Source organism: Aeromonas sp. S16(2024) (genome assembly GCF_041403065.1).
In the GTDB taxonomy this organism is placed as follows: Bacteria; Pseudomonadota; Gammaproteobacteria; order Enterobacterales; family Aeromonadaceae; genus Aeromonas.
Map to the genome: position 1 here is coordinate 1 of NZ_JBGLQX010000007.1, position 55,795 is coordinate 55,795.

Here is a 55,795-nt window from a genome sequence, read left to right on the forward strand (position 1 = left end):
ACCGGAACGCAGGGAGCGAAGTTACCCCCGCTGCGTGAAAGCAAGGCCACAGAGGTACAGTGTAAAAAAGCCAATAAAAACAATGCCAGTCAGGCTTAACTGACTGGCATTACCCTGTCATCGGGGCCTTTTTGTTGCTGTTGTCCGCCCGGGCTATTTCTTCTCGGGCAACATATTGGTCAGTGTGTTGTCCTTGAGCACATGGTGGTGATAGAGGGCGGCCCCTGCGTGCAGGGCTATCAGGGCATAGCCGATGTTGGCCAGCGTTTCGTGCAGATCCTTGATGATCCCTTTGAGGCTATCATCCGGTCCTATCAGTGCGGGCAACTCAAATCCGAAGAAGGGGATGGGCTTGCCACCGGCGCTCAGCAGCAGCCACCCCAGCAGCGGCGTCAGGATCAAGAAGCCATACAGGGCCAGATGGGCGAGGTGGCCTAGCTTGATCATCAGGGGCGAGGGGGCGGGCAGGATGCGCGGTGATGGGCTGCCAAAGCGCACCAGCAGCCGTGCCACTACCAGCGCCAGAATGAGCAAGCCCACCATGAAGTGATACTCCTTCATCAGGTCGCGTCCGGCCGAGCCCTTGGGGAAAATATCCCTGAACTCCATCAGCCCGTAGACGGCCACCATCAGCAGCAGGGTCAGCCAGTGCAGGCCGATGCTCAGGCTGCCATAACGTTGTTCCGTGTTCTTCAGCATCTTCATCTCCTTCCGGAGGGCGCATTGCATCGCCCTGGTCCATCCCGTCACGCGTGGCGCCGGGATCCCGTGGTTTCCACACCCATGCTACAAGGCTTGTCGGGCAATGCCTTGATCTCGACCGCGCTTTTGCATCGGAGTGCCCTTGCCCGGTCAGGGAACTAGTTAGCCCCTGATGGTTGAGAGCAGGCGGACCTAAGGTGTTGCCCATAAAAAAACCGAAGCACATGGCTTCGGTTTTTTGTTGCAGCAGCTGGCACCAGCCAGCAGCGCATTATTTCTTGATGCGGATAACCGGGGTCTCACCCACGGTCACGGCGCCAGTCATCTTGATCAGCTCTTTGATCTCATCCATGTTGGAGATGACGACCGGAGTCAGGGTAGACTTCGCCTTCGCTTCCAGTACGGCCAGATCGAACTCGATGATGGTATCACCGCGCTTGACCTTCTGACCTTCCTGGGCGATGCGGGTGAAGCCTTCGCCTTTCAGCTCGACGGTGTCGATACCGAAGTGAACGAACAGCTCGATACCAGAGTCGGATTCCAGAGAGAACGCGTGGTTGGTCTCGAAGATCTTGCCGATGGTGCCGTCGCACGGGGCAACCATCTTGTTGCCAGCCGGCTTGATGGCGATGCCGTCACCGACGATCTTCTCGGCGAAGACAACGTCAGGCACATCTTCGATGGGCACGATTTCGCCAGACAGCGGTGCAAAGATTTCGATGCCGCCGGTGTCAGAACTGTCATCGGAGACCAGTTTCTTCAGTTTATCAAACAGACCCATAGTAAAAGCTCCTAGAGATGATTGTCGCTGTTTGCAGCCGATCTTAGCAGACTGCCTTCTGCTTAATAAAGTTATCTACACAGGCTTCGATTTCGGCGGCGGTCGCATAGCTCAGTGCCTGGTCTGCCATTGCCTTCACGTCTTCGAAGTTGGTGTTGCGGATAAGCTTCTTGATACGCGGTACAGAGATGGCGCTCATGGAGAACTCATCCAGACCCATACCCAGCAGCAGCAGGGTGGCGCGTTCGTCACCAGCCAGTTCACCGCACATACCGGTCCACTTGCCATTGTCGTGGGAAGCGTCGATCACCATCTTGATCAGGGTCAGGACGGAGGGTGACAGCGGGTTGTACATGGCGGAAATCATCTCGTTACCACGATCGACGGCCAGGGTGTACTGGGTCAGGTCATTGGTACCGATACTGAAGAAATCCACTTCCTTGGCCAGATGATGAGCCATCACGGCAGCAGCCGGGGTCTCGATCATGATACCCACTTCGATGGATTCATCAAAGGCTTTGCCGTCGGCACGCAGTTCGGCCTTCAGCTGCTCCACGGTTGCCTTGAGGCTGCGGAACTCTTCGACGGAGATGATCATCGGGAACATGATGCGCAGTTTGCCGAAGGCAGAGGCTCGCAGGATGGCCTTCAGCTGGGCGTGCATGATGTCTTCGCGATCGAAGAAAATACGCACGGCACGCCAGCCCAGGAAGGGGTTCATCTCTTTCGGGAAATTCATGTAGGGCAGTTCTTTGTCGCCGCCGATGTCCATGGTGCGGACGATGATCGGCTGATCCGGCATGGCCTCTGCCACTTCTTTGTAGGCCTTGAACTGTTCCTCTTCGGTCGGCAGCGCATCACGATCCATGAACAGGAACTCGGTGCGGTACAGACCCACGCCTTCGGCGCCATTGCGGATGGCACCCTCGGTATCCTTGACGGTACCTATGTTGGCGCAGACTTCGACCTGATGACCATCCAGGGTGATGGCGGGCAGGTCTTTCAGCTTGGCCAGTTCGTCCTTCTCGGCCTGGAACTGGGCCTGGAATTTCTTGGCTTCAGCCAGCTGCTCGGCGGTCGGGTTGATGATGATCTGGTTGTTGATGCCATCCAGTACCAGCATGTCACCGTTGTTGACGCGCGCAGTGATGTCGTTGGTGCCCACGATGGCCGGCAGCTCCAGGGAGCGGGCCATGATGGAGGTGTGGGAGGTACGGCCACCGATGTCGGTGACAAAACCCAGCACGTATTTCAGGTTGATCTGAGCGGTTTCGGACGGGGTCAGGTCTTTGGCGACCAGGATGACCTCTTCGTCTATGGTGCTCAGGTTGACAACGGCGATGCCCAGCACGTTCTTCACCAGACGGGTACCGATGTCACGGAAGTCGGTGGCGCGCTCGCGCAAGTAAGGGTCGTCCAGCTCGGCCATCATCTTGGCGTACTGTTCGATCACCTCATAGATGGCTTTGTCGGCGGACGCCTTGTTGTCTTTGATGAAGGATCTGATATCCCCTTCCAGCTCCTCATCTTCGAGCAGCATGATGTGGCCTTCGAAGATGGCCTCTTTTTCTTCACCGAAGGTACGACCGGCCATCTCTTTGATGGCTTCCAGCTGTGCGGCTGACTTGGTGCGGGCTTCGAGGAAGCGGTTGATCTCGACGTCAATCCGGTCAGCAGAAATCTTGCCCTGATTGATAACGATTTCATCTTCTTTCAGAAGAAGCGCCTTACCGAATGCGATACCGGGGGACGCAAGAATGCCAGATATCATAATCCTTCCTATTAAAACGACTGTGGGGGAGGAGTAAAGCTGGATTACTCCAGCTCGTCCATCAGGGCAACCAGCTTCTCAACGGCTTTCTGAGCGTCCGGGCCGTCGGCCTGGATGGTCACGTTGGTGCCTTTGGTCAGGCCCAGGGTCTGCAGCTTGAACAGGCTCTTGGCGCTGGCGGATTTGCCACCGGAGACCACAGTGATCTCGCTTTGGAATTCTTTGGCTTCTTTCACGAACTGAGCTGCGGGACGGGTGTGCAGGCCGTTTTCAGCAGTAATAACAACAGACTTCTCGTACATGGTTTCACCCCATATTATTGATATTGTGTGGAGAGATGGTCGCTAATGAGGCTTCCTGTCTCACCGTGTCAGTATGGATATGTTGTAAAGTAACGAAATCAGACCTGCAATGGTTTAATCCAGGTCAATTTTCTGTGCAGTATTCGGCGTCCAGGCTAAGTCTTTTCGTTATCGGGCTGCAAGCCGCGTCAGGACTGGCCTGAAATTAATTTATAACGAAAAATAACACTTTGTTACCTTGTGATACCTAGCCGGTAAACACCTCGTGACGCGGCACAGGATATGAGATTTATCACAGAATGTCTGCTTTTTTTGTCAGGCTCAAGTTTGTTATTTTACCCCAAAAAATAAGGGGCCGACTGACACTGATGGCTACTGAGTTTAGCGCATAATGAAAACGGCGCCCCAGGGGCGCCGCTGTTTTGATGTAAGACGATCAATTACTGCTGCAGTTCCTGCTCGCTGAACACGCCGGCGAACAGGGCGCTGGAGAGGTAGCGCTCGGCGGCGCTCGGCAGTATGACGACGATTGTCTTGTCCTTGAACTCCGGCAGCTCGGCCAGACGGGCGGCAGCCACTACGGCGGCGCCCGAGCTTATCCCCGCCAGTATACCTTCCTCTTCCATCAGGCGGCGAGCCATCTCGATGGACTCCTCGCTGCTCACTTGCTCGACTCTGTCCAGCAGGGTCAGGTCCAGGTTGCCCGGAATGAAGCCAGCGCCTATGCCCTGGATCTTGTGGGGACCGGGCTTGATCTCTTCACCCGCCAGTTTCTGGCTGATGACGGGGGATTCGGCCGGTTCGACCGCCACGGAGATGATGGCCTTGCCCTTGGTCTGCTTGATGTAGCGGGAGACACCAGTGATGGTACCGCCGGTACCTACACCGGCCACAAACACATCCACCTCGCCGTCGGTGGCGTCCCAGATCTCGGGACCTGTGGTCTGCTCATGGATCTCCGGGTTGGCGGGGTTTTCGAACTGCTGCAGCAGCACATACTTGCCCGGCTCGGATTCCAGGATCTCGTTGGCCTTGGCGATGGCGCCTTTCATGCCCAGCGGGCCTTCGGTCAGCACCAGGTTGGCACCGAGCGCCTTGAGCAGCTTGCGGCGCTCCAGGCTCATGGTGGCCGGCATGGTCAGGGTGATGGGATAGCCACGGGCCGCAGCCACGAAAGCCAGGGCAATGCCCGTGTTACCGCTGGTAGGCTCGATGATCTCCTTGCCCTGGGTCAATACGCCGCGTTTCTCGGCATCCCAGATGAGATTGGCGCCGATCCGGCACTTGACGCTGAAGCTCGGGTTGCGGCTCTCGATCTTGGCCAGCACGCGGCCCTTGGTAACACGGTTGAGACGAACCAGCGGGGTGTTGCCTATGGTCTGGCTGTTGTCCTCAAAAATTTTGCTCATGGTGCTATCCCTGTGTTTGTTAAGGCGATGAAACAAGATTACCCTGTGGTTTCTGAATGAGAAGTGACGAATCGTTATAACAATATGTTATTAGAACATATAGAACTTATTCTTTATTACCGAGGCCCAGGGCGGGCCTTGTGCTACCAAGGAAACGGACGCCATGGGATTTGCAGGAAGCGATCGCTATCTCGCATCAAGGTCACTGAGTATGGCGGTCAATGCCGCCATAGTGCTGGAGAAGCCGCTGCTGATCAAAGGTGAGCCGGGCACCGGCAAGACGGTGTTGGCGGAGGCGGTGGCCGAGTCGCTCGGTGCCGACCTCATCAGCTGGCACATCAAGTCCACCACCAAGGCCCAGCAGGGGCTCTATGAATATGATGCGGTGGCCAGGCTGCGGGACTCCCAGCTTGGGGATCCGCGGGTCGCGGACATCAACCACTACATCCGCCGGGGCAAGCTGTGGCAGGCCTTCAGCGCCGAGCAGCGACCGGTGCTGCTGATCGACGAGATCGACAAGGCGGACATCGAGTTTCCCAACGATCTGTTGCTGGAGCTGGATCGGATGGAGTTCGACGTCTACGAGACCGGCGAGCGGGTCAAGGCGCGCCAGCGGCCGGTGGTCATCATCACCTCCAACAACGAGAAGGAGCTGCCGGACGCCTTCCTGCGCCGCTGCTTCTTCCATTACATCCGCTTCCCCGACAAGGCCGAGATGCAGGCCATCGTCCAGCTGCACTATCCGGATCTCAAGGAGAGCCTGCTCGGCGAGGCGATGGAGCTCTTCTTCGAGCTGCGTAACGTGGAGGGGCTGCGCAAGAAACCCTCCACCTCAGAGCTGCTGGACTGGATCCGCCTGCTGCTGGCCGATGACATAGCCCCCGAGGCGCTGCGCAGCCGGGAGCCGGGCAAGCTGGTGCCCGCCCTCTATGGCGCCCTGCTCAAGACGGAGCAGGACTTGCACCTGTTCGAGAAGCTCGCCTTCCTGGCGCGGCGCGGCGGCTGAATGCTGATCGACTTCTTCACCCATCTGCGCCGCCACCAGCTGTCCTGCAGCCTGCGCGAGTTGCTGGATCTCCATGGAGCCCTGGCGGCTGGGCTCGCCAGCGTCGACATGGACGACTTCTATCGCTTGTCCCGCTGCCTGCTGGTGAAGGACGAGGCTCACTATGATCGCTTCGATCGCGCCTTCGCCGAGTATTACCAGGGGCTGGAGGCCATCCCCCTGCTGCCGGAGACGCTGCCGGACGACTGGCTGCGCCAGGAGTTCGAGCGGCTGCTGAGCGCTGAGGAGAAAGCCTTGCTCGGATCCCTTGGCGGGCTCGACAAGCTGCTGGAGACCCTCAACCAGCGCCTGCGTGAACAGAAGGCGCGCCACGCCGGCGGCAACAAGTGGGTGGGCACCGGGGGCAGCAGTCCGTTCGGCCATGGCGGCTTCCACCCCGAGGGGATCCGCATGGGAGGCGAGGGCCAGCATGGCAAGGCAACCAAGGTGTGGGAGGCGCGCCACTATCGCAACTTCAGCGACGACTCGCCGCTCGGCCAGCGGGCCATCCAGCTGGCCCTGCGCAAGCTCAGGCGCTGGGTGCGCAAGGGCAATCCCTCGGAGCTGGATCTCGACGACACTATCAGCAGCACGGCCCGTCAGGGCTGGCTCGATGTGAAACTGCGCCCCGAGCGCCACAACGGGGTCAAGCTCCTGGTGTTCTTCGATGTGGGGGGCTCCATGGATGCTCACGTGGCCGAGGTGCAGCGCCTCTTCTCGGCCCTGCGCCACGAGTTCAAACATCTGGAGTACTTCTATTTTCACAACTGCCTCTACGACTTCGTCTGGAAAGATAACGAGCGCCGCTTTGAGGTGCGGTTCGATACCCTGCGGCTGCTGCGCACCTACGGCAGCGACTATCGGGTGATCCTGGTGGGCGATGCCAAGATGGGTCCCTACGAGATCACCTGGCCCGGTGGCAGTGTGGAGCAGTGGAACGAGGAGCCCGGCCAGGTGTGGCTCGGGCGCCTGCAACAACATTTCCCCAAGCTGGTGTGGATCAATCCGCTGCCGAGGCAAGAGTGGCTCTGGCACCCCTCCATCAAGTTGATGAATGACGTGATTGGCGGGCGCATGCACCCGCTGACCCTGGCTGGTCTGGCTGCGGCCATCGATCAGCTATGAACCTCTGACCCCTAAAAAACAGACAAGCCGGGATTGCACCCGGCCAGGAGCAAAGATGACCTCTATCGTGATCAGTGGCTCAGGCCTCTATACCCCGCCCTTTACCGTCAGCAATGAAGAGCTGGTGGCGGCCTTCAACCAGTATGTGGATCTCTACAACGAGGAGAACGCCTCCGCCATCGACGCCGGCCAGCTCCCTGCCAAGCAGCATTCGAGCTGCGAGTTCATCGAGAAGGCGTCCGGCATCAAGAGCCGCTATCTGGTGAGCAGGGAGGGGGTGCTGGATCCGGACATCATGCAGCCGTTGTTGGCGGAGCGCCCCGATGACCAGCCCTCCATCATGGTGGAGATGGCGGTGGCCGCCGCCGAGCAGGCGCTGATCGCCGCCGGTCGCGAGCCGGGGGAGATCGATCTCGTCATCGTCGCGGCCTCCAACATGCCGCGTCCCTACCCGGCGCTGGCCATCGAGCTGCAGCACTATCTGGGGGCGAGCGGCATGGCGTTCGACATGAACGTGGCCTGTTCCTCCGCCACCTTCGGCATCAAGACGGCGGCGGATCTGCTGGCGGCCGGCACCGCCAGACTGGCCCTGGTGGTGAACCCCGAGATCTGCTCGGGGCACCTCAACTTTCGTGACAGGGATAGCCACTTCATCTTCGGGGACGCCTGCACCGCAGTGCTGCTGGAGCGGGAAGCCGATTGCAAGGTGGCCAACCCCTGGCAACTGGTGGCCAGCAAGCTGGTGACCCAGTACTCCAACAACATCCGCAACAACTTCGGCTTCCTGAACCGCTTCAGTCCGCGCACCCGCTATGGGGATGACAAGCTGTTCCGCCAGCAGGGGCGCAAGGTGTTCAAGGAGGTGCTGCCCCTGGTGTGCGACCAGATAAGCACTCAGCTCGATGGGCAGGGGTGGGCGGCAGACTCCTTGAGCCGGCTCTGGCTCCATCAGGCCAACCTCACCATGAACCAGTTCATCGGCCGCAAGCTGCTGGGCCACGACGCCAGCCAGCAGGAGGCGCCGGTGATCCTGGACAGCTACGGCAACACCAGCTCGGCGGGCTCTGTCATCGCCTTCCACCTGTTCAACCAGGACTTGCCGAGCGGGGCCCGCGGCGTGCTCTGCTCCTTCGGCGCCGGTTACTCCATCGGCAGCCTGCTGTTGCAGCGCCTCTGAGTGCCGCCATCCGGCGGCGGCAGTAAAAAACCACCCGAGCTGAAGTGTCCAATGAACGGGATTCACTTCAGGGCGGGTGGTTTTTTATGGGCCTGGGCTGGCGAGGAGAGGATCAGGCGGGCTCTATGGCCGACACCAGGCAGGCGGGCTCGCTGATGCGAAAACGCACATTGAGATCGAACAGCCTGACGCCATACTCCTTGTCGTCCGGCTTGCCCTTCTTGTAGGCGGGGCGGGGATCCTGGGCCAGCACCTCGCTCACCAGCTGGCGCAGCTCGGGGTGGGCCTTGAGCCAGGGCATGAGCTGCTGCTCAGCTTCTGGGCTGAAGCTCACCGCCAGCGGCGGGGTGGGGGCCTCGGGGGCGAAGCCGCCCCGGGCGTGGGGCAGGCTGTCGGCATAGGGAATATAGGGCTTGATGTCGACCACTGGGGTGCCGTCCAGCAGATCCACGGCGCCGAGGTCGAGCCACAGCTTGCCACGCTCACGGCCCACCCCGTGCAGCTCGACCACCGAGAGGCCGAGCGGGTTGGGGCGGAAGGTGGAGCGGGTGGCAAAGACCCCGACCCGCTCGTTGCCGCCAAGGCGCGGCGGACGCACCGTCGGGTGCCAGCCCTGGGCCATGGTCTGGTGAAACACGAAGCTGAGCCAGAGGTGGGAAAACTGCTCTATGCCGCGCAGCACGTCCGGCTGATCGTAGGGAGGCTGCAGCTCCAGGCGGGCGCGGGCCGATTTGACCAGGCCGGGCTGGCGGGGGATGGCGAACTTCTCCTTGTAGGGAGAGCGGATGATCCCGAGTGTGTCTATATCGAACTTCATGGCGGATCCTGGCTGAAAACCCCGGCAATGTAGCACAGGCGGACCGAAAACGCAGGCGTCGCCACAGTCGTGGCCCCCTGTGATCCCGGTCGCAGAGCGCGGCATCCGAGGCTGTGCCCTGGCGTTAACTTGCGTAGGGTGGGGGAAGAACGGGGATTGGCCGGGGTCATGGCACCGCGGCGCACAGGAGAGACAGGGATGAAACTGCTGATTATCGGCGGCACCGGTTTTTTGGGCCGCCACCTCACCTCGCTGGCCCTGGATTGGGGTCATGAGGTGACGCTCTTCAATCGGGGGCACCGCCAGCACCCTGACTGGCGCGAGCTGACCCAGCTGCAGGGGGATAGGGATCAGAACCTGGATCCCTTGCTGGGGGAGGGACTGCACTGGGATCTGGCCATCGACACCTGCTGCTATGACCCAGCGCAGGCGGCCAGCCTCTCGGCGGCCCTGCTCGGGCGTTGCGAACGGCTCATCTTCATCTCCACCATCAGCGTCTATCGGGACTTCGCCCGGCCCGAGATGGACGAGTCGGCGCCGCTGCACCAGGTGGCCCTCGGCGAGTCAGCCAGCGACTACGGTCCGCTCAAGGTATTGTGCGAGGCAGAGTATCGGACCCGCTGGGGGGAGCGGCTCTGCATACTGCGCCCCGGCGTGCTGTGCGGCCCCTTCGACCCGACTGGCCGCCTGGCCTGGTGGGTGCAACGAGTGCAGCAAGGAGGATCTTGGCTGCTGCCGGGGGAGGGGCAGGACAGGCTGCAATATCTGGACGTGCGCGACTGCGCCGAGTTCGTGCTGCGGGCCGCCGAGCAGCAATTGGGCGGTATCTTCAATCTGGTCAAGCCCGGTATCGCGCTGAACGACTGGGTGGAGCGTCTGGCGGCCAGGCTGGCCCCCGCCACTCCCATCGTGCCCGAATGGGCGCCCTGGCCCGCTCTGCTGGCCGCCGGGGTGGAGCCCTGGCAGAGCTATCCGACCCTGTTGCCCAATGAGCAGCCCGAGTATGCCGGCTATGGCCGCATCAGCGCCGAGGCGGCCATCGTGCAGGGCCTCAACTTTCGGCCGCTGGAGGAGACTGTGGCGGATGTGGCCGAGTGGCTGGCCGGCGCGCCGGACGCTGCGGTGGCCGCCGGCATCACAGCCGAGCAGGAGACGCGGCTGCGTCAGCTTGTCCGGTAGCGTGGCCGGCAAGTGCCGCAGCAAAGCAAAAGGGCATCGAGAGATGCCCTTTTCTGTCTGGTGTGAGCGCCGCTACTCGGTGCGGATGGCGGCGCCGGCGGCGATCAGCAGCTCGCGCAGGATGGCGCGATGACAGCGAGACGCCTGCTCACAGTAGCAGCCCACTGACAGGTTGGTGGTGTGGGAGAGGGCCGCCAGCAGCGCCAGATCGTGGCGGGCAGCAGGGCTCGCCATCTCGGCCTTGTACTGCTTGCAGAAGGCGGCCCACTGGGCCAGGCTTTCGGCGGCCTGACCGAGCTTCATGGTCTCGGCGCTGGGGGCCAGGTTGGGGAACCAGACGTCGTACCAATCCTGGCTGGCAAAATCGCTCTTGGGCACGCCGCGGGGCGGGCGGCGCACTGTGCCGATGCGCAAGCCTTCACCCTCGAGACGGGGGCTGCCGAGGCGGACGATGGCGAGGGCCATGTCGAGACCTTACTTCTCTTCAGCCACTTTCAGCGCCTGGCCGTAGCAGATCACCTGCTTCAGGCAGCCCGGCACATCGCTGAACTCGGCGCACTTGTCGAAGCTGACGCCGTTGCCGCCCATGTCGGCCACGCGGCGGCGGGCCAGGGTGCGGGCTTCGCCGGCATTGGGCACCGCCTGATTGGCATCGGCCTGGCAGGACTCACCCTCGACCGTGCCGAGGTAGAGGTAGTTGAGGTCGGCGAGCTGGTTCTGCTCATAGATCCGGACGCCGCCCGGCTTGAAATACTCGTCGAAGTTTTCCTTGTCCAGATTGCTGTTGAAGGCGAAGTCGGCACAACCGGAGGCAATCAGGGGCATCATCAGGATCAGGCGTTTCATGTCGAGGTCTTGTTGAACAGTGAGGGGGCCATTATAGGGGTCAGTCGCTGCCTGCGACCAGCCCCATTTTTCGCCCGGGAGGCGAGCTGTGACGGGGATCTTGGCACTATCAACAAGACAAGGGGCAGATCCCTGCCCCTTGTTCATGGGCTTTCATCAGGCGGGAGCCAGCCGCTGGTGCAGGCTGCGGTAGTAGTCATCTTCCAGCAACTCCTGGTGCGGGGCGCAGAGGCGGATCTTGCCCTCTTCCATCAAGGCCACCCTGTCCATCTGCTCCAGCCCCAGCAGGCGGTGGGAGATGAGCAGCAGGGAGCGCTTTGCCCCCAGCTTGAGCAGCAGGGCCATGATCTCCCGCTCGGTCTGGCTGTCGAGCCCTTCGGTCGGCTCATCCAGCAGCCAGAGCGGGGCGTCGTGCAGCAGGGCGCGGGCGATGCCGATCCGGCGGCGCTCGCCGCCGGAGAGGGGGCGGCCGCCATCCCCGAGCCAGGCGTCCAGTCCGCTCTCGGCCTCTTCATCTTCGCCTGCCAGCAGGGTGGCGAGCCCCACTTGGGTGAGAACCTCGGTCAGTCGCTCGTCGCTGGCGTCGGGGGCGGCCAGCTTGAGGTTGCCTCGCAGGGTATCGGCAAACAGATGCACCCGCTGGCTCACCACCGAGCAGGAGGCGCGCAGGGCCCCTTCGCCATACCGGGTCAGCGGCTTGCCATCCAGCAGTATCTCGCCGGTCTGCGCCGTCCACTCCCGGGTCAGCAAGCCCATCAGGGTGGACTTGCCACACCCTGTCTGTCCCAGCAGCGCCAGCTTCTCGCCGGGGTTCAGTTGCAGGGTGCAGCCTCGCAGCACAGGGGCATCCTGGCCGGGATAGGCAAAGTGGAGGTCCCGTATCTGCAAGGCGCCTTGAGTCGCAGGCGCTTGCTCCTCTCCCCACTCTGGCGCCTTGGCCTCTTGCAGTATCTCGTTGAGACGACGGGCCGAGGTGAGGCTGGTGGATAGGTGCTGGAAGGCACCTGCCAGGGGCAGCAGCGCCTCGAAGCTCGCCAGGGTGGCGAACACCATCAGCGCCGTGATGGGATCCGGGGTGCCACCGCCGACGCCGTGACCGGCGAGCCACAGCATCAGGGTCAGGGTCCAGCCGCTGAGCAGCTGGACCGAGAAGCTGGCGAGGCCGCTCACCCTCGCCATGCGGGCCTGGGCCTGGATCAGGGCCTGCTCGGCCTGTTGCAGCTCGGCCAGCGCCTTGGGGGCGGCGGCGAACATCTGCAGCTCGGCATGGCCGTCCAGGTAATCCACCATGCGGGTGCGCATGGTGGATTTCTCGGCGATGAGTCGACGACCGGGGGCGCGGCCGGCGAAATAGAACACCAGGGGCAGGGCCAGCATGCCAAAGAGCAGTATGGCCCCCAGGGTCAGCGCCAGGCGGCTGTCGAAGAAGGAGAGGAAGAATACCAGCCCGGCGCAGCTGAGCAGGGCCGCCCCTATGGGAGTGACGAGGCGCAGGTAGACATGATCCATGGCGTCGATGTCGGCCACCAGACGGTTGAGCAGATCCGCCTGACGAAAACCGGCCAGGGTGCCGGGGGAGAGGGGGGAGAGTCGTTGCCAGAACCAGACCCGCAACCGGGTGAGCACCCGGAAGGTTGCGTCGTGGCTCACCACCCGCTCACCCCAGCGGCTGGCGGTGCGCACTATGGAGAAGAAGCGCACCCCCCCGGCCGGGGTCATGTAGTTGAAGGTGTCCCGGCTGGCGACCGCCAGCCCCGCCACGGCAGCGGCGGAGAGGAACCAGCCTGATAAAGAGAGCAGCCCCATCCCGGCCACCAGGGTGACCAGAGCCAGCAGCAGGCCGAGGGAGAGGCTGAGCCAGTGCTGGCGGTAGAGACGCAGGAACGGCAGTAGATCAGTCATCGAGAGAATCCCCTGAACGTTGGGATAGCAGACGGGCGAAGGGCCCCTGTGCCTGGCAGAGTTGCGCGAAGTGCCCTTGCTCCACCAGCTGGCCGCGCTCCAGCACCAGTATGTTGTCCATCTGGCTGAGCTGATCGAGGCGGTGGGTGATCATCAGCAGGGTCTGGCCCACTGCTGCCTGTTCGAGTGTGCTCATGATGGCGCGCTCGGAGTGACGATCCAGGCTGGTAGTGGGTTCATCCAGCACCATCAACTGGGTGGACTTGAGCAGGGTGCGGGCCAGGGCGAGGCGCTGGGCCTGACCGACGGAGAGGCCACCGGCCTGATCCCCGACCGGGTAGTCGAACCCCTTTTCTTTGGCAAATTCCCAGGCCTGGGCCCGCACCAGGGCCGCTTCCAGCTCGGCATCGCTGGCCGTGGGCCTGGCCAGCAGCAGGTTGTCTCTCAGGGAAGCGTGGAACAGCTGGGGGTTCTGGGAGAGCCAGCCCAGTTGCAGCCGCCACTGGCTCATGTCCAGATCGGCGAGCTCCTGGCCGTTGACACGGAGCGAACCGCGATAGGGGGCAAAGCCGAGCAGGGCGTTGACCAGCGAGCTCTTGCCCGCCCCGCTGATCCCGACCAGGGCGGTGCGCGTGCCTGCCTCAAGGGTGAAATCGAGGGGGCCGACCAGCACCTTGCCCTCGGCGCTCAGCACCGCCAGGGCGCGTGCCTCCACCCTGATGGGACCATCGGCCTGGAAGGGGGCACTCCCTGAGGCCGGTTCGCTGACTTCGGCCTCGAGAAACTCCAGCAACTGCTCGGCGGCGCCTATGGCCTGCGCCTTGGCGTGGTAGTGGGCGCCGAGCTCCCGTAGCGGCGCGTAAAACTCGGGAGCGAGAAACAGCACGAACAGGCCGGTAAAGAGCGTTACCTTGACGCCATAGTTACCGAAGTTGAGGTGATCTATGTAGGAGAAACCGAAGTAGACCGCCACCAGGGCCACCGCGATGGCGGCGAAGAACTCCAGCACGGCCGTGCTCAGGAAGGCGAGCCGCAGCACCTCCATGGTGCGCTCCCGAAAATCTTCCGAGGCGTCGCGAATGGCCTCACCTTCCGCCTGGGTACGCATGAAGAGCTGCAGGGTACGCAAGCCCTTGAGTCTGTCGAGGAAGTGGCCGGAGAGCCGCGCCAGGGACTGGAAGTTGCGGCGGTTGGCATCGGCGGCGCCGACGCCCACCAGGATCATGAAGAGCGGGATGAGGGGGGCTGTGCCGAGCAAGATGATGCCGGCGGCCCAGTTGACCGGGAACACCGCCACCAGGATCACCAGGGGGATGAAGACGGCTATGGCCATCTGGGGCAGATAGCGGGAGAAGAACTCCTGCATCTCTTCGATCTGCTCGAGCAGCAGGCTGGCCCAGCTGCCGGCGGGGCGGCGCTGGATATAGGCCGGGCCGAGGCGGGCGAGGCGGGTGAGCACCAGTTCGCGGATGGCTTGGCGCACCGCACTGCCCGCCCTGAAGCTCGCCACCTCACGGCCATAGGCCAGCGCGGCCTTGGTCAGGGTCACCAGCAGCAGGGCAATAAAGAGGGGAATGGACTGCTCGGGCGTGGTGCCCTCTATGATGAAGCCGTGGAGCAGGGTGGCCAGCAGCCAGGCCTGCATCACCATCAGTATGCCCTGACCCATGCCCAGACCAATGGAAAGGCCGATCCAGCGCCGGCCATGGCCCGATTGTTTGCGCAACCAGCCATAGAGATGTTTCTGCTTGTTCTTGTCCATTACCACCCTCCTCGGTCGAGTGGCGCAAGACTATCGTCGCCCCCACGGCTTGGCAACCTCGCAGATCCGGGAGTGTGAACGTCTTTGTTTGAAAAAGCAGCTGCATGCTCAATAGTTGGCCGAACAGCTTGATTTATGGCAAAAAATACGAAGGCGGTGATTGCGCTCGCCGGCAAAATGCATATAGTAGAGGCCACTGACGCGGGTGTAGTTCAATGGTAGAACGGTAGCTTCCCAAGCTGCATACGTGGGTTCGATTCCCATCACCCGCTCCACATTCTGATACCCGGTACCTGTCCCGTCTCGTTGCTGCCTCCTTCTGGCACGTCTCTTCAGACGCCGATTCCATGCCTTGTATCTACAGCGTTCTTGATGCCTTGCGGGCATCGTATAATGGCTATTACCTCAGCCTTCCAAGCTGATGATGCGGGTTCGATTCCCGCTGCCCGCTCCAGCTTTCATGCAAAAAGCCCACTCGGTCGAGTGGGCTTTTTGTTTTGGCGGATCCGCGTGGTGGCGGCGACCACAAACAGAAGAGGCGCCCGCAGGCGCCTCTCGCTTCACCGGGCAGGAGGGGATTATTCCTGCTCCAGCTCGCCACAGAAGCGGTAGCCTTCGCCATGAATGGTGGCGATGATTTCCGGGGTGTCGCCCACGCTCTCGAAGTGCTTGCGAATGCGGCGGATGGTGACATCCACGGTACGGTCGTGGGGCTTGAGCTCACGGCCTGTCATCTTCTTGAGCAGCTCGGCACGGGTCTGGATCTGGCCCGGGTTCTCGCAGAAGTGCAGCATGGCGCGGAACTCGGAGCGGGGCAGCTTGAACATGTCGCCCGCCGGGCTGACCAGGGCACGGCTGTTGATGTCCAGCGCCCAGCCATTGAACAGGTAACGTTCCACCAGCTTCTTCTCTTCGCCACCGGCGGCCACGTTCATGGTGCGGCTCAGCAGGTTGCGGGCACGTATGGTCAGTTCGCGGGGGTTGAACGGCTTGGTGATGTAGTCATCGGCGCCTATCTCCAGCCCCAGGATCTTGTCCACTTCGTTGTCACGGCCGGTCAGGAACATCAGGGCGATGTTGTCATCTTCACGCAGCTCGCGTGCCAGCAGCAGGCCATTCTTGCCCGGCAGGTTGATGTCCATGATCACCAAATTGATGGTGTGACTGGTCAGGGCTTGATGCATCTCGTCGCCATTGTTGGCTTCCAGCACTATGTAGCCTTCGGCCTCGAAGATGCTCTTGAGGGTGTTGCGGGTGACCAGCTCGTCTTCGACGATCAGAATATGTGGTGTTTGCATGAGTATTCCCAGATTCTTATCAGTTAATTATCGAAATTTTAACACTCTTTGGCGTTATCCGACCGGTCCTGAAAATTTATTACGTCATCCTGGGTATGAATATCAGGTCGAATCATCGCGAATTTGGTATCTATGTTGGCAAACATCCCTGTGCCGCACAGAGGCTCTCAACAAGTCTGATCGAGAGGAGCCTGGAAGGGTAGTCCATTACAAAAGTTGCTGCATTTTATCAGTTAACAGGCGCATAACAACACTCTTTGCCGTCAGATAGCAACTTTTTAACTCAGCTTTGATATAAGTCAATCCCGAGGTTCGCTGCATCATACTTGGGCTGGCCCGCTTTTTCGCCCTTAAGAAATGTAATGGGATGCAACATGTGGTTGACATGACTTTGTGGGAAAACTACAGAAATGTGTGTTTTATTGCCCCCTTCGCCCCGCCCCCCTGGTCGGCCTATGCCATCGTCACGGCCTGGAATCCGGCCAGCCGCTGGGTGGGGATGCGCCGCAACGCCCGGCGTCAACGCGCCCTGTCACGCCAGCTTGCCGATGCCCTGGTGATGGGGCCCGTGTGGGGCAGCGATCCGGATGAGCGCTGGCAGGAGGCGTCCCTGTTGCTGCGTCTTCCTCGGGCCGAGTCCATTCGGCTGGCCGCCGGCTTCGGCCAGAATGCCCTCTACTGGGTGGAGGAGGGCGAACTCTGGCTGGTGCCCGTCCTGTTGAAGGGGGTGCCATGCCACCTTGGCAAGCTGGCGTCCCGCTGGACACTCAGAGCCTCTGCATGATGAGAGGCTGAACGGGCCTCACACCATACAGGGATAGCGGCTGCTTGCTGGATTGTCAGCCTGTCCACATGATGAAAGAATGAGCTGACTCATTCACTCCATGGAAGGATGCTGACAATGCTGGATCTACTGCCCGACCTTTGCGATCAACATGGCGATGCCCTGCAGGTGGCAGAGCCGCTGTTTCACGATTATGGCGGCAAGCCGCTGTTTTACGGCCAGGCGGTCACCCTCTCCTGCTTCGAGGACAACAGCCTGGTGCGCGAGCTGGTTAACCGTCCAGGTCATGGCAAGGTGATGGTGATCGACGGGGGCGGCTCCCTGCGCCGGGCGCTGCTGGGGGACCAGCTGGCCATCAAGGCGGTGGAGCAGGGGTGGGAAGGGATCCTTATTTACGGCGCCGTGCGGGATGTGGGCACCCTGGCGACGCTGGCGCTGGGGGTCAAGGCGCTGGCGGCCTGTCCGGTCAAGACCGAGAAACGCGGACAGGGGGAGCTGGATGTGGTGCTGTCGTTTGCCGGGGTGAGCATAGCGCCAGGGGATTATGTCTACGCCGATCTCAATGGCGTGCTGGTCAGTGGCGCCAGGCTCCTCTGAGCCCTCAGAAGTTGAACCCCACCCCCAGGGTGAGGAAGTGCTCCGTGCTGAAGGCACTGAGGCCGTAGTTGGCCGTGATGGCCAGCTGCGGCGTCACCAGCAGGCTGCTGTTGAGCTCCACCAGGGTGCTGGCCTTGCTCGTTTCCAGCTGTTTGAGCTGGCTGCCGATGTTGAGCGAGGGGGAGAGACGGTAGCGCACCCCCGAGCTGATATTGAAGCCGGACTGATCGCTGTGGCGGCCCACCGCGGGCCCGGCCTCCATGTAGAGGCTGATGTCATCCTCTACCGGATACTGGTAGCCGGTGTTGATGAGCCAGATATCGAAATGGTCGCCGGTATGGGTCTGGTTGCCGAGCAATACGCCGGAATAGCTTTTCACGTAGAGCTGGCTGTCTGAGTCGGTCTGGAGAAAACTCCAGTCGGCAGCCTGGGCCGAAAAGGCGAGGCTTGATGCGAGTGCGATGACGAGAGACTTGACCATTCGTTTCCCCTCCCTGGGTCCGAACAGGACTACAAGCATGGCACATGCCAGCAGGGAGTAAAGGTAACCCCGATCACAATAAAAGAGTTTTAATTGGCGCCAGAGTCGTGATAAACAGGCCCCTCACTCTGTGTTTTCACGACTTTCTCCATCACGAGGTGAACTCATGAACAAGAAACTGACCCTGCTGGCCGCGCTGGCCCTGGGAGGCTGCGCCATGGCAACGGGTTCCACCCTGGCAGAGCTGCAAGCATCCACCTGGCAGTTGCAAGGGGCGAGCGGTGACACCTTCACCCTGCAGGTCGCCGGCGACAAGGTGGCGGGTAAGGGCGGCTGCAACCGCTACTTTGGCGGCATCACCCAGCAGGGCGACGGCGTATTGACGCTGGGCGCCATGGGCTCGACGCGCATGATGTGCGCAGGGGATCTGGCCGGCAAGGAGATGAGCTACCTGCAGACGCTGGAGAAGGTGGCGAGCTTCCAGATAAGCGGTAAACAGCTGATGCTGAAGGATGCAGGCAAGGCCACGCTGCTGACCTTCGATGCGGTGAAATAAGCGGGGGTGTCGTCAGGGGCTGTCGCAGCCTGACGCCAGAGAAAGGGACGCCACGGCGTCCCTTTTTGCTGTTTCAGCCGGGCTCATCCCCCCCGTTGAAAACGAAAGCGCTTCTTGCGCCTGTAGGGATAGACATCCTCGAACACCCCCTCCTTGATGTTGCCCTGAAGCATCTTCCAGTAGTTGGCATCGAACAGCTCCTTGTGCAGCTGCATCATGATCTCCCGCACCTGGGGCTTTTGCAGCAGGAAGGTGGCGAACTCCTCGGGGAAGATGTCGTTCGGGGCCACCGAATACCAGGGCTCGGCGCTCCACTCGTCCTCCGGGTAGCGCGGCGGCGGGATCTGGCGGAAGTTGCACTCCGTCATGTAGCAGATCTCGTCGTAGTCGTAGAAGACCACCCGGCCGTGGCGGGTCACGCCGAAATTCTTGAACAGCATGTCACCGGGGAAGATGTTGGCCGCCGCCAGCTGGCGGATGGCGTTGCCGTACTCCTCCAGCGCGAGCCGGGTCTGCTGCTCGTCCGCCTTGTCCAGATAGAGGTTCAGCGGGATCATCTTGCGCTCTGTATAGAGGTGCTTGATCACCAGCTTGTCGTCTGTGATGGTGAGCGCCGACGGCGCGACCGTCTTGAGTTCGGCAAGGAGTTCGGGGGAGATGCGATCGAGGGGAAACTCGAAGTTGGTGAACTCCTGGGTGTCGGCCATGCGGCCCACCCTGTCGTGCTGTTTCACCAGCCGGTACTTCGCCTTCACCTGCTCGTGGCTCACATCCTTGGGCGGGGTGAACTCGTCTTTTATCACCTTGAACACCACGTCGTAGGAGGGGAGGGTGAACACGCTCATCACCATCCCCTTGATGCCGGGGGCGATGATGAACTGATCCCGACTCTGGGCCAGATGGTGGCGGTAGTGGCGATAGAGCTCTGTCTTGCCGTGCTTCTGGCAGCCGATGGCGTTGTAGATCTCGTAATCGGGCTTGCGGGGCATGATCTGGCGCAAGAAGGCGACAAACAGCGCCGGTTCGCGGGCATAGACCATGAAGTAGGCGCGGGCGAAGCCGAACACGATGGAGGCCAGCTCCGGCTCGAAGATGACGGTGTCCACATAGATGCTCTGGCCCGTGCTGAGCAGGGGCAGAATGAAGGGATGCACCTCGCTTTTCACCCGAATGAGCCCCACCAGATAGGCCCCCTTGTTGCGGTAGAACACCTCCTTGAGCAGTTCGATGGCGAACGGCTCCTCGTGCAATATGGCCGGGCCGCTCTCCGCCAGATGGCGATGAATGTCGATGATGTCCCGCTGTTTGTCCTCAAAGGGCAGGGTGAAGCTGTAATCCCCGAGCAGCTGGCTCAGGGTCTGGGGCAGGTGGGCAAGGTCGGTGCGATAGACACGCAGCAAGGCGCTCAAGTCCGGGTGCTCACCCCGGCTGCGAAAGGGGTGGATGTAGAGGTTCTCGTCGCGGATGTTGCGATGGCGGAAGATCCGGCGATAGACGGAGTTGAAGAAGGACTCCGCCACCTCGAAGTTGTCGCAGCGGGGCAGCAGATCGCTGAAGGCCCCCTTCACCTGCTTGAGCAGGGCCTGAGTCGGCAGCTGCTCCCCCATCATCTGCTTGATGAGGGCCGTGGTGGCGCCGACGTGATGATCATAGAGGCGAATGCGCTCGCGCCCGGCGAGCTGCACCCCCAACCAGTCGCTGTTCTCGAAGCGGCTCTTGCTGCCCTGGGTTATCTCGAGAAAGCGGCTGTAAAACGATTCGAAACGCTGCAAGATCGTCTCGGCGACCGCCTGTTCCAATGGCTGCTGCATCTCTCTCTTCCTTGTGATGTATCGGGCCCATGGCGTCTGTGCCGCTAGGCAAGGGACCCACTCGTCCGGCCACTATGGCAACATCCAAACATCTGTTCAAGTGGCAATGTTCGGGGATAAACGGTAGATTGCGCCCCTGTTTTGCCGGCGGTTTGCTGCAGTTCGCGGCGTCGGCCCTGTTCAGGAGAAACCCGATGAAACTCTATTTTGTACTGGTGGCCCCCGCTCGCGCGGCGAACGTGGGTGCGGCCGCCCGCGCCATGAAAACCATGGGCTTCGATGCCATGCGACTGGTAGGGAGCCGGGTACACGAAGAGGAGGAGGCGAGCTGGGTCGCCCACGGCGCCCAGGAGATCCTGGCCGAGGCAGAAGCCTTCGACACCCTGGAAGCGGCTCTGGCCGACATGGATCTGGTGGTCGCCACCACGGCCCGCCAGCGCGGCCGCTATCAGCACTACCTCACCCCGGCCGAGATCCGCGATCAGATCCGCGCCAAGCCTTCCCTTGGAAAAGTGGCCATCGTCTTTGGCTGCGAGGAGTCGGGTCTCTCCAACGAGCAGCTTGCCCAGGTGGATCTCATCAGCTACCTGCCCCTCAAGGTGAGTTATCCCTCTTTGAATCTGGGGCAGGCGATCATGCTGTACGCCTACGAGATGAGTCCCCTGCTGGACGAGCCCCAGGCGGTAGCAGAAAATTTTGATGGTGCCGGGCAGGTTCGCGTACTCAAATCAAAAACAGCAGAATTGCTTGGTGAACTCGGAGTTTCTCAGGATGAAAAACTACATCAATGGGTGATGGACCGAGTACCCATGCTGCCGCAGCGGGATCTGAATATGCTGCATCTGCTCTGCAAAGACCTCGCTCGCCGATTTGGGCGTGAGTAGCAAAGAGGTTTAGGTTGACAGCCCAAGGTCCGGCAAGGTATTGCTAACAACCAGTTTCGTTCAAGAGTGTTCGTCATGCAGCTATTCACCAACATCATCACCACCACCATTATTACCGGTACCACCACAGGTGGCACTGGGGCCGGTTGATGCGCTGACGAACAAGCACAGAAATCTTAAAAGGCCCGTACCCACCCAGTACGGGCCTTTTTGTTGGATTGGTTTTTAGATTGAATTTCATAGATTTACAGGGAGAGAAAGCGATGAGAGTGTTGAAATTTGGCGGGTCGTCACTGGCCGACGCAGAGCGTTTCTTACGGGTCGCCGATATTGCGGTGAACACCCACGGCCAATCCCAGGTTGCCCTGGTGCTGTCGGCACCGGCCAAGGTGACCAACCACCTGGTCGCCCTGGTGGAGCAGACTAGTCGCGGCATGGATGCAAGCAGTACCCTGTTCGAGATCAACGGCATCTTCTCCCGCCTGCTGGCGGGCTTGAAGGCGGCCTACCCGGCGCTGGATGACAAGGCGCTGCAAGCTCGTCTCACCAATGAGCTGGATCAGGTCGAGCGCCTGATGCAGGGCATCCGCCTGCTGGGCCTCTGCCCGGACAACGTCCAGGCCCGCATCCTGAGCCGGGGGGAGAACCTCTCCATCGCCTTTATGCACGAGCTGCTGCGGGTGCGCGGTCTCGAACTGGATCTCATCGTGCCGGAGCAGCTGTTGGTCACCGACGGCGGCTACCTCGAAGCCCACGTCGACATCGAAGCCTCCCGCCTGCGCTTTGCCGCCAAGGGGCTGCGTTCCGATTGTCTCTACCTGATGCCGGGCTTCACCGGTGGCAGCGACAAGGGCGAAACAGTGCTGCTGGGCCGTAACGGCTCTGATTACTCCGCCGCCGTCTTGGCCGCCTGCGTGGACGCCGAGTGCTGCGAGATCTGGACAGACGTGGAAGGTTGCTACAACTGCGACCCGCGCCTGGTGCCGGATGCCTACCTGCTCAAAACCCTCTCCTATAAAGAGGCGATGGAGCTCTCCTATTTCGGTGCCAAGGTGCTGCACCCGAAAACTATTGCCCCCGTGGCCCAGTTCCACATTCCCTGCCTCATCAAGAACAGCTTCAACCCCCAGGGGCCTGGCACCCTGATCGGGGTCGATCAGGGGGATGATGACCTGAAAGTGAAGGCCATCTCGGATCTCTCCGGCATGTGCATGTTCAACGTCTCCGGCCCTGGCATGAAGGGCATGGTGGGCATGGCGGGCCGGATCTTCTCCGCCGTCTCCCGCGCCGGGGTCAGCATAGTGCTGATCACCCAGTCATCCTCCGAGTACAGCGTCAGCTTCTGTATCCACAGCTATGACAGCGACAAGACCCGCAAGGTGCTGGAGCGCGAGTTCGAGCTGGAGTTCAAGAACCAGCTGCTGGATCCGCTCGAGATCATGACAGATCTCGCCATCATCTCCCTCATCGGGGACGGCATGCGCACCAGCAAGGGGATGGCGGCGCGCTTCTTCACCTCCCTGGCCCAGGCCTCCATCAACATAGTCGCCATCGCCCAGGGCTCGAGCGAGCGCTCCATCTCGGCCGTGGTGCGGGATCGCAAGGTGGCGGAAGCCATCAAGGCGTGCCACCAGAACTTCTTCGGCAGTCAGCAATTCATCGATCTCTTCGTGGTCGGCGTCGGCGGTGTCGGCGCGGCCCTGGTGGATCAGATTGCCCGCCAGCAGCCGGTGCTCGCAGAGCAGGGCACAGGTCTGCGGGTGGTCGGCATCGCCAACAGCCGCCAGATGGCGGTCAACAAGGATGGGCTGAGCCTCGCCAACTGGCGTGAACAGCTGGTGGAGGCCCCAGGCAGCTTCAGCCTGGAAGCGGTGAAGAAGCTGGTGGAAGAGAGCCACCTCATCAACCCGGTGATCGTCGATTGCACCTCGAGCGAGGCCGTCGCCGTCCAGTATGCCGACTTCCTGGCCGCCGGTTTCCACGTGGTCACCCCGAACAAGAAGGCCAACACCGGGTCGCTCGATTACTACAAGGCGCTGCGCCGCACCGCCCGCCAGACCCGCCGCAAGTTCCTGTATGAGACCAACGTGGGCGCGGGCCTGCCGGTCATCGAGAACCTGCAGAACCTCATCAAGGCCGGTGACAAGCTGCGCGCTTTCGACGGCGTCCTGTCCGGGTCGCTCTCCTTCATCTTCGGCAAGCTGGACGAGGGAATGGCTTTCTCCGAGGCGACCAAGATTGCCCGCAGCAACGGCTTCACCGAGCCGGATCCCCGCGACGATCTCAACGGCATGGACGTGGCTCGCAAGCTGCTGATCCTGGCCCGCGAGGCGGGCATGGCACTGGAGCTTTCCGATGTGGAAGTGGAGCAGGCGCTGCCGCCAGGCTTTGATGTGAGCGGCGATGTGGAGTCCTTTATGGCTCGTCTGCCCGAGGCCGATGGCTGGTTCCGCGATCAGTTCGCCCTGGCTCAGAGCGAGGGCAAGGTGCTGCGCTACGTGGGCTCCATCGAAGGGGGCAAGTGCAAGGTCGCCATCAAGGCGGTCGGTGCCGACGAGCCCCTGTTCAAGGTGAAAGACGGGGAGAACGCGCTCGCCTTCTTCTCCACCTATTACCAGCCCATCCCCCTGGTGCTGCGCGGCTATGGCGCAGGGACCGAAGTGACCGCCGCCGGCGTCTTCGCCGACGTGCTGCGCACCCAGAACTGGAAGCAGGAGCTGTAACATGAGTTCAGCGATGAACCCCGATTTTGAACAAGATGCCATGGCGCAGGGCGGCAGTGTGGTCGCCTATGCCCCGGCCTCCAGCGCCAACCTGAGCGTGGGATTCGATGTGTTGGGGGCGGCGCTCGCCCCCGTGGATGGCTCCCTGCTCGGGGATCGCGTCCAGGTAAAGGCTGCCGATGTGGCGTTCGCCCTCTCCTCCGTGGGCCGCTACGCCCACAAGCTGCCGGACGATCCCAGGAAGAACATCCTCCATGACTGCTGGGTCGCCTATGGCGAGGCGCTGGAGAAGCGCGGCATCAAACTCAAGCCGCTGGCGATGGTGCTGGAGAAGAACCTGCCGGTGGGCTCGGGTCTGGGATCGAGCGCCTGCAGCGTGGTGGCGGCGCTGGAGGGGCTCAACGCCTTCCACGGCGCGCCCCTCAATGAACACGATATGCTGCTCTTGATGGGGGAGATGGAAGGCAAGATCTCCGGCTCGGTCCACTACGACAATGTGGCCCCCTGCTATCTCGGCGGTATGCAGCTGGTGCTGGAAGAGCACGGCGTCATCAGCCAGGGCATTCCGGTGTTTGACGAGTGGTACTGGGTGGTCTGCTACCCGGGCACAGTAGTCTCCACCGCCGCCGCCCGCGCCATACTGCCGGCCCAGTATCGCCGCCAGGATTGCCTCACCTATGGCCGCCGGCTGGCGGCCTTCGTGCACGCCAGCTACACAGGTCAGGAGGGGCTGGCGGCCAGCGTGCTCAAAGACGTGATTGCCGAGCCCTACCGCGCGGCGCTTATCGAAGGTTTCAACGAGGTGCGGGCTCAGGCGGCCCAGAACGGGGCGCTCGCCACCGGCATCTCGGGCTCAGGTCCCACCGTGTTCGTGGTGATGAAGGATCTGGCCCAGGCCGAGCGGATGAAAGAGTGGATGGAAGCGCATTTCGTGCGCAATGAAGATGGATTTGCCCGGGTCTGCAAACTGGACATGGCCGGGGCACGGGTAACAGGAAGCGAGCTATGAATCTTTACAATATCAAGGACAAGAGTGAACAGGTGAGCTTCGCCCAGGCGGTGCGCCAGGGTCTGGGCCGCGAGCAGGGGCTCTTCTTCCCCGAAACCATCGCGCCCCTGGCCGATGTGGATGCCCTGCTGGCGCTGCCGCTCGCCGAGCGCTCCGCTCGCATCATCAGCCACCTGCTGGGGGACGAAGTGCCCAAGCCTAAGGTGAGCGAGCTGATCAATGCTGCCTTTACCTTCCCGGCGCCCCTGGTGAAGCTGAAAGACGGCACCTATGCCCTCGAGCTGTTCCACGGCCCGACTCTGGCATTCAAGGACTTCGGCGGCCGCTTTATGGCCCAGTGCCTCGCCGCGTTCAGGACCAACGACAAGATCACCATCTTGACCGCTACCTCCGGCGACACCGGCGCCGCCGTGGCCCACGCCTTCTACGGCCTGGAGGGGATCGAGGTGGTCATCCTCTATCCCAAGGGCAAGATAAGCCCGCTGCAGGAGGCGCTCTTCTGCACCCTGGGCGGCAACATCCGCACCATCGCCATCGACGGCGACTTCGATGCCTGCCAGGCGCTGGTCAAAGATGCCTTTGACGACGAGGCGCTGAAGAAGGCGATTGGCCTCAACTCCGCCAACTCCATCAACATCAGCCGCCTGCTGGCCCAGGTCTGCTACTACTTCGAGGCCCTGGCCCAGCTGCCCAAGGCCGACCGCGCCAAGGCGGTCATCAGCGTGCCGTCCGGCAACTTCGGCAACCTCACCGCAGGCCTCATCGCCAAGGCGCTGGGGCTGCCGGTGAAGCGCTTTATCGCCGCCACCAACGCCAACGACACAGTGCCGCGCTACTTGAAAACCGGCAGTTGGGAGCCGCACCAGACGGTCGCGACCCTCTCCAACGCCATGGACGTGAGCCGCCCCAACAACTGGCCACGGGTAGAGGAGCTTTGCCGCCGTGAAGGCTGGGCGCTGGAGACCCTGGGGTCCGGCATGCGTGACGATGCCCAGACTCGCGATGCGTTGCAGCGCCTGCATCAGCTCGATTACCTGTGCGAACCCCACGGGGCGATTGCCTGGGATCTGCTGGGCGAACAGCTGGCTGAGGACGAAGTGGGGGTCTTCCTCTGCACCGCCCATCCCGCCAAGTTCAAGGAGTCGGTGGACGAGATCCTGAATCTGGATGTGCCGCTGCCGGGCCCGCTTGCCAAGCATGCCGCGCTGCCGCTGCTCTCCCACAACCTGCCCGCAGACTTTGGCCGCCTCAAGGCCTTCCTGCTCGGCTAAGTCGCCATGAGACGCTGAAGATCCCCCGCTTTTATCACGAGAGCGGGGGATTTTTTATGTCTGGCAGAGGGCGGGAAACCCCGCCCTGGATGATGACCCTGAAACAAGGAGCACGACATGAGCCCGCATCCCCTTCGCACCTTGATCGAGACCTGCGACGCCGCCATCTCCCGGCGCGACTTCGACGCCCTGATGGCCTTCTATGCCGAGGACGCCGCTCTGGTGGTCAAACCCGGCATGGTGGCGCGCGGCATTCCCGCCATCCGCCGCGCCTTCACCGCCATCTCCGATTACTTTGACGGCCGGCTTGAGGTGACCCAGGGGGCCATGGAGGTGATAGAAGGGGCCGACAACGCCCTGGTGATCATGGAGACCCGACTGCGTTATCCCGACGGGCAAGGTAGCTGGATCGACGAGAACCGGCGCGCCACCTATGTGTTTCGCAAGGAGGCCGATGGGCAGTGGCGCTGCACAGTGGACAACTCCTACGGCACATCCCTGCTGGCGGCGCAGCGGCATGGCGATCTGCCTGCAAACGATTAGGGGGAAGTTGGGAGGGATAAGTTGGAGGAGGAGGGGTTAGTTGGGACACCCACATTTTTGACACTGACAAAGCTGTGTGTCCCAGATCCCCTCCCAGATCCCTACCTCACTCGCAACCCGCGTAGCAGCAACTCCAGGGCTGCCACGCTTCGAGCCAGGCGCACACTGCCTTCTTCACTTTCGGCAATCCAGCACGCAGCCTCCTCCAGACTGCCATAGATCAGCGATGCCAGCGCCTCAGGGTCGGCTTCGACCACCACATCTTGCTGGATCAATCGGTGGATTAGCTGCTGCATCGAGGCGATGCAGTGGCGCTGCGCTTCCGGTGTGGTTCCCCCCAGCACCGCTTTGGCATCACGCAGCACTATGCGCTGGATCTCGGGCTCCAGTGCCATTTCCAGATAGGCTCGGCAGCGTGCACAGAAGCCGTCCCAGGGATCCTCGGCGCTATCTGAGATGGACTGCAGGCGGGCATCCATCTCGGCATCGATCTGCACTACGACCGCCGCCAGCAATCCTTTCTTGTCGCCGAAATGATGATAGAGCGCACCTCGGGTGAGATTGGCCTGTGCGGTGAGATCGTCCATCGAAGTGCTGGCATAGCCATGTTCGCTGAACACCTTGCGGGCCGTCGCCAGCAAGGTGGCGCGGGTTGCTTCCATGTCGGCGCGGGTGCGACGAGCCATAGTCTTCTCCTTACATACGATGCGTATCTTTGTTTACATTCAGTACGTATGTATGTTTTATTCATACGCAATGTATGTATTGTCACGGCACAGCGATGCCGTGACAAGCAGAACCCTATGGAGAAATCGAGATGACCAACCCTTATCGCACCCTTTTTACCGCCCCCGGTAGCAAGGGCTTTGCCCTGGCGGGCTTGCTGGCCCGGCTGCCATTGCCCATGACAGGCATCGGCATCATCACCATGCTGGCGCAACTGCGTGGCAGCTATGCCTTGGCGGGGGCCGTGTCGGGGGCTTTTGTGCTGACTTATGCCCTGTTATCGCCGCAGATTTCACGGCTGGTGGACAGGCTTGGGCAGGGTCGGGTGCTGCCTGTGACCACTGCCATCAGCGTCATCGGCTTGTTGCTCCTGCTCGTCAGCACATGGTGGCAAGCCCCCGACTGGACCCTGTTCATCGGCGCTTTGCTTGCCGGCTTCATGCCAAGCATGTCGGCCATGATACGGGCACGCTGGACGGCCATCTACCGGGGACAGCCGAGCTTGCAGACCGCCTATGCGCTGGAAACCGTACTTGATGAAGTCACCTTCATTGCCGGGCCACCATTGTCGGTGGGGCTTTGCGTGATCTTGTTCCCTCAGGCTGGCCCGCTGGCGGCGGCGCTGCTGTTGATGCTGGGGGTCTCCGCCCTGGTCGTGCAGCGTGAAACCGAGCCGCCGATCGAGGTGCAAGGCGCCACCACCGAAGATTCGGGCACAGTGATCCGGCTGGTGAGTGTGCGTTTGTTGGTGTTGCTGATGATGGCGATGGGGGTCATCGTCGGCACAGTGGACATCGTCAGCGTGGCCTTTGCAGAGCAACGGGGTCAACCGGCGGCGGCCAGTCTGGTGCTGTCGGCCTACGCCATAGGCTCTTGTCTGGCGGGGCTGCTGTTTGGGGCACTCAAGCTGCAAACCCCGTTGCATCGCCTGCTGCTGTTGGGCGGGTTGGCGACGTCCATCACCACGCTGCCGCTGCTGCTGGTGGGCAGCATTCCCGCGTTGGCGGTTGCCGTGCTGATCGCCGGACTGTTTTTTGCCCCCACCATGATAGTGGCGATGTCTCTGGTCGAACGTCTGGTCCCTGAGCATCGCCTGACCGAGGGCATGACCTGGCTGCTGGCCGGACTGAACGTCGGGGTTGCCCTGGGGGCGGCGGTATCTGGTCAGGTCGTGGATGAAGGGGGCGTCCGGGCCGGTTTCTTCGTTGCTATATGTGCCGGTGCCCTAGTACTGCTGATGGCTTTCTGGGGGCATCAGCACTTGCGCAGCCATGACTTGCTCACCCCGCACGTGGCCTGATGGCGGTACCGTCTTTTTTAAATCGGGACACCCACCTTTTTGACAGCGGTTTAGTCGTGTACTTGGCTTGAGAGGTCACAGCCCAGGGGGTGAGCCATGACCATTGCCCGTTCACGTCAAATCAGCCTGCAAGATACGCCTTACTACCATGTGGTCAGCCGCTGCGTGCGGCGAGCTTTTCTGTGCGGGGAAGATGCCCATTCTGGCCAGAGTTACGAGCATCGTCGTCAGTGGGTGGTTGACAAGCTAGGGCAGCTGTCGCGACTGTTTGCCATCGGTATTTGTGCTTATGCGGTGATGAGCAACCACTATCACCTGGTGCTCAAAGTGGAGCCCGACACCGCAGCAAGTTGGAGTGAGCGGGAGGTGGCCGAACGTTGGGCGGCACTGTTCCAGTGGCCGCTATTGGTGCGGCGCTGGTATCAGGGGGAATCCCTGATTGAGCCCGAACGGACTGTGGTGCAACAACTGATAGGGCAGTGGCGGGAGCGGCTTCATTCCATCAGTTGGTTTGTGCGGCTGCTCAATGAAAACCTGGCACGGCAGGCGAATCGGGAAGATGGCTGCAAGGGCCATTTCTGGGAAGGGCGCTTCAAGAGCCAAGCTCTGCTCACCGAATCAGCCCTGCTGGCCTGCATGGCCTACGTTGATCTCAACCCGATACGGGCGGCATTGGCGGACCGACCTGAGGAGAGCGATTACACCAGCATCAAGCAACGCTTTGAGGGAGAGCAACCAGACGCGCCATTGCCACCTTTGTTGCTGCCATTCGCAAGCCAAGCCCAACCGGAGGGCCTGCCTTATGCCTTTACCGATTATCTAATGCTGGTGGATTGGACAGGTCACGCGATAAGAGCTGACAAGCGGGGTTATATTCCTGCTCACCTGGCTCCCATTCTGGCGCGATTGGGCCTTGATGGTGCCCGTTGGTTGAAACAAGTGACACTGTTCAGGCGCCAGGGCATCAGAGTGGTGGGTGACAAAGACCACTGCCAGCAGTTTGCCTGGCACTGCGGCCAGCGACGATGCCATCAGCCACCTTGTTAATCCGTTTGATCCCGTTTTCCCCCCCTTGGCATTTGTGTGGTGTCAGGCATTACCACGTCTGAACACGCGGCCCGCCACGTAAAAATCGCTTGCTTCCCCGATCTCTAGCGGGCTCTTGGGGGAGCTGTGTGTGATGAGAGATATAGCCAGCTAAGCAATAGCTGGCTCAGAAAGGTGGCTGTCCCAGATTTCCCCTCAAGCCTCATGCGCAAACCAGTCAAAAAGTGACGCAACTATCAGGAAGATCTGCGTTTTTTGCGCCAGCTCAACAATCGTAGGGGCTGAGCGGGGAGGCCGGGGCGGGGCTGGGATGGGGTATTTGGCGAGCCGGGGCGCTTTTTGTTGTCACGGGGCGGGGGGACTATAGTGCAGCGAGGCGAGGGTGCCTCGTTTGGCCCGCGTGAGTTGGGGCTAACCACAATGGATAGATGGATGGGAGTTTGTCATATGAAGCGGATCCTGATGGTGTTGAGTCTGTGTGTGACGGTAATGGGCATGGGAATGGGGGTGGCCCAGGGCGCTACCTCTGGGGCGCAGCAGGAGTGCGAGGCGCAGGCGGCGGTCAAGAAGCTGGCGGGGGCCGCCAAGACCAGCTTCGTGGGCAAGTGCGTCAAGGATGCCTCGGCCAACGGCAAGGCAGCCCAGTGTGAGAAGGCGGCCGCCGACAAGAAGCTGGCGGGGGCTGCCAAGAACAGCTTTATCCAGAAATGCGTGAAGACGGACGGGGCCGCCGACAAGACGGCTCAGTGCGAGAAGGCGGCCGCCGACAAGAAACTCGCCGGGGCGGCCAAGAACAGCTTCGTGCAAAAGTGTGTCAAGACCACCTGAGCCCAGGGGCAAGGGGTGGGCGAGCGCCTCGGGAAGGCGCTCGTCTGGGAAAAGAGAGGGGCCATGTGCCCCTCTCTTGTTGTGGTGGCTGTGCGGTGGCGGAGCAAGGGGGGCGTTATCCCGGCGTCCTTGGCAAGGCCTCCTTGATAAGGGATGGCCGGGCCGCCGCATATCCTCCATTTTTTGATTAAATTTATATTCATTAAAAAACAATATGTTATTGGCGTTTTGTTGGCTTTTTTTCAGGTTTTTTTCAATTTTTGGGAAATCTTTTCTCCCCTCGTCCGGTTCTATTGAACGTAGCCGGATGAGATGCGCCGGAGACACCACTCTAGACAACAAGGAATAGGGATATGAACGTGAAAAAGAGTACTGCCATCGCCTCTGCCATGACGGGTCTGCTGGCCCTGGGTGCCCAGCTCATCGCCGCGCCAGTCATGGCGGCGGACGACAAGGAGAAGTGCTACGGCGTGGTCAAGGCGGGCAAGAATGATTGCGCCACCAAAGGCGGCTCCTGCGCCGGTACCGCCAAGATGGATGCCCAGGGCGATGCCTTCGTGGTAATGCCCAAGGGCCTGTGCGAGAAGCTGGCGGGCGGGTCGCTGCAACCCAAGTAAGCCCCATGCCATGGTGTGGCGCCCGCCACATCATGGCCCCTTCCTCTGAGGGAGCCCTGCCATGAACCCCTTGATCGGTATAGGTTTACGTCCCCCCCACTACGACGAGATCCGCCAGACCCTGCCCGGGGTCGGCTGGCTCGAGGTGCACAGCGAAAACTACTTCGAGCGCCACGGCAAGGGCTTCGAGGTGCTGGCCGAACTCGCCGCACACTACCCCGTCAGCCTGCACGGGGTCGGGATGTCGCTGGGCTCCGCCGACCCGCTCGACCCTGCGCACCTGCGCCAGTTGACGGCCCTGGTGGCGACCATAGCGCCGGTGCGGGTCTCCGAGCACCTGAGCTGGGGCAGCATAGGCGGGCGCTATTTCAACGATCTGCTGCCCATGCCCTACACCCGCGAGGCCCTCTCGCACATGAGCGACAAGGTAGACAAGGTGCAGCAGGCGCTGGGCCGGCAACTGCTCATCGAGAACCCTTCCTCCTATCTGCAACTGCCCGGGGAGATGGGCGAAGCGGAGTTTCTGGCCGAGCTGGCGCGGCGCAGCGGCTGCGGCGTCCTGCTCGATCTCAACAACCTTTATGTCAGCAGCGTCAATCACGGCCTCGACTGCGCCGACTACCTGGCCGCCATCGATCTCGATACGGTCGGGGAGATCCACCTGGCCGGGTTTACCGACAAGGCGTTGCCCCAGGGGCACCTCTATATCGACACCCACAGCACCCCGGTGGCGCCCCCCGTGTGGGCGCTCTATGGCCGAGTCTGCCAGCAGCGCGCCATCCCCACCCTGATCGAGTGGGATCTGGAGATACCCCCGCTGCCTGTGCTGCTCGGCGAGGCCGGACGTGCCGACGCCATACTGAGCGCGGCGCGGCGGACTTCGCAGGAGGCCGCCCATGTCTGAACTTGCCCACCTGCAGCAGGGGTTCGCCAGCGGTCTGCTCGGCGAGGATGACGCCATCCTCGCGCAGATCCAGCCGGGGCGCTTTGCCCCCGACGCCCTGCTGCAGATCTATCGCAACAACGTCATCCTCGGCCTCACCGAGGTGCTTGCCAGCAGCTATCCCGCCGTCAAGGCCATGGTGGGGGAGGAATTCTTCGCCGCCGCGGCCCGGGGATTCGTGCTGGCCGAGCCCCTGCAGGAGGGGAGCGTCATGCACTATGGGGCGGGTTTTGGCGACTGGCTGACCCGCCTGCCGACCACCCAGGCTCTGCCTTGGCTCGGGGAGCTGGCCCGCTTCGAGTGGCTGCTGGAGCGCTCCTCCCTGCTGGCGCCAGAGCCCAGGCGCTGGCCCGCCGAGCGACTCGCCGCCCTCTCTCCTGCGCAGTGGGAGCAACTGGTGCTGCACCCCGCCTGCGATCTGCTGCTGCTCGAGAGCCGCCATCCGGTGCTGGCGCTCTGGCAGATGGCCCTGCACGGCGGGGAGGCGGTCAGCGAGCTGGATGCCCCCTGCTGGCTGGCCCTGAAAAAACGCCCCGGCCACAGGGTCGAGCCCGTCCCCCTAGATGCAACCCCCTGGTGCCTGCTGCAAGGCTGCCAGCAGGGCAGGCCGCTGGCCAGTCTGCTGGCACAGGATCCGGCCATGGCTGAGCACCTGGCCCCCCTCATCACCCTCGATCTGCTGGTCGATCTGGAGCTTGCCCCATGAGAACACAGACTCTCACCAAGCCGCTTGGCCTCTTTGCCGAGCGCATCCTGCCCTGGTGCAGCGGTGCCCTGCTGCTGCTGGCCAGACTCTGGGTCGCCGCCGTCTTCCTGCGATCCGGCTGGCTCAAGTTCACGGCCTGGGATTCCACCCTCTACCTGTTCGAGTTCGAGTATCAGGTGCCCCTGCTGCCCTGGCAGTGGGCGGCTTACGTGGGCACCGCGACCGAGTTGCTGCTGCCGCTCTTCCTGCTGGCGGGACTCTTCACCCGCCCGGTCGCCTTGCTGCTGTTTGGCTTCAACGCCATGGCGGTCATCTCCTACCCGGCCCTGTGGGCGGGAGGCTTTCACGATCACCAGCTGTGGGGCTGGATGTTGCTGACCCTGGCGGTGTGGGGCGCAGGCCCACTGGCGCTGGACAGCTGGCGCCTTGCCAGAGGACGCAGCGGCCATTAAGGTGGCTGCCAGATGAAGGGGCCTGCGGGCCCCTTCTTGTCATGCCACCCGAGGAGAAAAAGATGATGGTTCGCGAGGCCCTGGCCGCCGATATTCCCGCCCTGGTGCATCTTCGCATGGCACTCTTTTGCGAGGTGGGGGAGCTTGCCCGGCCCGATGAGGACCCCGCCCTCTGGGAGGCGACGCTGGCCTATTTCACCCGGGCGCAGGAAGAGGGCAGCGCCCGCTCCTGGCTGGTGGAGGTCGAGGGGGAGGCGGTGGCGTGCGGCACCCTGGCTCTGTTCGTGCGGCCACCCTATCCGGGCAACCTGGCGGGGCGCGAGGCCTATCTGCTCAACATGTATACCAGGCCAGCCTGGCGCAAGCGGGGCATGGCGAGCGCCCTGCTCGATGCCATGGCGGCCCATGCCCGGGAACAGCGACTGGGCAAGCTGTGGCTGCACGCCAGCGAGCAGGGGCGTCCGCTCTACGAGCGGCTCGGTTTTGTTTCCAATCCGGCCTGCCTGGAGTGGTATCCCGCCCCCTGAACTAGCCGCAGTGATCCTCGGCAGATTCTGTTACGTACTGGCAGCCCTTGGCGGCGGCGTTGCTTTTCTCTACACTGCGCGCCCCCCATGACCCAAAGTCATCTGACCACTCATATTGGGACTTGCGGGGCCGATACAGTCAGTGGGGGGAGGCTGTGGTGCCGATCCGGATCGTCAACGAGGTAGGAGTGTCATGTTCAATCACAAACTCAAGGCGCAGTTGCAGGCCTGTCAGGCCCGGCTCGATGAAGAGCAGGGCTTGATCGAAGCGATCAAGGGCAGTGCCGCGACCATCATCTTCAGCCCGGATGGGGAGATCCTGGAGGCCAGCGACCCCTTCCTGAGCCTGGTGGGGTATGGTGCGAGCGAACTGCTGGGGCGTCACCACAGCCTGCTCTGCCCTAAGGGGTGGGCACAGTCCGGCGACTATCAGCAGTTCTGGCGCCGCCTCGCCCAGGGGGAGGCGCAGTCCGGCACCTTCGAGCGCGTCAACCAGAAGGGCGAGACATGCTGGCTGGAGGCGAGCTATTTCCCGGTGAAGCAGCAGGGCAGGGTGACCCGGGTGGTGAAGATAGCCAGCGATGTGACGGCACAGCATCAGCGGCTGCAACGCCTGGAGGCGCTCTCCCAGGCGCTGGACCGCTCCCGGGCCATGATAGAGTTCACCCCGAGCGGCGAGATCATCAGCGCCAACGCCAACTTCCTGGACACCATGGGCTATCGCCTGAACGAGATTGCGGGCAAGCATCACAGGATCTTCTGCGACGAGGCCTTCCTGCGCGAGCAGCCCAGATTCTGGGAGGAGCTGGCCCGTGGCCAGTTCAAGTCCGGCCTCTTCATGCGCCACAACAGCCGGGGGGACGCTGTCTGGCTGGAGGCCAGCTACAACCCTATCCGTGACCAGAACGGCAAGGTGGTCAGGGTCGTCAAGTTCGCCAGCGACATCACGGCCCGCATCGAGCAGAACCACGCCACCCGGGAAGCGGCCAGGCTGGCCCACAGCACGGCGCAGGAGACCTTGAGCAGCGCCGAGGCCGGTGCCGAGCTGCTGCGCGCCGTGGTCGATACCTCTTCCCTGATCGCCGCCCAGGTGGATCAGGCCATCGCCCTCATCGGTCAGCTCAACGAGCAGTCCAGGAGCATAGAGGCCATCGTCTCGACCATCAGCGCCATCGCCGATCAGACCAACCTGCTGGCCCTCAACGCGGCCATCGAGGCGGCGCGGGCGGGGGAGCAGGGACGGGGCTTTGCGGTGGTGGCCGACGAGGTACGCCAGCTGGCGGCCCGCACCTCCCTTTCCACCGCCGAGATAGCCAAGGTGGTGCAGAAGAACCGCGAGCTGACCGCCAGGGTGACCGACGACATGGCCGGGGTGGCGGGCAGCGCCGAACTCGGCAAGCAGCAAATCAGCGAGGTGGACAAGCTGATGAACGACATCCACCAGGAGGCGAGCCGGGTCTCCCAGACGGTCTCAGCACTCTCCATATGAGTCGCCTGTTCTGGCGACACCCTCTGTCAGGATCGCCAAAAGAGTGAGCGAACGAGCCCCCAAGCTGAACCCTGGCTGTACCACCCCGGCCTTGTGAATTGTGGCCCCCCGCCGCCTTGTTTAGGCTGCCGCCTCATTTTTCATTGAGCGGGTAGAAAACAATGGCAGTACGACAGAAAAGCAGGGCTCTGGCCCTGCTGCTGGGGACGGTGGCGAGCATGGGGCTCGGCGGTTGCATGGGGCAGATGGGGCTCTCCTCCATGGTGACCAAGGGCAACCTCAGCGTGGTGGACAATCGCTACGGCCGTGCCGGTGTCTTCGTGCTGCTCTCCCCCGTCTATGGCCTGGCGGCGACGGCGGATCTGTTCGTGTTCAACACCATCGAATTCTGGTCGGGCAAGAACCCCATCACCGGCAAGTCGCCGGCCCTGGTGGATCACAAGGCCGATGCGGTGATCAAGGTCAACCAGCATCTGGATCCGGCCCTCAACAAGGTGCCACTCGCCATGCTGCCCCAAGGGGTGCGCGAGGTGACGGTGAGCTACCCGGACGAGCGCACCGCCCAGATGGAGATCCACTACATCGACGGTCATCGCGACATGATGCGCGGGGAGATGCGCGGCGAGCTGCTGGAGATCTATCTGGATGACAAGCTGGTCTCGACCCTGACCCGCAAGCAGCTGGACGAAAAGGCAAACGCGGCCAAGGTTGAGGTTTAAGCTCTTCAGAAACCTGATCTTTTATTCTCTGAAAAGGGTATACATAGCGGCTGGCAAGATCGCCATTATGTCTAAGGGAGCAGGCTATGACGGTGACCGGGTTGCGCTTGGCTGAATTGATTGGTTCCCTCAGTCATGCGCTCGATATGACCGAGGGTCAACCACGGGGGCACTGCATCCGCTGTTGCTGGATAGGTGCCCGTCTGGGGGAGCGGCTGGGACTGGATGCCCGGCAGCGCCACGACCTCTATTACACCCTGCTGCTTAAAGATCTGGGGTGCAGCAGCAATGCCGCCCGCATCTGCGAGCTCTATCTCACCGACGATCTTCACTTCAAGCGCGACTTCAAGCTGGTGGATGGCTCCCTCTCCGAGGTGGTCAACTTCGTGCTGGGTCACACCGGCTTGCAGGCGGATCTGCTCGGCCGTTTTCGCAGCCTGTTCCACATCTTTCGCAACGGCGATCAGATAGCCAACGAGCTGATCCAGACCCGCTGCCACCGGGGGGCGGACATCGCTCGCCAGCTGCGTTTCAGTGACGAGGTGGCCAACGGCATCCTCTCCCTCGATGAACACTGGAATGGCAAGGGGCGGCCGCTGCAACTGGCGGGTGAGGCGATCCCGCTCTTCTCCCGCATCGCCCTGCTCTGTCAGGTGGTGGATGTGTTTCACGCCGCCGCAGGCCCGGATGCGGCGCAGAGGGAGCTGCGCGAGCGCAGCGGCAGCTGGTTTGATCCCGCCCTGGTCGCCGAGTTTGACGCGCTGGCCGACGAGGCGTTCTGGCAGGGGCTGACCGACCCCAGGCTGACCGAGTGGGTCTTCGACCACCCGGCCGGGCAGGGGGAGGTGGCGCTCGATGAGGATTATCTGGACGAGATAGCCGCGGCCTTTGGCCAGGTGGTGGATTCCAAGAGCCCCTATACCGCGGGCCACAGCGGCAGGGTGGCGCTCTATACCGACCTGCTTGCCGCCCAGATGGGGTTGTCTGAATCGAGACGGCGCTGGCTCAAGCGGGGCGCCCTGCTCCACGACGTGGGCAAGCTCGGGGTGAGCAACGCCATCCTCGACAAGCCGGGCAAGCTCGACGGGCAGGAGTGGGCCGCGGTGCAGATGCATGCCGCCTATACCGAGGAGATCCTGGGCCGAATAGGGGCATTCAGGGAGCTGGCCCAGGTGGCCGGCGCCCACCATGAGCGGCTCGATGGCAAGGGCTACCCCAAGGGACTCAAGGGGGCGGAGATCTCCCTTGAGACGCGTATCATCACCACTGCCGACATCTTCGACGCCATCACCGCCAAGCGCCCCTATCGGGACGCCATCCCTGTGCCCCAGGCGCTGGAGATGATGGCCGAGCATCTGGGCAGCGCCATCGATCCCGACTGTTTCGCCGCCCTTCAGGCGGGGATCCGGGATTTTTCCCTCTACCTCACGCCGGAACAGCCGCTGGCCAATGCCAGTTAAGGCTTGCTGCCCCCAGTGCCCAAGCGGCCAGTCCGATAGCAACACGCCCCGCAACTGCGGGGCGTGTTGCATGGGGCCTAGTCGGGCTGCTTGCGATGGGGCGGGGCGAGGATCAGCCCCAGCAGGCGGCGCAGATGGGTCAGCTGTTCGGTCAGCTGGACGTTGAGCCAGAGGTAGCCATTGATGGCCGCCTCTGTGCTGGGGGGCAACGACACCTGTGTCGCCACCTCGTGCAGGCGGGCGATGGCGGCATCGGCCCCGCGTCCGTCACCGGTGTGCATCATCAGGGCGAGCTGGCTGATCGCCTCCTCGGTAGCTTGATGGCAGGCGTGCAGCGCAGCCGTACTCTGCATCAGGAAGTGGCTCTGGCGATCGTTCCAGTAGGTGTTGGCCAGCATCTCCAGGGTACAGAGGGTGTTGCGCATGGTGACCTGCACCGCATCAAACAGGGCTATGGGGTGACGCGTCTCCTTGGCCGCAGGTGCCAGCAGGGCCCGCAGTTTGCCCGTCTGGGCCAGCAGTTGGGAGAGATTGTGCTTGAGCCGCGGCCGCTCCAGCACATTGGGGGAGAGGTGTGTGTGATAGAGCCGCCCCGACTGTTGCAGGATCTGGTGCAGTTGCAGCCGCCAGTGGCTGTAGGCGCGCTGGGGATAGATGCTGCAAAACAGCAGCGCCAGCAGGGAGCCCAGTATCACATCGCCGCTGCGCCACAGCGCCGTCTCGATATCCCCCGGCATGGCCCCCATGGTGACTCCCAGGGTGATGCCGATCAGCAGCCCCACATAAGGGCGCTTGCCGAGCGCCAGATAGCCGCAGAGGAACATGATGCAACCGCACCAGATCAGGGTGAGCGGCAGGGAGTAGATCTCCAGATAGAGCGCCACCACCCCGCAGGCGGCGCCAAAGATGGTGCCCACCACCCGCTGCAGGGCACGGGAGAGCACATTGCCCCAAAACGAGATGGGGCCCATCACCACCACCAGGGTGATCAGCGGCCAGGTGCTCTCCGGCAGTTTCAGCTCCCGGGTCAGCAGAAAGGTGAGCATAAAGGCGAGCGCCATGCGCAGGCCATGGACCAGGCGGTAGCGACCATAGATCAGCAGATCGAAGCGGGAGAGTGGCGTGTTCAGGCGCAAGGGAGTCGTCTCATGTCAGGTTGATCTTCTCGTTGTCGTGCCGGCGGATGCTCGCCATCAGGGCAAGAGGCGGATCCGGACCCGTTCACCTTGGGTGATGGCCGAGCGGGAGGCGCACTCGATCACACAGTTGGCCGCAGGCAGGGCAGAGGGCATGAAAGCACTTGCCGGGCGCACCAGCAAGCAGCCACTGGCATCCTGGCTGAGGTAGCCGGGCAGGCCAGTCTCCCCCGCCGGATTGGGAATGGCCTCCTGGGCCCGGGCGAGCAGGCGCAGCGGCGGGAGAGGGGGCCGGGCGTCCCGGATAGGCTGCCGGGCGCAGATAAAGTCGGCGATGGCCTCCAGATCGTCGAAACGAAACTGGGGCAGGGTCGTTGCCTCGGGCTCATCGCTGATGAGTGCCACTATGTCCGGGTCATCCGGGAACAGCAGGGGTCTGCCGAGGGCGCGGCGATGGAGCTCTATCTTGGGAAAATGGCGATGCTTGAACCCCTCGACCAGCAGCAGATCGAGCCGCTCCCCGTCGAAGCGGGCCAGCAACGCCTCCAGGGGGGGCTCGCCCTCCGGCGTCTCGCAGATCAGGGCGTGGCGCAGGGAGGAGGCCGCCATCACCTGGCGGGCACCGGCCTGGCGCAGGCGATGGCTGTCCTTGCCCGGCTTGTCCATGTCGAAGTGGTGATGGGTATGCTTGAGCACCCCGAGGCGCAGGCCGCGCTGGCCGAGCAGGGGGATGAGGCGCTCCAGCAGGGTGGTCTTGCCGGTGCCGCTCCAGGCGACGAAGCCGAGCAGGGGAAGGGCACTCATGGCGTGTCTCCACCCGCCAGCAGCCTCGCCTCGTAGGCGGCGAGCTCGGCCGGGCTGTTGAGGTTGACGAAGGCATCCGGTGCATCGGCAAAGGGCACCACCGTCATCCGGTGGCGGGCAAACCAGGCCCCGGTCTTGCGCTCTCCCTCTGCCAGCGCCCGTTGCAGGGAGGGCAGCAGGCTGCGGTGCAGCAGGGCGACCACGGGTTGCAGGTGCTCCCCGTCGTGGGCCACCACCAGCTCGGTCTGCGGCGTCAGGGCGGCGCGAAAGCGGGCCATCAGATCCCGTGGCAGGGCGGGGCCGTCGCAGGGCACGAACAGCACCCAGTCGTGGCGGGCGGCGGCAAGGCCAGCCTGCATGCCCGCCAGCGGCCCCTGAAAGTCGGCCTGCGCGTCGCCGATGACGGGGGCCAGCGTCCGGTAGCGATCCTCGCTGCGGTTGGCGTTGATCAGCACCTCGTCCACCTGGGGGCGCAGGCGCTCCAGCACGTGGACTATCAGGGGCCTGCCCGAGAGGGGTACCCAGCCCTTGTCGTCGCCCCCCATGCGGGTGGCTCGGCCGCCGGCCAGGATCACGGCGGAGACGGGGAAGGGGAGGTCGCTGCGGCTCATGGGGCTCCAGGGGTCTGTGAGGTGATATGTCGCGTGTTCAGCGTCTGCTCTGGCAAAGGCGCTGGCGGCATCGAATGTCCGCCGATCTTGCGCCAAGCGCCTCGCCAGGGCAAGCCCGGGAGCCATGAGCCCGGCAGGAGAGGGGGCTTTGGCCGCAGGGTATGCCCAAGCTCACAAAACCGAATCCCCAAACGTCATATGATCCCCTGCAATCTGAGTCTTGCTCTCCTGCCTAATGGCAACTTCATGTAAATCAAAGAGAATGACTATGGCTACCGGACAATATCTGCTGTGGAAAGACGCACAGGGAGAGGACTTTCGCCCCGTTGCACTGACAGGCACCGATCTGCTCAATGATCGCAATCTCAACAAGGGCACCGCCTTCACCGAACAGGAGCGGGCCGACTTCGAGCTCGATGGCCTGCTGCCGCCCCAGGTGCAGACCTTCGAAGCCCAGCTGGAGCGGGTCTATCAGGGCTTTTTGAGCGCCTGCAGCGACATCGAGAAGTACCAGAACCTGCGGGCCTTGCAGGATCGCAACGAGACCCTGTTCTACGCCCTGCTGTCGCGCCACGTGGAGGAGATGACCCCCTACATCTATACCCCGACCGTGGGCAAGGCCTGTCAGGAGTTCAGCCACCGCTTCCAGAAGCCGCGCGGCCTCTACATCACCCCGAAGAACGTCGATGACATGGGCTCCCTCGCCCGCCACATGGACGCCAAGGCGGTGCGCATCATAGTCGTTACCGACAGCCAGGGGATCCTCGGCATCGGCGATCAGGGGGTGGGGGGCATGGGCATCCCCATCGGCAAGCTCTCCCTCTATACCCTGGGGGCCGGCATCCATCCCGCCTGCTGCCTGCCCATCGCGCTGGACGTGGGCACCGACAATCAGGCGCTGCTGGACGATCCCATGTACCTGGGTCAGCCCCACAAGCGCATTCGCGGCAAGGAGTACGACGACTTCATCGACAAGTTCGTGGCCGGGGTCAGGCGCCACTTCCCCAACGCCGTCTTGCAGTGGGAGGACTTCAGCAAGTCCAACGCCTTCAACAACCTCTCCCGCTACCAGCAGACGCTGCCCTCCTTCAACGACGACATCCAGGGCACAGGGGCCGTGGTGCTGGCGGGCATCATAGGCGCCGTCAAGTCCAAGGGGGAGACCCTGGGCCAGCAGCACTACCTGGTCTATGGCGCCGGGGCTGGCGGTGTCGGGGTGGCGGATCAGATCTGCGCCGGGATGATCCGCGAGGGGCTGGACCCGCAGGCGGCACGGGATCGCATCTACATCCTGGATACTCAGGGGCTGGTGTGCGACAACCGCGAGGGGCTGGACGAATACAAGCGCCGCTACGCCAAGCCGGGCCTGCTGCTGGCCCAGTGGAATGTGCAGGGCAAGGCGGGGCTGACCGAGGTGCTGCGCCACGTGCCCATCAGCGTACTGCTCGGCACCAGCGGTGCCGGTGGCGCCTTCCAGGAGGAGCATATCCAGCTGATGCTGGCCCACTGCGAGCGCCCCATGGTGTTCCCCCTCTCCAACCCCACCGCCAACTGCGAGGCGCTGCCGGAGGACATCTTCCGCTGGAGCCAGGGCCGCGCCATCGTCGCCACCGGCAGCCCGTTCAAGGACGTGCACCATGAGGGCCAGACGTTCCGGGTCGGGCAGGGCAACAACGTCTTCATCTTCCCCGGTGTGGGGCTGGCCGCCATCGTCAGCCAGATCCGCGAGATAAGCCCGGAGATCTTCACCACAGCGGCCTTCGCGCTGGCCGAATGCGTGGATGAGGCGGATCTCGCCCGGGGTACCGTCTACCCGAGGATCAGCGAGCTGCGCAGCATCTCGGTGCACGTGGCGACCGCCGTGCTCAAGGACATAGTGCGCCGCGATCCCTCCCATCCGCTGATTGGCCAGGATCTGCAGCAGCACATCCTGAGCCACATGTGGGAGCCTGTCTATCTGCCCTATCGCAGGGTCTGACGGGTTTCGAAAAACTCGACGGGGTGGCACTGGCCACCCCGTTTTTTTGTTCCCGGGCGCCGCAGGGCGCTATGGCCGGCGAACGCCGCACTATTTCGAGCCAGCCTCCGCTGGCAGGCGATGAATGGCACCCCGCTGAAACCCTTGCCATGCTATCTCGCCAGAAAAACGATTGGCGTAAGCCACAAAAGTGCGTAAAATCGCATACTCGATGCTTGTAGCAACGAATCCCGCCTAAAAAGCCAGTTTCATGCCCACCCCAAGCAGTAAAAGGTAACGAATGACGCCGAATGGCGCATCTCATGCCTTGAAAAAGTCTTGTGATGACTGAAAAGTGTCAATTATCCCTGTCAGTTATCAAAAAATTAAGGATACCCATGTTTTCCTTGGTCAAGCAAAGCGTCGCCGGGCTGCAAATTCTGTTTGTCGCCTTCGGTGCCATGGTTCTGGTGCCCCTGCTCACCGGATTGAACCCCTCCATGGCCCTGCTTGGTGCCGGTGTAGGCACCCTGCTGTTCCAGCTCTGCACCCGTCGCCAGGTGCCGATCTTCCTCGGCTCCAGCTTCGCCTTCATCGCCCCCATCATCTATGCCACCCAGACCTGGGGCCTGCCCTCCACCATGTTCGGCCTGTTTGCCGCCGGTTTCATGTACTTCATCCTGGCGGCCCTCATTCGCGTGCGTGGCATGGGCTTCGTGCACAAGCTGCTGCCCCCCGTGGTGATTGGCCCGGTGATCATGGTGATTGGCCTGTCGGTGGCCCAGGTGGCCTGCAACATGGCCATGGGCCGTGCCGGGGCCGAGCAGGTGGTGGTCCCTGCCACCGCGCTGACCCTGGCGGGGATCTCGCTCGCGGTGACCCTGATCGCGGCCGTGTTCTGCAAGGGCTGGATCAAGCTCATCCCCATCCTCTCCGGTGTCATCGCCGGTTATGTGGCCGCCGTGCTGATGGGTCAGGTAAGTTTCGAGGGCATGGTCAATGCCCCCTGGCTGGCGCTGCCCCACTTCGAGACCCCGGAGATCAACTGGGCCGCGGCCCTCTTCATGCTGCCGGTGGCCATCGCCCCCTGTATCGAGCACATAGGTGGCGTGCTGGCCATCGGCGGCGTGACCGGCAAGGACTACACCAAGGATCCTGGCCTGCACCGCACCCTGGCCGGTGACGGCATCGGTGTCTGCTTCGCCGGTTTCATCGGTGGTCCCCCCGTCACCACCTACGCCGAAGTGACCGGTGCCGTGATGATCACCCGCAACTTCAACCCGGTTACCATGACCTGGGCTGCGGTGTTTGCCATCATTCTGGCCTTCTTCGGCAAGTTCAACGCCCTGCTCACCTCCATCCCCATGCCGGTGATGGGCGGCATCATGCTGCTGCTGTTCGGATCCATCGCCGCCATCGGTCTCAAGACGCTAGTGGAATCCAAGGTGGATCTGGGGCTGGCCCGCAACATCGCCATCGTCGCCGTGACCCTGACAGTGGGTGTTGGCGCACTGGAGATGAAGATAGGTGACTTCGCCCTGGCCGGTGTCGGCCTGGCCTCGGTGGCCGCGATCCTGCTCAACCTCATCCTGCCCCAGCACTCCGAAGAGGGTGTCATGGAGTCGGCCAAGGACTGAGCGACGACCCGTCAGCCAGAGCTATGACAGGAGGCCACCCTTGGGTGGCCTCCTGCTTTTGTGGCCTCTCACCGCGAGCGCCTTGACCCATCGAGGGTCGGCCTGACGACTACAATCAGGGGCGTTGTTCACAGTCAAGGAGATGAAGATGAAGACGAGATGGATCCTGGCCCTGTGTGGGCTCATCTGGGGGGGCGCGGCCCAGGCCGGTGCGGTGCGCTACCAGGTCGACGGTCAGCCCTTCGAAGGTTATTACCTGGCCGCCGCCGACAAGCAGGCGCCCCTGGTGGTGCTGGTGCACGACTGGGACGGGTTGACGGACTACGAGGTCAAGCGGGCCGAGATGCTGGTGGCGCTCGGTTACAGCGTGTTCGCGGTGGACTTGTTCGGGGCAGGGGTCAGACCGACCGCCGTGGAAGAGAGGAAGAAGCTCACCGGGGCGCTTTATCAGGACAGGACCAGGATGCGCAAGCTGTTGCAGGCCGGGCTCGCCGAGGCGGGCAGGCAGGGCGGCCGGCTCGACAATGCGGTGGCGATGGGCTACTGCTTTGGCGGCGCCGCCGTGCTGGAGCTGGCCCGCAGCGGTGCGGATCTCAAGGGGATCGTCAGCGTCCACGGGGGGCTGGAGACCCCGGCCGGCCAGAACTACGAGCAGACCAGGGCCAGCCTGCTGATCCAGCATGGCAGCGCGGATCAGGCGGTGTCGCTCGGCCAGTTCGCGGCCCTCATCACCGAGCTGGAGAGCGCCGGCATCAGGCATGAGGCGACCAGCTACAGCGGCGCCCCCCATGCCTTCAGCGTCTTTGGCTCGGACAATTACCGCGCCGATGCCGATGCCAAGTCCTGGCGGCGCTTCACCGAGTTTCTCGGCGAGGTGACCAAGGGGTAGGGCAGCTTCAGGTGGCGCAGCGGGATCTTGCCACCAAAGCCCCGAGTGGCGGGGCCCCACTGCTTGCCGGGTCAGCAGAGGTTCAGTGGGGCTGGTTATACTGACGCGAAGAGGGGCTTGTATCTGGCCCGCGCCCCGGGGCACCGGACGGTGAATGCTGATAGCGGGTCGGATGGCCTCTGACCCGGTTCTGGAGCGGGAGGCCCCCTCAGCCCCCGCACATGAGACACGAAGGAGTAATGACATGCGTCTATGGACTCATATTCTGGCCGTTCTGCTGCTGGTTGGCTGTGCCAAGGGGGATACCCCCGCCGAGCAACGCAACCACATTCAACAGATGCGCCAGCAGACCCTCTCCACCCTGTATGGGCAGGATGGGGGCACCAGACAGGAGGTGGCAAGATCCAAGGGTTATGCCGTCTTCACCAATGTGAACAACAACCTGCTGGTACTGAGCGCCGGCAGTGGCTATGGGGTGCTCCGTGACAACCGCACCGGTCGCGACACCTACATGAAGATGGCGACCGCCGGCATGGGGATCGGCATGGGGATCAAGAAATTCCAGGCCGTGATCATCTTCAACGATGCCGCCGCCCTGGACAGATTCATCACCACAGGCTTCGATGCCAGCGCCCAGGCGGATCTGGCCGCCAAGTCGGCGGACGATGGCAAGGTGGTGGTCAGCGAGGCGGCCAATGCCGACTTCCAGAAGGTGAAGATGTACCAGCTCACCGAGCAGGGGCTGGCGGCGCAGGCCACCATGCAGGGCTACAAGTACTGGCCGGACGATGAACTCAACGGCAGCAGATAAGGCCCAGACACAAGTGTTCACTGCGCGGCGCTCATCAGGGCGCCGCGCGCATTTCTGCGGCTTCAGGCCCGCCAGGCGGGCTTGTCCAGCCTCAGCACCCTCACCCACATGGCCCCTTCCCCCACATGTTGGCGGGACGAGAGGCTGAGCTCCCCCGTCTGCGCCGCGATGCGGTGCACGGCCAGGCTCTGGGACTTCTGCCCGGTGGCGATCAGATAGTGGCCGCTGTGGTCGATGGCAAAACCACGGGGGCAGGCTTCGGTCGGGAAGTGGCCCAGCAGGGTCAGGGCGCCGTCTCCCTGGTCGATCCCGAACAGGCTGAGCAGGCTGCTGGCCCGCTCGCTGGTGTAGAGAAAGCGCCCATCCGGGGTCAGGTGGATGTCGGCCCCCCAGCGCTCTCCCTGATAACCCTCGGGCAGCATGTCCAGGCTCTCCCGCGCGCCGATGCGACCATCCGCCTCCCTGTGGTAGCGGCTGAGGGTGGCATCGAGCTCATTGAGGCAGTAGAGATCGCCGTTGGTGGGGTGCAGCGCCAGATGGCGGGGCCCGGCGCCGGGGGCCGTGTGGATGTCGCCGAGGGGATGGGGGCTCAGCTGACCATCCTCTCCCAGGGTGAAGCGGCGGATGAGGTCCTCCTTGAGGCAGGCGACCAGCAGCTCCTGGTGACCCTGACTGGTTGTCAGCAGGGTCACCGAGTGGGCGGCCATCAGCCGGTCGATGCGCTGGTGGGGCGCCAGCACCCGACCTGCGTCATCCATGGGCGAGACGCTGACATGGTCGAAGGCGTAGGAGGCGGCAAAGAAGAGGCGCCCTGTTCCATCGGTGCAGGTGTGGGAGGCGCTGCCATCGAGCGGCGCCGAGCAGGGCGTACCGAGCCGGCCATCCGCGGCTATGGGGTAGCTCAGCACTCGAAAATCGGGGCGCACCCCCGCATAGAGCCAGCGCTGGTCCGGGCTGATGACCAGGGGCTGCACCTCGCCGCCGGTCTGGACTTCCTGCAGCGGGACCAGCTCGCCGTCCTCGAGTCGAAACACATGGATCAACCCGCTCACCGGGTTGGCGACATAAACGACTTGCTGCATTGTGATCTCCTTCATGCTCTGGCGCTCATCATCGGATGATTGCTCCAGGCCAGGCAAGTAGTTGTGCAGGGTATCGTCGTAATTGGCCAGCCCTGTCTTTGTTGTTGTACGGGTTATTTTTCCAGGCTCAGCAGGTAGTTGCGCAGATTGACGCCGCGATAGACCAGCCCTGTCTTTGTTGTTGCACGGGTTATTTTTCCAGGCTCAGCAGGTAATTGCGCAGGTTGACGCCGCGATTGGCCAGCCCCAGCTTGATGCGCACGCTGTTGCGATGATTCTCCACCGTTTTGCGCGCCACATTGAGGGCGCTGGCGATCTCCTGGCTGGACATGCCACTGCGGATGAACTCGGCCACCTGCATCTCCGAGGGGGTCAGCACCTCCAGCAGGCGTTGGTTGCCGTCGGCCTGCAGGCTCTTCTCCATGCTGGCGCGGATCAGCTCCAGGCACATCTTGAGGGCCGGATCTTGAATTTGGGTAAGCTTTTGCTCCACTTCGGGCAGGTGGCGGGCTATCAGCTGCTGATGCTGCTCACCGGGCGCCGCCCCCTGGCTGTCGCTGAGTGCGGCCAGGGAGTGAGCGAGTTCGTTGATGAGCCGGTGATCCTGCTCTATGCCTGAGGCGTCCTGGCTCTCGCTCGGCTTGATCTGCAGGCACCAGATGCGGGTGCCGTCCGGTCCGTCATGGGCGAAGAGCTCGAAGGCAAGGTTGAGGATCTCGAAATGCAAGGTGGGCAGGTTGCCCCGGATCCGCTGGCGTATGGCCTTCAGGTAGTCGGGACCTACCAGGAACACCAGATCGTCTAGCCGATTGAGGGTCAGGGTATCCACCGGATAGCTGGATGCCACCACCTGCTCCTGCTCATCGAAGCTGATGAAATAGATGTCATTGCGCGCCAGCAGTTGATGGCAGAGCCCCTGCTCGACGATAGGGATCAGCTTGTTACTCATGTTCCTTCCAGTTCTGCATCTCGTGATAAGTCCCCGTATTTCGCCTTCATTCATCCCTGTTGTTGTGTTCGGCTCACCCAGTGAATACCCAGATGCTCAGATTTTTCCTGTCATTAATTAACAAAAATTGAACATCCTGTGAGCTGCGTCGCAAAAACATCGCGCTCTTTAGTGAGGTACATCTCATTACAGGCTATAAAACACCTAGATAATGCCTATCGACCACTCAATGGATATAGGGAGAATACCATGTTGGCAAAACGCTCACACTTTTTACTGGCGGCATTGACCGCCGCCATGCTGCTCGGCAACGGGGCCCAGGCCGCCGAGGCGACCACGACCCTGGGTCCCAATGGCGAACAACCAACCCCTTATACCCAGGTAACACTCACTACTGCCCAGCAAGACAGGGTCAAGGCCCAGCATTACACGGCCGCCATCCTGATGCACACCACCTCCGACTGGTCGAGTGCCCTCATCAAGGGTGCCAAAGACAGATTTCATGACTTGAACGTCAAAGTGGTGGCGGTGACCGATGCCGAATTCAATGCCAACAAGCAGAGGACGGACGTGGAAACCGTGATGGCCATGGCTCCCGACATCATTCTTACCCTGGTGGTCGACCCTGTCTCCGGCGCCGCGGCCTTTCGCCCCGCGGTCCAGCAAGGCAGCAAGCTGGTGCTGATCAGCAACCTGCCAACGGGATTTGAATATGGCAAGGATTACGCCGGCATCGTCACCGACGACCTGTTCGAGATGGGGGGGCTGGCTGCCGACATGCTGGCCAAGACGGTGGGTGAGCAGGGAAAGATAGGCTTCATCTACCACGAGGCCAATTACTACGTCACCAATCAGCGGGATCAGGCGGTGTTGACCAACCTGGCCAAGCACCACCCGGGCGTCCAGATCCTCGCCAAGCAGGGCATTGCCAACGCCAATGATGGTGAGGTGGTTGCTTCGGCTCTCATCACCCAGCACCCGGACATCCAGGCCATCTATGCCCCCTGGGATTCCATCGCCGAAGGGGTGGTTGCCGCGACGCGGGCCGCCGGACGCAGTGACATCAAGGTGATCACCATGGACCTGGGCGCCGCCAATGCCCTGGACATGGCCAAGGGCCGCAACGTGGCCGGCATAGTGACGGATTTACCTTATGACCTCGGCCAGACCCTGGCCACCATGGGGGCCCTGGCCAAGCTGGGAGAACAGACCCCTCCCTTCGTCACCGTCTCCGCCGATGCGGTGACCCGCGACAACCTGGCCGATGCCTGGCAACAGGCGCTGCGTCGGGATCCTCCGGCCGCCGTTACCAAGGCACTCAGTCAATAAGCGTACGGGTAGCCGCCTCGCAGGCGGCTACCCGTTCCATCTCACGGAAGGAGTCATCACATGGAGCTGTACGCCATAGAGGCGAGTGGTATCAAGAAGGGGTTTGACGGCATCCCCGTGCTCAAGGATGTGTCGTTTCGTCTCAAGCGAGGCGAGGTGCATGCCATCGTCGGTCAGAACGGGGCGGGCAAGTCCACCCTGGTCAAGCTGCTCAACGGCTTTCATGGTCGGGATGGTGGCGAGGTGCTGTTGTTTGGCAAACCCTGCCGCTTCACCACCCCCAAAGAGGCGCAGGCCGAGGGGATCGCCATGGTGTATCAGGATCTCAGCCTGGTGCCGACCCTGTCGGTGGCCGACAACATCTTCCTGTCTGGCGGCGGCGAGAGCGGGGCGATCATCTCCAACCGGGACAGGGTCAGGCGTGCCGCCCCCCTGCTCGCCATGCTGGGTGTCGATCTGGATCCGGACTGCGAGGTGGGGCGGCTGAGCGTTGGTCAGCAGCAGTTCGTCGAGATAGCCAAGGCCCTGGCCCAGAATGCCCGCATCCTGGTGCTCGACGAGCCGACCGCCTCGCTCTCCAACAATGAGATCAACGAACTGTTCAAGGTGATCGCCACCCTCAAGGGGCAGGGGATGTCGATCATCTACATCACCCACTATCTCAGCGACATCATGCGGGTCTGCGACGCCGTGACCGTGCTGCGTGACGGCCATACGGTGCTCGCCACCCACACGGCCAACACCAGCGTCGAGGCACTGGTCGAGGCCATGCTCGGCAGCAAGGGCGACACCAGCCTGAGCTGGTCACGCCCTGGGTCTGCCGTGGATGGCGTGCCTCTGCTCGAGCTGGAGGGCGTCTCGAATGCACAGCTGCACGACATCTCCCTCAGGGTGATGCCGGGCCAAGTCGTGGGATTGGCGGGTCTGCTGGGCAGTGGCCGTACCGAGATCCTTGAGGCCATCTATGGCCTGACACCCATCCAGGCGGGCGAGATCCGCATCGATGGCGAGCCGGTGCGGATCCGCTCACCCAGGCAGGCCATCTCGCTTGGCATCAACATGGTACCGGAGGAGCGGCGCAGCCAGGGCTTGGTGCTCGATTTCTCGGTGGCCGACAACATGTTGATGGCCGCCTATGACCGGCTCACCCAGGGATTGGGTCTGGACAAGCCCAAGGGAGACGCCATGGTGCGGGCCCAGATCAAGAGCCTGGGGGTCAAGACCAGCGGTCCCGAGCAGTCGGTGCGTTTTCTCTCCGGCGGCAACCAGCAGAAGGTGGTGATCGGCAAGTGCCTTTCTACCAAGGCCAAGGTGTTGCTGCTCGACGATCCCACCTTCGGCATCGATATCCATGCCAAGTACGAAATCATGAAGATAGTGGACAGCTATGTCGCCGCCGGTAACGGGGCCATCTTCGTGTCGAGTGAATATGCCGAGGTCGCCAGCTTCTGTGACCTCATCTATGTGGTGAACAAGGGGCGGATCGTCGCCTGCCTGGAAGGGCGACGGATGAATGAAGAGACGCTGCTGGCGGCGGTTCAATAACAAGCAAGGAGTCAAGGATGAAAGATTTAACCCTGCCGGCGCCCAAGGGCAGCCGCATCAACTGGCGCGACTACATCATCTACATGGTGTTCGTGGGCATCTTCGTGTTCTTTTCCGTGGTATTGCATGACAAGGGCTTCCTGAGCGCCGTCAACCTGATGAACATCGCGCGTCAGACCGCCACCATCGCCATCATGGCGGTGGGCATGACCTTCGTGCTGAGTGCCGCCGAGATAGATCTCTCGTTCGGCGCCACGGTCGCACTCAGTGCCATAGTCGCGGCGCTGACCCTGCAGGAGACGGACAGCATTCTGCTGGCGGTCTCGGCGTCGCTCCTGGTGGGCACCATGATAGGGGCCATCAACGGCCTGTTCGTGACCCAGGTCGGCATTCCCTCCTTCCTGGTGACCCTGGGTACCACCGGCATCATCACCGGCATCGCTCGCTGGTCCACCTCGCTGCAATCCATCCCCATCGACAACGACCTCTATGTGTTCATCTTTGGCTCGGGTGACATAGGGCCCATCTCGGTGCTCTTTATCTGGACCATTCTGGTGACGGTGGCAGGCGCCTTCGTGCTGCGCAACACCCGCTTCGGCAAGCAGGTGCTGGCTACCGGAGGCAACAAGATCTCCGCCATGTATTCGGGCATCAACATCAACCGCATCAAGCTCTACGTGCTGATGCTCAACGGTTTTCTCGCCGCCCTCGCGGGCATCCTCTACTCGGGGCGGCTGCAAAGCGCCCGCTACACCCTGGGGGAGAGCGATCTCATGCTGGTGATTGCCGCCGTCATCATAGGGGGGACCAATCTGTTTGGTGGTAAGGGCATGGTGGTGGGATCCGTCATCGGCGCCCTCATCATGGGCATGGTCAACAATGGCCTGATCCTGATGGGGCTGAACGTGGATCAGCAACTGATCCTGCGCGGCATCATCGTCATCGTCGCCGTCACCTTCACCATGGGGCAGCTCAAGCAGCTGCGAAAAAAATAAATTTATTATCAGATACTTAAGGAAGAGATCATGAAGATGGATCCCAAGGTGGCGAGCATCATCTCCGGCTGGAGCCTGAAAGAGAAGGTGGGTCAGTTGTTCATCCTGGCCTTCCCGGGCAAGTCCGCCGAGCAGGCGCGCACCATGATAGTCGAGTACAACCTGGGAGGCTGTTACCTGAGCCAGGACAACGGCGATACCTTCGCCGAGGCCCAGCAATTGACTCGGGAGCTGGCCAGCATAGGTGCCGAGCAGGGTCGCCTACCGCTGCTGCTCGGAGTGGATCAGGAGGGGGCCTGGGGTGTACTGGTGGGGGAGTCCACCACTGGGCCCGGCAATCTGGCTCTCGGTGTGGCCGAGACCGGGCAGGGTACCGAAGCCATGTACAAAACCATGGCCGAGGAGATGCGCCTTGCCGGTTTCAACTGCATTCTGGGGCCCTGCTGCGACGTGAACTTCAATCCCAGCTCCCCCATCATCGACAGCCGCTCCTTCGGGGACAGGCCTGCCAAGGTGGCGTTGCACGCGGCGGCGGCGGTGCGCGGTCTGCACCGGGGGGGTATCTGTGGCAGCGGCAAGCACTTCCCCGGGCACGGCGACACCCAGGGTGACACCCACAGGGAGATCCCCAGGGTCGACAAGTCCCTCAGCGAGTTGCGCGAGCAGGATCTACGGCCCTTCCAGGCCGCCATCGATACCGGGGTGGATCTCATCATGACCAGCCACATCCTCTATCCGCAGCTCGACAGTCAGCACCCGGCCACACTCTCATCGATCATCTTGCAGGATCTGCTGCGCACCGAGATGGGCTTCGAGGGCATCATCATCTCCGACAGCATGAACATGGGGGCCATCGTTCATCACTACTCCCCCGCCACGGCGGCAGTGCTGGCGCTCAAGGCGGGCATCAACATGATCATGCTCTCCGAGGAGCACTACGATCACAGCGACTCCTACCTCGACAAGCAGTTCGCCATGATCCACGGCATCATGGCCGCGGTGGCGGCGGGGGATCTGGACGAGGCAGTGATCGATGCCGCCCTGGCTCGCATCCTTGCCTTCAAGCTCGCCAAGCTGGTGCCCATGGCGCTCTATCAACCCACCGACATGGCGGCAAACCAGCAGGTGGCCAACCGCTGTGCCAACCAGGCGCTCACCTGGCTACGCCAGGTGCCCGAGTTGGGCGAGGGGCCCTTCTATGTGCTCAACGCCACACCGGCGACCAGCTATCACAACCTCACCAATCCCCGTGGCATAGGCCCCAACCAGCGTGAACCTGCCTTTGATCACTTCCTTGCGGCTCTGGACCAGGGCGCTCGACGGGTGCTGTCCGTGACGCCCGAGCAGCTGGCAACCGTCGGCGACGACTGGCTGCTGGTGGTGACCGAGCACCATCCTCTGCCCGGAGAAGACTTCGCCCAAGGGGAGGCCCAGGCCTTGGTCCGCCGGCTGAGCCGCGAGGTCGAGAAACTGATAGTGGTGGCACTGCGCAGCCCTTATGACCTGCTCGGTTATCCGGATGTGCGCTACTACCTGTGCAGCCACTCGGCCCGCCCCGAGAGCGCTCGCGCCGCCGCAAAAGTGTTGAATGGCACCCTGGCGACCCAGCACAGCCGGGCGGTGAGTCTGGTCAGTTAACTTTTGTTTTTCCCGCCATCCCGGATGGCGGGGGATTTCTCCTAGGAGTCTGTTGTTGGGAGCCTGCATGGGCAATTGCCCGGTGATTAATGGACTAATTAGAGGGTTCAGGCTTTGAAAAGCACCATGAAAATAGTGTCGGCAACCGTGTTGCTCGCGTTGGCTGTCCCCGCTCTGGCGGCCAAGGGGGGCACTCAGGACTTCCTGGATGCGCTGCGCAACTTTGAATCCGGTATCAATCCGGCACTGGCAGATTTTTATCTGCAAAACCTCGACAACCCTGTCTACACCTATGCCCAGGTGACGGCGCCGGGTCGTCTGGTACGGGACTGTTCGACCGGCAGCATGTTGTCCGAGCCGACCACCATCAGTGGCTTCTTCAACAAGTTGGGGGTGGGAAACATCTATAATTCCGCCACCCCGACCGATGCGACCATGTTCCGGAAGATGCAATACAACTCCTTGAACGCTTGGGGTTTTATCGGTTATCAGCTGGGTGAGGCGGTGCTGATCGATGCCGGTTACTACAGCCCGAAACAGGTGACTGTCGATGGCAAGGAGTACGACAGCTTCTACATGTTCGTGCCGGACTCCACCTGGGCGGGTTGCAAGACCGAGGCCCTGGCCGAGATCGAGGGCTCGGGCGGCAACAAGGTCTATGTGACCGATGTCAACCGCTGGCAGGGAACCTTCGTCGGCAAGAATGGGGTCAACTCCCTGGCGGACTTGCGCCTGCCGGAGAAGCAGGAGCTGGTGATGCGCGACGCCATGCATTTCAACTATCAGGTGATAAGCAAGCTGCTCAAGGACGCCAACATGACCTGGGCCCAGGCCCTGGCCAAGAGCTGGCCCGATAAGGATGACAACGGTCAGCCAATTCAGGTCCGTGCCACCATGTCAGGCATACTGGCGGCGGCACACCTGCGTGGCGCCTGGGGGGTCGGCGCCCTGCTGACCAAGGATCAGATCACCTGTGATGAGCTCGGGACCTGCATCACCAAGTACGTCTACAAGTTTGGTGACTACAACAGCCTGTTTGACACCCCGGGTGACAGCATCACCCAGGGCTCACCTTATGATGAGGTGCTGACGGCCGGTTGGGGCAATGACATTGTCATCACTGGTGGTGGCAAGGATCAGATCCTGCTCAACGAGCAGACGAACGGCCTGACCACGGTCAATGACTTCACCCCAGGCAATGATCTCATCGTGCTGCGTGGCTGGAACATGGCGGATCCCCTGGCGGATCTGGTGATTGGTGATGTCGCCGATGGCGCCGAGTTGCAGTTTGCCGGTCAGCGCGTCCTGCTCAAGGGGGTCAGCGCGGCGTCGGTGCAGGCCAATCCGGCTGCCGTCATCACCAAATCCGATATCTACACCCTGGCCTGGAACTCGGGCAAGCAGGTGGTCCAGGGCTTCGATCCTGCGGTCGACAAGATTGCGGGCAGCGCCGGCATCGGCTTCAAACACCTGAAGGCTTATGAGACGGCCACCTCCGTGGTGATAGGCCCGCAGGCGGAGGATGGCGGCATCTACTCCTCCTATGAGCTGGTGGGGTTGACCCTCAAGGATATCAGGCCCGAGATGTTCACCAATGTCACCGGCAGTTACGATCGCCTCGGCTATATAGTGCCGCTTAGCTCGCTGAACTGGGGTTGGAACATGACGCTGGTCGTCAGTCGCTTCGATCCTGCCAAGACGGTCATCACCACCCCGAGCAACCAGCCGGTGCCTTTCTCTGGCATCAAGCTGAGCCAGGAGGGGAGCGACGTGGTCATCAGCCTGGTTGAACCCTATGCCAAGGGGGATGCCAAGCAGATAGTGCTGAAGAACACGGCGGTGAATACCCTCAGTGCGACCAACTTCGCCGGTTTTAGCGGCAGCTACAGCGAAGCCACCATCGACATTCCCGTCTTCTTCGACATCAGCGTGAACGTCGGGGTCGGCGGCACTCTGTCACCGGCGCCGGTGAACGGTGTGCTGAAGGCCAAGGGGGGAACCAGCTTCACCGTCACCCTGTTGCCCAATACCGGTTACAAGGTGAAATCCCTCACCGTCGATGGTGTGGCGCAGGCTGTGGCTGGTAGCTACACCTTCACCGCCGTGAATGGTACCCATAGCCTGTCGGTCAGCTTCGAGCAGGGCAGCAGTTGCCCGGCAAGCTGGGCCACCGGGTCTGTGTATACCACGGGCAACCAGGTGACCTACAACGGCAATATCTATGAGGCCAAGTGGTGGAACAGTGGCAATGTGCCGAGCGCAGGGGACCCCTGGAAGCTGATCGGTGCCTGCAGCTAAACGCCCTTTATGCGCGCCGGGTGATAGCTGTCACCTAACAACTCAGGCCCCACTTCGGGGCCTGTGTTTCTTGATGGGCTCATGTGCGCAGTGTCAGGGCCGGCTCAGGATCTCCTGGATTACGGGCACCACTGAGAGGGCCAGCAGGGCTGCCATGGCATGGTTGAACCGGCGGCGGGCGAGGGCATGGGTCAGCCAGCGCTTGAGCAGGGTGCCGCACAGGAGCCAGAGCCCGACGCAGGGGAAAGAGACGATGAAGAAGGTCAGGGCTATGGTCAGGTTCTGCTGATGGAAGTCGGCCCCCGCGCTGGTGAAGGCGGCGATGGCGCCGGTGGCGACCACTCAGGCCTTGGCATTGACCCATTGGAACAGGGCGCCCTTGAGGAACCCCAGGGGGCGGGCAGAGGCGTCTCCCGTCACCTCGTCGGCGGAGCGGGCAATCAGCCAGGCGAGATAGAGCAGATAGAGGGTGCCGACACACTTGATGACGAAGTGCAGGCTGGGGAAGAGGGTAAACAGCTGGCC

General features: G+C 62.4%; 52 protein-coding genes, 2 tRNA genes and 1 pseudogene (1 of these 55 cut by a window edge). 34 read left to right on the forward strand and 21 right to left on the reverse strand.

What is annotated here, in order from left to right; translation table 11 throughout:
* Positions 1–153 precede the first annotated feature (153 nt).
* From ACB030_RS06880 to cysK, 5 genes are all read right to left on the reverse strand, one after another.
* Positions 154–699 (reverse strand): cytochrome b, encoded by a 546-nt coding sequence (locus tag ACB030_RS06880; RefSeq protein ID WP_371158739.1) that lies wholly within the window; start codon positions 697–699, stop codon positions 154–156.
* A gap of 274 nt (positions 700–973) precedes the next feature.
* A complete protein-coding gene (crr, locus tag ACB030_RS06885) occupies positions 974–1,483 on the reverse strand; it encodes a PTS glucose transporter subunit IIA (protein ID WP_005325875.1) in 510 nt (169 codons plus the stop codon).
* A 43-nt stretch (positions 1,484–1,526) separates the two neighbouring features.
* On the reverse strand, positions 1,527–3,254 hold the full coding sequence (gene ptsI, locus ACB030_RS06890; protein WP_371158740.1) for a phosphoenolpyruvate-protein phosphotransferase PtsI: 1,728 nt from the start codon (positions 3,252–3,254) through the stop codon (positions 1,527–1,529).
* 44 nt (positions 3,255–3,298) lie between these two features.
* Positions 3,299–3,556 (reverse strand): HPr family phosphocarrier protein, encoded by a 258-nt coding sequence (locus tag ACB030_RS06895; protein ID WP_005303128.1) that lies wholly within the window; start codon positions 3,554–3,556, stop codon positions 3,299–3,301.
* A gap of 440 nt (positions 3,557–3,996) precedes the next feature.
* Positions 3,997–4,965: a cysteine synthase A gene (gene cysK, locus ACB030_RS06900; RefSeq protein WP_371158741.1), complete on the reverse strand. Its 969-nt coding sequence runs from the start codon at positions 4,963–4,965 to the stop codon at positions 3,997–3,999.
* A gap of 163 nt (positions 4,966–5,128) precedes the next feature.
* On the opposite strand from cysK, the gene ACB030_RS06905 reads away from it, so the two are divergent.
* The 3 genes from ACB030_RS06905 to ACB030_RS06915 are packed head-to-tail and all read left to right on the forward strand — an operon-like array spanning position 5,129 to position 8,312.
* Complete coding sequence (locus ACB030_RS06905; protein WP_371158742.1) at positions 5,129–5,971, forward strand: AAA family ATPase; 843 nt, start codon at positions 5,129–5,131, stop codon at positions 5,969–5,971.
* Positions 5,972–7,135, forward strand: coding sequence for a VWA domain-containing protein (locus ACB030_RS06910; RefSeq protein ID WP_371158743.1), 1,164 nt, complete (start codon positions 5,972–5,974; stop codon positions 7,133–7,135).
* A 55-nt stretch (positions 7,136–7,190) separates the two neighbouring features.
* Positions 7,191–8,312, forward strand: a complete 1,122-nt coding sequence (locus tag ACB030_RS06915) for a beta-ketoacyl-ACP synthase III (RefSeq protein ID WP_371158744.1) — start codon at positions 7,191–7,193, stop codon at positions 8,310–8,312.
* A 112-nt stretch (positions 8,313–8,424) separates the two neighbouring features.
* On the opposite strand, the gene tsaA is transcribed toward ACB030_RS06915, so the two are convergent.
* The gene (gene tsaA / locus ACB030_RS06920) at positions 8,425–9,129 is read right to left on the reverse strand and encodes a tRNA (N6-threonylcarbamoyladenosine(37)-N6)-methyltransferase TrmO (protein WP_371158745.1); all 705 of its coding nucleotides are present in this window, start codon (positions 9,127–9,129) and stop codon (positions 8,425–8,427) included.
* Between the two features lie 198 nt (positions 9,130–9,327).
* On the opposite strand from tsaA, the gene ACB030_RS06925 reads away from it, so the two are divergent.
* A complete protein-coding gene (locus ACB030_RS06925; RefSeq protein ID WP_371158746.1) occupies positions 9,328–10,308 on the forward strand; it encodes an NAD-dependent epimerase/dehydratase family protein in 981 nt (326 codons plus the stop codon).
* Positions 10,309–10,380: 72 nt separating this feature from the next.
* Here ACB030_RS06925 and ACB030_RS06930 read toward each other — a convergent pair whose 3' ends face one another.
* The 4 genes from ACB030_RS06930 to cydD form a co-directional block, all read right to left on the reverse strand.
* A complete protein-coding gene (locus ACB030_RS06930; RefSeq protein ID WP_371158747.1) occupies positions 10,381–10,773 on the reverse strand; it encodes a DUF488 domain-containing protein in 393 nt (130 codons plus the stop codon).
* Positions 10,774–10,782: 9 nt separating this feature from the next.
* Positions 10,783–11,154 (reverse strand): Rcs stress response system protein RcsF, encoded by a 372-nt coding sequence (gene rcsF, locus ACB030_RS06935; RefSeq protein ID WP_005325859.1) that lies wholly within the window; start codon positions 11,152–11,154, stop codon positions 10,783–10,785.
* Positions 11,155–11,310: 156 nt separating this feature from the next.
* Entirely contained in the window at positions 11,311–13,056 is a 1,746-nt protein-coding gene (cydC, locus tag ACB030_RS06940) for a cysteine/glutathione ABC transporter ATP-binding protein/permease CydC (protein WP_371158748.1), read from the reverse strand.
* Positions 13,049–14,818: a cysteine/glutathione ABC transporter permease/ATP-binding protein CydD gene (cydD, locus tag ACB030_RS06945; protein ID WP_371158749.1), complete on the reverse strand. Its 1,770-nt coding sequence runs from the start codon at positions 14,816–14,818 to the stop codon at positions 13,049–13,051. The genes cydC and cydD overlap by 8 nt, the downstream gene beginning before the upstream one ends.
* 201 nt (positions 14,819–15,019) lie before the next feature.
* On the opposite strand from cydD, the gene ACB030_RS06950 reads away from it, so the two are divergent.
* Together ACB030_RS06950 and ACB030_RS06955 are read left to right on the forward strand one after the other, a co-directional pair.
* Positions 15,020–15,093, forward strand: a tRNA-Gly gene (locus ACB030_RS06950).
* Between the two features lie 104 nt (positions 15,094–15,197).
* Positions 15,198–15,272: transfer RNA gene (locus ACB030_RS06955), tRNA-Gly, on the forward strand.
* Between the two features lie 124 nt (positions 15,273–15,396).
* On the opposite strand, the gene arcA is transcribed toward ACB030_RS06955, so the two are convergent.
* Positions 15,397–16,116 (reverse strand): two-component system response regulator ArcA, encoded by a 720-nt coding sequence (gene arcA, locus ACB030_RS06960; protein WP_010673581.1) that lies wholly within the window; start codon positions 16,114–16,116, stop codon positions 15,397–15,399.
* Positions 16,117–16,501: 385 nt separating this feature from the next.
* Between arcA and ACB030_RS06965 the strand changes: the two genes are divergently transcribed.
* A complete protein-coding gene (locus tag ACB030_RS06965; RefSeq protein WP_371158750.1) occupies positions 16,502–16,900 on the forward strand; it encodes a DUF3293 domain-containing protein in 399 nt (132 codons plus the stop codon).
* Between the two features lie 117 nt (positions 16,901–17,017).
* Positions 17,018–17,497: a putative 4-hydroxy-4-methyl-2-oxoglutarate aldolase gene (locus ACB030_RS06970; protein ID WP_371158751.1), complete on the forward strand. Its 480-nt coding sequence runs from the start codon at positions 17,018–17,020 to the stop codon at positions 17,495–17,497.
* Between the two features lie 4 nt (positions 17,498–17,501).
* Here ACB030_RS06970 and ACB030_RS06975 read toward each other — a convergent pair whose 3' ends face one another.
* A complete protein-coding gene (locus ACB030_RS06975; protein WP_371158752.1) occupies positions 17,502–17,978 on the reverse strand; it encodes a hypothetical protein in 477 nt (158 codons plus the stop codon).
* A 166-nt stretch (positions 17,979–18,144) separates the two neighbouring features.
* Here ACB030_RS06975 and ACB030_RS06980 point away from each other — a divergent pair, with 166 nt between their 5' ends.
* The gene (locus tag ACB030_RS06980) at positions 18,145–18,534 is read left to right on the forward strand and encodes an META domain-containing protein (RefSeq protein ID WP_371158753.1); all 390 of its coding nucleotides are present in this window, start codon (positions 18,145–18,147) and stop codon (positions 18,532–18,534) included.
* An 83-nt stretch (positions 18,535–18,617) separates the two neighbouring features.
* Here the strand turns inward: ACB030_RS06980 and aceK are convergent, their stop codons facing one another.
* Positions 18,618–20,345 (reverse strand): bifunctional isocitrate dehydrogenase kinase/phosphatase, encoded by a 1,728-nt coding sequence (gene aceK, locus ACB030_RS06985; RefSeq protein ID WP_371158754.1) that lies wholly within the window; start codon positions 20,343–20,345, stop codon positions 18,618–18,620.
* Between the two features lie 194 nt (positions 20,346–20,539).
* On the opposite strand from aceK, the gene ACB030_RS06990 reads away from it, so the two are divergent.
* The 5 genes from ACB030_RS06990 to ACB030_RS07010 all read left to right on the forward strand — a co-directional run bounded on the left by ACB030_RS06990 (position 20,540) and on the right by ACB030_RS07010 (position 26,775).
* Positions 20,540–21,229: a tRNA/rRNA methyltransferase gene (locus ACB030_RS06990; RefSeq protein ID WP_168234623.1), complete on the forward strand. Its 690-nt coding sequence runs from the start codon at positions 20,540–20,542 to the stop codon at positions 21,227–21,229.
* 263 nt (positions 21,230–21,492) lie between these two features.
* Positions 21,493–23,952, forward strand: a complete 2,460-nt coding sequence (thrA, locus tag ACB030_RS06995) for a bifunctional aspartate kinase/homoserine dehydrogenase I (RefSeq protein WP_371158755.1) — start codon at positions 21,493–21,495, stop codon at positions 23,950–23,952.
* Positions 23,953–23,992: 40 nt separating this feature from the next.
* The gene (thrB, locus tag ACB030_RS07000) at positions 23,993–24,961 is read left to right on the forward strand and encodes a homoserine kinase (protein ID WP_371158860.1); all 969 of its coding nucleotides are present in this window, start codon (positions 23,993–23,995) and stop codon (positions 24,959–24,961) included.
* Positions 24,958–26,232 (forward strand): threonine synthase, encoded by a 1,275-nt coding sequence (thrC, locus tag ACB030_RS07005; RefSeq protein WP_371158756.1) that lies wholly within the window; start codon positions 24,958–24,960, stop codon positions 26,230–26,232. The genes thrB and thrC overlap by 4 nt, the downstream gene beginning before the upstream one ends.
* A gap of 117 nt (positions 26,233–26,349) precedes the next feature.
* Positions 26,350–26,775 carry an SgcJ/EcaC family oxidoreductase gene (locus ACB030_RS07010; RefSeq protein WP_371158757.1) on the forward strand — a complete coding sequence of 142 codons (426 nt, stop codon included), beginning with the start codon at positions 26,350–26,352 and terminating at the stop codon, positions 26,773–26,775.
* A gap of 101 nt (positions 26,776–26,876) precedes the next feature.
* On the opposite strand, the gene ACB030_RS07015 is transcribed toward ACB030_RS07010, so the two are convergent.
* Positions 26,877–27,461, reverse strand: a complete 585-nt coding sequence (locus ACB030_RS07015) for a helix-turn-helix domain-containing protein (RefSeq protein ID WP_319913265.1) — start codon at positions 27,459–27,461, stop codon at positions 26,877–26,879.
* 131 nt (positions 27,462–27,592) lie between these two features.
* On the opposite strand from ACB030_RS07015, the gene ACB030_RS07020 reads away from it, so the two are divergent.
* The 11 genes from ACB030_RS07020 (at position 27,593) to ACB030_RS07070 (ending at position 37,589) form a co-directional block, all read left to right on the forward strand.
* A complete protein-coding gene (locus ACB030_RS07020) occupies positions 27,593–28,801 on the forward strand; it encodes an MFS transporter (protein ID WP_371158758.1) in 1,209 nt (402 codons plus the stop codon).
* Positions 28,802–28,897: 96 nt separating this feature from the next.
* On the forward strand, positions 28,898–29,848 hold the full coding sequence (locus tag ACB030_RS07025) for a transposase (protein WP_371158759.1): 951 nt from the start codon (positions 28,898–28,900) through the stop codon (positions 29,846–29,848).
* Between the two features lie 447 nt (positions 29,849–30,295).
* A complete protein-coding gene (locus ACB030_RS07030; protein WP_371158760.1) occupies positions 30,296–30,676 on the forward strand; it encodes a hypothetical protein in 381 nt (126 codons plus the stop codon).
* Positions 30,677–31,029: 353 nt separating this feature from the next.
* Positions 31,030–31,293 (forward strand): DUF2282 domain-containing protein, encoded by a 264-nt coding sequence (locus ACB030_RS07035; RefSeq protein WP_371158761.1) that lies wholly within the window; start codon positions 31,030–31,032, stop codon positions 31,291–31,293.
* Between the two features lie 61 nt (positions 31,294–31,354).
* Positions 31,355–32,197 carry a DUF692 domain-containing protein gene (locus ACB030_RS07040; protein WP_371158762.1) on the forward strand — a complete coding sequence of 281 codons (843 nt, stop codon included), beginning with the start codon at positions 31,355–31,357 and terminating at the stop codon, positions 32,195–32,197.
* Positions 32,190–32,942, forward strand: a complete 753-nt coding sequence (locus ACB030_RS07045) for a putative DNA-binding domain-containing protein (RefSeq protein WP_371158763.1) — start codon at positions 32,190–32,192, stop codon at positions 32,940–32,942. Before ACB030_RS07040 ends, ACB030_RS07045 begins: the two co-directional genes overlap by 8 nt.
* A complete protein-coding gene (locus ACB030_RS07050) occupies positions 32,939–33,394 on the forward strand; it encodes a DoxX family protein (RefSeq protein ID WP_371158764.1) in 456 nt (151 codons plus the stop codon). Before ACB030_RS07045 ends, ACB030_RS07050 begins: the two co-directional genes overlap by 4 nt.
* A gap of 62 nt (positions 33,395–33,456) precedes the next feature.
* A complete protein-coding gene (locus ACB030_RS07055; protein ID WP_371158765.1) occupies positions 33,457–33,921 on the forward strand; it encodes a GNAT family N-acetyltransferase in 465 nt (154 codons plus the stop codon).
* A 193-nt stretch (positions 33,922–34,114) separates the two neighbouring features.
* Positions 34,115–35,410, forward strand: coding sequence for a methyl-accepting chemotaxis protein (locus ACB030_RS07060; protein ID WP_371158766.1), 1,296 nt, complete (start codon positions 34,115–34,117; stop codon positions 35,408–35,410).
* Between the two features lie 161 nt (positions 35,411–35,571).
* Positions 35,572–36,129 (forward strand): DUF3332 domain-containing protein, encoded by a 558-nt coding sequence (locus tag ACB030_RS07065; RefSeq protein WP_371158767.1) that lies wholly within the window; start codon positions 35,572–35,574, stop codon positions 36,127–36,129.
* A gap of 86 nt (positions 36,130–36,215) precedes the next feature.
* Positions 36,216–37,589, forward strand: coding sequence for an HD-GYP domain-containing protein (locus ACB030_RS07070; protein ID WP_371158768.1), 1,374 nt, complete (start codon positions 36,216–36,218; stop codon positions 37,587–37,589).
* 77 nt (positions 37,590–37,666) lie between these two features.
* Here the strand turns inward: ACB030_RS07070 and ACB030_RS07075 are convergent, their stop codons facing one another.
* From ACB030_RS07075 to mobA, 3 genes and pseudogenes are all read right to left on the reverse strand, one after another.
* A complete protein-coding gene (locus ACB030_RS07075; RefSeq protein WP_371158769.1) occupies positions 37,667–38,725 on the reverse strand; it encodes an FUSC family protein in 1,059 nt (352 codons plus the stop codon).
* 318 nt (positions 38,726–39,043) lie between these two features.
* Positions 39,044–39,529 (reverse strand): annotated as a pseudogene (gene mobB, locus ACB030_RS07080) (molybdopterin-guanine dinucleotide biosynthesis protein B); the annotation flags it as partial.
* A complete protein-coding gene (gene mobA, locus ACB030_RS07085; protein ID WP_371158770.1) occupies positions 39,526–40,140 on the reverse strand; it encodes a molybdenum cofactor guanylyltransferase MobA in 615 nt (204 codons plus the stop codon). The gene mobA and the pseudogene mobB, both read right to left, overlap by 4 nt.
* A gap of 268 nt (positions 40,141–40,408) precedes the next feature.
* On the opposite strand from mobA, the gene ACB030_RS07090 reads away from it, so the two are divergent.
* The 4 genes from ACB030_RS07090 to ACB030_RS07105 all read left to right on the forward strand — a co-directional run bounded on the left by ACB030_RS07090 (position 40,409) and on the right by ACB030_RS07105 (position 45,434).
* Positions 40,409–42,118: an NAD-dependent malic enzyme gene (locus ACB030_RS07090; protein ID WP_205642156.1), complete on the forward strand. Its 1,710-nt coding sequence runs from the start codon at positions 40,409–40,411 to the stop codon at positions 42,116–42,118.
* Positions 42,119–42,495: 377 nt separating this feature from the next.
* The gene (locus tag ACB030_RS07095; protein WP_371158771.1) at positions 42,496–43,734 is read left to right on the forward strand and encodes a uracil-xanthine permease family protein; all 1,239 of its coding nucleotides are present in this window, start codon (positions 42,496–42,498) and stop codon (positions 43,732–43,734) included.
* 148 nt (positions 43,735–43,882) lie between these two features.
* Positions 43,883–44,623 carry a dienelactone hydrolase family protein gene (locus ACB030_RS07100; RefSeq protein ID WP_371158772.1) on the forward strand — a complete coding sequence of 247 codons (741 nt, stop codon included), beginning with the start codon at positions 43,883–43,885 and terminating at the stop codon, positions 44,621–44,623.
* Positions 44,624–44,867: 244 nt separating this feature from the next.
* Entirely contained in the window at positions 44,868–45,434 is a 567-nt protein-coding gene (locus ACB030_RS07105; RefSeq protein ID WP_205642154.1) for a YSC84-related protein, read from the forward strand.
* A 62-nt stretch (positions 45,435–45,496) separates the two neighbouring features.
* Here ACB030_RS07105 and ACB030_RS07110 read toward each other — a convergent pair whose 3' ends face one another.
* Positions 45,497–46,516, reverse strand: coding sequence for a beta-propeller fold lactonase family protein (locus ACB030_RS07110; protein WP_371158773.1), 1,020 nt, complete (start codon positions 46,514–46,516; stop codon positions 45,497–45,499).
* A gap of 190 nt (positions 46,517–46,706) precedes the next feature.
* Positions 46,707–47,465: a response regulator transcription factor gene (locus tag ACB030_RS07115; RefSeq protein WP_247625856.1), complete on the reverse strand. Its 759-nt coding sequence runs from the start codon at positions 47,463–47,465 to the stop codon at positions 46,707–46,709.
* Positions 47,466–47,714: 249 nt separating this feature from the next.
* Here ACB030_RS07115 and ACB030_RS07120 point away from each other — a divergent pair, with 249 nt between their 5' ends.
* The 5 genes from ACB030_RS07120 (at position 47,715) to ACB030_RS07140 (ending at position 55,270) form a co-directional block, all read left to right on the forward strand.
* A complete protein-coding gene (locus tag ACB030_RS07120) occupies positions 47,715–48,794 on the forward strand; it encodes a substrate-binding domain-containing protein (RefSeq protein WP_197970377.1) in 1,080 nt (359 codons plus the stop codon).
* Positions 48,795–48,854: 60 nt separating this feature from the next.
* Positions 48,855–50,339 (forward strand): sugar ABC transporter ATP-binding protein, encoded by a 1,485-nt coding sequence (locus ACB030_RS07125; RefSeq protein ID WP_371158774.1) that lies wholly within the window; start codon positions 48,855–48,857, stop codon positions 50,337–50,339.
* A gap of 17 nt (positions 50,340–50,356) precedes the next feature.
* The gene (locus ACB030_RS07130) at positions 50,357–51,334 is read left to right on the forward strand and encodes an ABC transporter permease (RefSeq protein ID WP_371158775.1); all 978 of its coding nucleotides are present in this window, start codon (positions 50,357–50,359) and stop codon (positions 51,332–51,334) included.
* Between the two features lie 30 nt (positions 51,335–51,364).
* Entirely contained in the window at positions 51,365–52,972 is a 1,608-nt protein-coding gene (locus ACB030_RS07135) for a glycoside hydrolase family 3 N-terminal domain-containing protein (RefSeq protein WP_371158776.1), read from the forward strand.
* A gap of 126 nt (positions 52,973–53,098) precedes the next feature.
* Positions 53,099–55,270, forward strand: a complete 2,172-nt coding sequence (locus ACB030_RS07140) for a carbohydrate-binding protein (RefSeq protein ID WP_371158777.1) — start codon at positions 53,099–53,101, stop codon at positions 55,268–55,270.
* Positions 55,271–55,363: 93 nt separating this feature from the next.
* Here ACB030_RS07140 and ACB030_RS07145 read toward each other — a convergent pair whose 3' ends face one another.
* Entirely contained in the window at positions 55,364–55,612 is a 249-nt protein-coding gene (locus ACB030_RS07145; protein ID WP_371158778.1) for a hypothetical protein, read from the reverse strand.
* A protein-coding gene (locus tag ACB030_RS07150) for a LysE family translocator (protein WP_371158779.1) crosses the window boundary here: on the reverse strand, positions 55,613–55,795 show its 3' portion. 177 nt of this gene lie beyond the right edge of the window; 183 of the gene's 360 nt are visible here — the last part of the coding sequence; its start codon lies beyond the right edge, outside the window; its stop codon occupies positions 55,613–55,615.

What these genes read in the sequence shown, in the direction of transcription:
- ACB030_RS06880 (WP_371158739.1), bottom strand. Translation starts at nt 699, where the DNA reads ATGCTGAAGAACACGGAACAACGTTATGGCAGCCTGAGCATCGGCCTG.
- crr (WP_005325875.1), bottom strand. Translation starts at nt 1,483, where the DNA reads ATGGGTCTGTTTGATAAACTGAAGAAACTGGTCTCCGATGACAGTTCT.
- ptsI (WP_371158740.1), bottom strand. Translation starts at nt 3,254, where the DNA reads ATGATATCTGGCATTCTTGCGTCCCCCGGTATCGCATTCGGTAAGGCG.
- ACB030_RS06895 (WP_005303128.1), bottom strand. Translation starts at nt 3,556, where the DNA reads ATGTACGAGAAGTCTGTTGTTATTACTGCTGAAAACGGCCTGCACACC.
- cysK (WP_371158741.1), bottom strand. Translation starts at nt 4,965, where the DNA reads ATGAGCAAAATTTTTGAGGACAACAGCCAGACCATAGGCAACACCCCG.
- ACB030_RS06905 (WP_371158742.1), top strand. Translation starts at nt 5,129, where the DNA reads ATGGGATTTGCAGGAAGCGATCGCTATCTCGCATCAAGGTCACTGAGT.
- ACB030_RS06910 (WP_371158743.1), top strand. Translation starts at nt 5,972, where the DNA reads ATGCTGATCGACTTCTTCACCCATCTGCGCCGCCACCAGCTGTCCTGC.
- ACB030_RS06915 (WP_371158744.1), top strand. Translation starts at nt 7,191, where the DNA reads ATGACCTCTATCGTGATCAGTGGCTCAGGCCTCTATACCCCGCCCTTT.
- tsaA (WP_371158745.1), bottom strand. Translation starts at nt 9,129, where the DNA reads ATGAAGTTCGATATAGACACACTCGGGATCATCCGCTCTCCCTACAAG.
- ACB030_RS06925 (WP_371158746.1), top strand. Translation starts at nt 9,328, where the DNA reads ATGAAACTGCTGATTATCGGCGGCACCGGTTTTTTGGGCCGCCACCTC.
- ACB030_RS06930 (WP_371158747.1), bottom strand. Translation starts at nt 10,773, where the DNA reads ATGGCCCTCGCCATCGTCCGCCTCGGCAGCCCCCGTCTCGAGGGTGAA.
- rcsF (WP_005325859.1), bottom strand. Translation starts at nt 11,154, where the DNA reads ATGAAACGCCTGATCCTGATGATGCCCCTGATTGCCTCCGGTTGTGCC.
- cydC (WP_371158748.1), bottom strand. Translation starts at nt 13,056, where the DNA reads ATGACTGATCTACTGCCGTTCCTGCGTCTCTACCGCCAGCACTGGCTC.
- cydD (WP_371158749.1), bottom strand. Translation starts at nt 14,818, where the DNA reads ATGGACAAGAACAAGCAGAAACATCTCTATGGCTGGTTGCGCAAACAA.
- arcA (WP_010673581.1), bottom strand. Translation starts at nt 16,116, where the DNA reads ATGCAAACACCACATATTCTGATCGTCGAAGACGAGCTGGTCACCCGC.
- ACB030_RS06965 (WP_371158750.1), top strand. Translation starts at nt 16,502, where the DNA reads ATGACTTTGTGGGAAAACTACAGAAATGTGTGTTTTATTGCCCCCTTC.
- ACB030_RS06970 (WP_371158751.1), top strand. Translation starts at nt 17,018, where the DNA reads ATGCTGGATCTACTGCCCGACCTTTGCGATCAACATGGCGATGCCCTG.
- ACB030_RS06975 (WP_371158752.1), bottom strand. Translation starts at nt 17,978, where the DNA reads ATGGTCAAGTCTCTCGTCATCGCACTCGCATCAAGCCTCGCCTTTTCG.
- ACB030_RS06980 (WP_371158753.1), top strand. Translation starts at nt 18,145, where the DNA reads ATGAACAAGAAACTGACCCTGCTGGCCGCGCTGGCCCTGGGAGGCTGC.
- aceK (WP_371158754.1), bottom strand. Translation starts at nt 20,345, where the DNA reads ATGCAGCAGCCATTGGAACAGGCGGTCGCCGAGACGATCTTGCAGCGT.
- ACB030_RS06990 (WP_168234623.1), top strand. Translation starts at nt 20,540, where the DNA reads ATGAAACTCTATTTTGTACTGGTGGCCCCCGCTCGCGCGGCGAACGTG.
- thrA (WP_371158755.1), top strand. Translation starts at nt 21,493, where the DNA reads ATGAGAGTGTTGAAATTTGGCGGGTCGTCACTGGCCGACGCAGAGCGT.
- thrB (WP_371158860.1), top strand. Translation starts at nt 23,993, where the DNA reads ATGGCGCAGGGCGGCAGTGTGGTCGCCTATGCCCCGGCCTCCAGCGCC.
- thrC (WP_371158756.1), top strand. Translation starts at nt 24,958, where the DNA reads ATGAATCTTTACAATATCAAGGACAAGAGTGAACAGGTGAGCTTCGCC.
- ACB030_RS07010 (WP_371158757.1), top strand. Translation starts at nt 26,350, where the DNA reads ATGAGCCCGCATCCCCTTCGCACCTTGATCGAGACCTGCGACGCCGCC.
- ACB030_RS07015 (WP_319913265.1), bottom strand. Translation starts at nt 27,461, where the DNA reads ATGGCTCGTCGCACCCGCGCCGACATGGAAGCAACCCGCGCCACCTTG.
- ACB030_RS07020 (WP_371158758.1), top strand. Translation starts at nt 27,593, where the DNA reads ATGACCAACCCTTATCGCACCCTTTTTACCGCCCCCGGTAGCAAGGGC.
- ACB030_RS07025 (WP_371158759.1), top strand. Translation starts at nt 28,898, where the DNA reads ATGACCATTGCCCGTTCACGTCAAATCAGCCTGCAAGATACGCCTTAC.
- ACB030_RS07030 (WP_371158760.1), top strand. Translation starts at nt 30,296, where the DNA reads ATGAAGCGGATCCTGATGGTGTTGAGTCTGTGTGTGACGGTAATGGGC.
- ACB030_RS07035 (WP_371158761.1), top strand. Translation starts at nt 31,030, where the DNA reads ATGAACGTGAAAAAGAGTACTGCCATCGCCTCTGCCATGACGGGTCTG.
- ACB030_RS07040 (WP_371158762.1), top strand. Translation starts at nt 31,355, where the DNA reads ATGAACCCCTTGATCGGTATAGGTTTACGTCCCCCCCACTACGACGAG.
- ACB030_RS07045 (WP_371158763.1), top strand. Translation starts at nt 32,190, where the DNA reads ATGTCTGAACTTGCCCACCTGCAGCAGGGGTTCGCCAGCGGTCTGCTC.
- ACB030_RS07050 (WP_371158764.1), top strand. Translation starts at nt 32,939, where the DNA reads ATGAGAACACAGACTCTCACCAAGCCGCTTGGCCTCTTTGCCGAGCGC.
- ACB030_RS07055 (WP_371158765.1), top strand. Translation starts at nt 33,457, where the DNA reads ATGATGGTTCGCGAGGCCCTGGCCGCCGATATTCCCGCCCTGGTGCAT.
- ACB030_RS07060 (WP_371158766.1), top strand. Translation starts at nt 34,115, where the DNA reads ATGTTCAATCACAAACTCAAGGCGCAGTTGCAGGCCTGTCAGGCCCGG.
- ACB030_RS07065 (WP_371158767.1), top strand. Translation starts at nt 35,572, where the DNA reads ATGGCAGTACGACAGAAAAGCAGGGCTCTGGCCCTGCTGCTGGGGACG.
- ACB030_RS07070 (WP_371158768.1), top strand. Translation starts at nt 36,216, where the DNA reads ATGACGGTGACCGGGTTGCGCTTGGCTGAATTGATTGGTTCCCTCAGT.
- mobA (WP_371158770.1), bottom strand. Translation starts at nt 40,140, where the DNA reads ATGAGCCGCAGCGACCTCCCCTTCCCCGTCTCCGCCGTGATCCTGGCC.
- ACB030_RS07090 (WP_205642156.1), top strand. Translation starts at nt 40,409, where the DNA reads ATGGCTACCGGACAATATCTGCTGTGGAAAGACGCACAGGGAGAGGAC.
- ACB030_RS07095 (WP_371158771.1), top strand. Translation starts at nt 42,496, where the DNA reads ATGTTTTCCTTGGTCAAGCAAAGCGTCGCCGGGCTGCAAATTCTGTTT.
- ACB030_RS07100 (WP_371158772.1), top strand. Translation starts at nt 43,883, where the DNA reads ATGAAGACGAGATGGATCCTGGCCCTGTGTGGGCTCATCTGGGGGGGC.
- ACB030_RS07105 (WP_205642154.1), top strand. Translation starts at nt 44,868, where the DNA reads ATGCGTCTATGGACTCATATTCTGGCCGTTCTGCTGCTGGTTGGCTGT.
- ACB030_RS07110 (WP_371158773.1), bottom strand. Translation starts at nt 46,516, where the DNA reads ATGCAGCAAGTCGTTTATGTCGCCAACCCGGTGAGCGGGTTGATCCAT.
- ACB030_RS07115 (WP_247625856.1), bottom strand. Translation starts at nt 47,465, where the DNA reads ATGAGTAACAAGCTGATCCCTATCGTCGAGCAGGGGCTCTGCCATCAA.
- ACB030_RS07120 (WP_197970377.1), top strand. Translation starts at nt 47,715, where the DNA reads ATGTTGGCAAAACGCTCACACTTTTTACTGGCGGCATTGACCGCCGCC.
- ACB030_RS07125 (WP_371158774.1), top strand. Translation starts at nt 48,855, where the DNA reads ATGGAGCTGTACGCCATAGAGGCGAGTGGTATCAAGAAGGGGTTTGAC.
- ACB030_RS07130 (WP_371158775.1), top strand. Translation starts at nt 50,357, where the DNA reads ATGAAAGATTTAACCCTGCCGGCGCCCAAGGGCAGCCGCATCAACTGG.
- ACB030_RS07135 (WP_371158776.1), top strand. Translation starts at nt 51,365, where the DNA reads ATGAAGATGGATCCCAAGGTGGCGAGCATCATCTCCGGCTGGAGCCTG.
- ACB030_RS07140 (WP_371158777.1), top strand. Translation starts at nt 53,099, where the DNA reads ATGAAAATAGTGTCGGCAACCGTGTTGCTCGCGTTGGCTGTCCCCGCT.